Source organism: Micromonospora sp. NPDC127501 (genome assembly GCF_040302185.1).
GTDB lineage: Bacteria > Actinomycetota > Actinomycetes > Mycobacteriales > Micromonosporaceae > Micromonospora.
In genome coordinates, this window is sequence record NZ_JBEORJ010000011.1 from 1 (window position 1) to 56,573 (window position 56,573).

Consider the following 56,573-nt stretch of genomic DNA (forward strand, 5'->3'; position numbering starts at 1 on the left):
GGGCGTCCACCCCCCCGGGGGATCTCTTGTGCTTTTTCCCCCGGGACCCCCGGGGGGGGGGGGGGGGGCCCGCCCCCCGCCCCCCCCCCCCACCCCGTGTCACGCCCGGCTGATCGCGTTGGCGTGGATCGCCTCGTGCAGATAGGCGGCCAGCCCCGGGGCGATGTTCTCGTAGTGCGCGGTGAACCGCTCGTCGGCCAGGTACATGTCGGCCAACCCGGTCTGCACCTCGTACGAGCACTCGTAGAACCAGCGGCTGATGAGCTGCCGGTGCTCCTCGGCCAGGTCCATCGCCTCCGGGCTGTCCGCCGGTGCGCCCGAGGCCATCAGCGCGACGATCCGCCGGCCCCAGTCCTCGTTCTCGGCCTTGATCCGCAACCAGTCGTCCTTGGTGTAGCGGGAGGCCCGCCGGTTCGACTCCCGGTACGCGTCGGTGTCGCCCCACCGCCGCTCCGCCTCGGCCTCGTGCTCCTCCGGGCTGAAGTCGCCGAAGACCTCGAACCGCTCCTCCGGCGTGAGTTGGATGTTCAATTTGCTCGCCTCCATCGCGAACTCGATCGCCGCGACCATCTCCTGCAACCGCTTGAGCCGTACCGTCAGCAGTTCGTGCTGTCGGCGCAGGTGCGCGGCCGGATCGGCCGCCGGGTCGTCGATGATCGCGGTGATCTCCTCAAGCGGGAAACCAAGCTCCCGGTAGTACAGGACGAGTTGCAGCCGTTGCAGGTCCGCGTCGTCGTAGCGGCGGTAACCGGCCGAGGTGCGCCCGCTGGGCGAGAGCAACCCGATCTCGTCGTAGTGGTGCAGCGTCCGCACCGTCACGCCGGCGACCTTCGCCACCTGACCCACCGTGTACGCCATGGTCCCCCTCCCTTCCGGGAACCAGGCTCCTGCCTGCCGTTACGTGAGAGTCAACTCCGATTCTGACCCACCATGGCGGGGGCGTCCGGCCGCCCGTACAGATAGCCCTGGCCTCGTGGGCAGCCGATCGCGGTGACCGCCTCGTGCTGACGCTCGGTCTCCACCCCCTCGGCGACCACCGCCAGGTCGAACGCGCCGGCCAGGCGGGTGACCATCTCCACCGTGGCGTACGCCCGGTCGTCGGTGCCCAGCCGGGCCACGAACGACCTGTCGATCTTCAGCTCGGTCGCCGGGATGCGGTGCAGGTAGCTCAGCGACGAGTAGCCGGTGCCGAAGTCGTCGATGGCGATCCGGATGCCCAGCTCCCGGAGTTGGTGCAGTCGCTCCAGCACCGCCTCGGTGCCCTCGATCAACGCCGACTCGGTCAACTCCAGTGTCAACGCCCGAGGTGCCAGCCCGGCGGCGCTGGTCGCCGCGGTGACAGTGGCGATCAGGTCCGGCCGACGCAGGTGCGCGGCGGCGATGTTCACAGCGACGGTCGCCTCCGGCGCCCGGCCCCGCCAGGTCGCGGCGGCCCGGCACGCCTCGTGGATCACCCAGCGGTCGATCGGCAGGATCAGCCCGGTCTCCTCGGCCAGCGGCAGGAACCTCGCCGGTGGCAACATGCCCAGCCGGGGGTGCCGCCAGCGCACCAGCGCCTCGGCGCTGCGTACCGCCCCGGTGGTCAGGTCGACGATGGGTTGGAACTCCAGGCGCAGCTGGTCCTCGTCGACCGCCCTGCGCAGGTCGGCGATCAACTCGGCGCGGGAGACGGCCGACTCGCGCAACGCCGCCGTGCACGTGCGGTACGCGGACTTACCGGCCGCCTTGGCCGCGTACATGGCGATGTCGGCGTCGCGCAGCAGGTCGGTGTGGGAGGCGTGCTGCGGGCCGTACTCGGCGATACCGATGCTCGCCGACGGGTGCACCCCGACGTCCTCCTCGTCGTCGGAGGGCCGCAACGCGTCCAGCAGCCGCTCGGCGAGCCGTTCGGGTGACACCGGCCGGCCGCCGTCGACCAGCACGGCGAACTCGTCACCGCCGAGCCGGGCGATGGTGCCGTCGCCGTCCACGGCGGTGTGCATCCGGGCCGCGAGCCCGGTCAGCAGGGTGTCACCGGTGGCGTGCCCGAACCGGTCGTTGACCTGCTTGAACCCGTCCAGGTCGAGCAGCAGCACGGCCACCGGTCGGCCGTCGCGCAGGGCCAGGCGCAGCCGCCGGTTGAACAACAGCCGGTTGGGCAGCCCGGTGAGCTGGTCGCCGTACGCGAGCAGGCGCAGCCGGGCCACCAGCCGAAGGTTCTCGTTGGCGGCCAGCCCCTGTCGGACCGCGAGGGCGGCCAGCAACACCATCATGGTCACGAACACCAGCTGCGGGGTCTGCCCGGTGGGCCGACGGGCCAGCACCACCGCGATGATCGCCCCACCCACCGGCAGGTACGGCAGCGCCACCCGCCACCAGGGCGGCAGCGGCGACTCGGCGGTGTCGTCGGTGCCGTCGCAGTCCGGTGGCGGCGGGTTACGGGTGGCCAGGCCGATCAGCAGGTAGCTCAACGGCCAGCACAGGTCGATCGGGTGACCGGCGGTGTAGTCGGCGCGGGCGACCAGCGACACGTAGACGACGTCGGCGACGACCCGCAGGGTGAGGCTCGCCGCCAGGACGGTCATCGGCCGCCACATCGGCCGGGCCGGCCCGGAGACCGCGACCAGGATGGTGAGCTGCATCAGGTCGAACATCGGGAAGAGCAGCCCCAACGTGCGCGCCGGGTCGGCCAGCTCGGCGGCGGCGACCCCGCGGAAGACCAGCACCCAACCGATCGGCACCAGGGCCAGGGCGACGATCACCCCGTCCAGCAACGTACGGGCCCGCCCTACCGCGGTCCTCGGTGCGGACGGCGAGCTGAGCAGCGCGGCCGTGCCGGTGAGGATGCCGGCGGTGAAGACCACCCCGACCACCGGCGTGTGCGGCAGGTCACCGCCGACGAGCCGCTGCACCGTCCAGATCGCCCGGCCGATCGCGGCGAGCGCCATGGTGAGGGCGAGCAGCGTCCAGAACCGGCGCAGCGGCGCCGGATGTCGACGGGCCACCCCGACGCACGCGAGCGTCGCCCAGGCGGCGACCAGCATCGCGCCGATGTCGCTGACCAGCGCGGCGCCGGGCAACCCGGCGACCAGCCAGCCCGCCTCCAGCAGGATGACCGCAGCCGCGACGAACGCGCCGGCGGGGTTGAGCGTCCCCGCAGCCTGCTTTCCGTCCTGTCGGGACACGGTCGCTCCGGCTCTTTCGTCGTGCGTGCACCCTCGGCGGCGCCGGTCCACGGCAAACCCCGAAAGCCTAACCAGCGCTCAGAAACGCCGCCAGAGCCGAACGTGCACCCCGCTGCGGCGCCTTCCTCGGTGCGGCCTCTGTCGCTCGCGCCTCTGCTCAGCGGCCCGCGGATCGGTTCCAGGGTGAACGGGGCAGCGCGGTGCCGGCCAACGGACGGCGTGCGCGGCGGCGTCTGCGCCGGCCAGGGGTGCAGGGCGGGCGGGCAACGGTGTGCACGGCCACGTCGACCGAGGGCGTCGGTCGGCCGATCAGCCAGCAGAGGAAGCGTTCCATCGTCGGATCAGCCGACCGGGAGGCGCTCGGCGTCGGACCTGGAGATCTCGTACTCCGCACCGCAGAACGTGCACTGCTGCGCGTACCGGGTGCGGATCGGAATGAGGGGGATGAAGAAGAGTGTGAATTTCGTCGAGCGGCGGGTGATCACCTGCGCGGCCTGGTTGCCGCAGTGGCGGCAGACCTGCTGCGCGACACCGGACCGGTCGACCTTGGTACGCAGACCAAAGATGAAGAACATCGCCCGCCAGTACCCACTCAACCGCGAAAAGTCACCAGATCCCGCCATCGGATCAGGACAACCATCGGCCAGCGCGCAGGTATAGCGATTGGTATACTCCACTCGTGAGCCAGGAAGAGTGGGATGTCTTCGTCGTCAACGAGGTTCGCGCCTGGATCGACAGCCTGGACGAGCCGACGTTCGCCCGCGTGGTCCAGGCCATCGACGCGCTCTCCGAAGCTGCCCCGGGCTGGGACGACCCCTGGTCGACACGATCAGCGGGTCGTCGATAGCCAACCTGAAGGAGTTGCGTCCCGGCACGGTCCGCATCCTCTTCGTCTTCGACCCTTGGCGCGCGAGCATTCTGCTGGTTGCCGGCGACAAGTCAGGCCAATGGACGAGCTGATATCGACAGGCCATCCCGCTCGCCGAGCAGCGGTACGAGATTTACTTGAAGGAACGTGCACAGCAGGAGGGGGGACAGCGGTGAGTGGTCACGTGCGGTGGTCGGACATCCGGGCGGAGTACGTGCAGCGTGCCGGCGGCGAGGCGGCTGTCGAGGCGGGCAAGGAAGAGCTGCTCGCGCAGGTCGTCGGGCACCGCCTTGCCGAGGTGCGACGCTCTCGCGGCTTCACCCAGCAGCAGATCGCTGAGCGGATGGGCGTGACCAAGGGCCGGGTTTCCCAGATCGAGCAGGGCAGGATCTCCGGTCAGGATGTGGTGGCACGGTACGCGGCCGCCCTGGGTGGCCGGCTCCACCAGGCGATCTATTTCGACGACGGCGACATCGCCGCCATCGCGTGAGGCCGCCAGCACAAGATCGTGCTCGACCCAGGATGTAGTGGCCTCCTGGGTGAGCGAGGGCACTACATCCCTGATCGAGCACGATCAAGGCGAGACGATCAAGGCGGAACACTCAGCTGGACGGCGCGGGCTCCAGGCCGGGGATCTCCTCGGAGATCCAGATCGGCTGCCAGTTCGGTACCTCGTGGAAGCGGCGCAGCTCGAACAGCCCGGCAACCGACCCGCTCCAGGCCCCGTACGGGGGGTTGGCCTCGTCGAAGCCGCTCTGCACGAAGGTCAGCGTGGTGCGACCACCGGACTCGGCCAGCTCCCAGCTCGTCACGCCGGTCGGACCCCAGTCGACCGACATCCGGCGGCCGGGCTCCAGGTCGACGACCTTGGCCGCGTAACCGGTCTCGAAGCCGCCCATGGCGTACCGGCCGCCGACCCACGGCTCGATGCCGATCGGGTAGCCGAACCAGGCGCTGGCCTGCTCGGAGTCGGTCAGCGACTCCCACACCTTGTCGGCGGGGGCGGCGATGACCAACTCACCGCGCATGTCGGCGGAGGTGAAGTCGGTGCGCGGCAGCAGTGGCTTGCCCTCCAGGTGGGCGGCCAGGTTGGCGATGGCCAGCGCCCAGAACGTCTGGAGCACGCCCCGGATGGTGGAGCCGCTCATCGCCTCGGCGAAGTCGAAGTGGCTCTGGATCAGCGTCAGCACGGTGCTGTCGGTGCCCTCGGCGGTCAACTGGAACTCGGTGGTGGTCTCCACGCCGTCGAGCAGCCAGCCGAAGCGCAGCGTGTCGTCGTCGGCGTGCAGCAGCCGCTGGTGCGGGGCGTCGCCCTCGGGCGTGTAGCGACCCCAGAACTCGTACCGCTGGGGCAGCTCGACCTCGGCGTGCTCGGCCAGCCAGAGACGCAGCTCGGCCGGGTCGGTCAGGGCCTGGCGGACGCGCCCGACGGGCGCGGAGAGACGGGCCTGGACCTTCATCGGCTCACTCATTGTCGTTCCCTTTCGGATAGCAGGCGACGGCCAGCTTGAAGGCATCTCCTTCGCTGCCGCCGTAGCGGGTGAACAGGTCCTGAAGTGCGGTTTGCAGGTCGTGCAGGAACTGCTGGCGCTGCTCGGCCGGCACCCGGATCTCGCCGGAGACCCCGATCGAGGGCAGCTCGGGTGCCGCCCGGTCCAGGCCGGCGATGTCGGCCTGGACCTCCTCCATCAGGTCGAGCAGGTAGCCCAGGCTCAGCTCGTCGCGGGCCCGGCGCAGGCCGATCCGGCCGACGAGCCGCGGGGAGAGCCAGTAGGAGCGGGCGGCGGCCTGGTAGATGCCTTCGGTGATGCCGCGCACCTTGCGTTCGTTGACCAGCTCGACGAGGCCAGCCGCGACGAGCTGCTTGACGTGGTAGTAGACGCGCTGCGGCGTCTGGTCGAGCCGGGCCGCGACCTCGGTGCAGGTGCGCGGCTCGGCCAGTTGCCGCAGCACCTCGACGCGCTGCGGCTTGAGCAGGACTTCGGCCTGCTCGATCTGCTCCAGGTACAGGACATCTCTCATGGCAAAATCAGTTTGTACGTACAAAACTTCTTTGTCAATCACTTCGCGAGAAGCCGCGCCGACTTTTTTCGGCGCGGCTTCAGGCGGCGGTCAGCAGGTGATCAGGGCAACCAGCCCGGTCGCAGCGGGTAGCCGCTCACACCGTTCGAGCCGTTGTGGGTGGCCAACACCTGGTGCAACTGGATGCCGTTGCGTTCGAACGCCATCCGCGACCCGGCCATGTAGAGCCCCCACACCCGGGCGGTGCCCGCACCCACCTCCGAGACGCAGTAGTCCCAGTGCTCGACCAGGTTGCGACACCAGGCGGCCAGCGTCAGCGCGTAGTGCTGGCGCAGGTTCTCCTCGTGGTGCACCTCGAACCCGGCATCGTGCACCTCACTGATCAACCGGCCCGGACCGGCCAGCTCACCGTCCGGGAAGACGTACCGGTCGATGAACGCGCCCGAGCGGTGCGGCGCCCGGTTGTCCGCGCGGGTGATGCAGTGGTTGAGCAGTCGCCCGCCCTGCCGCAGCCGGCTGCGCAGCGACCCGAAGTAGGCCGGGTAGTTGCGCACTCCGATGTGCTCGGTCAACCCGATCGAGGAGATGGCGTCGAACTGCTCGGCCGGCGCGTCCCGGTAGTCCAGGTGCCGCACCTCCGCCAGCTCGGTCAACCCCTCCCGCTCGATCGCGGCCTGCGCCCACTGCGCCTGCGCCTTCGACAGGGTCACCCCGAGCGCCTTGACGCCGTACTCGCGGGCGGCGTGGCGCACCATGCCACCCCAGCCGCACCCGACATCCAGCAGCCGCATCCCCTTCTTCAACGCCAGCTTGCCGGCGACCAGGTCGTACTTCGCCGCCTGGGCCTGCTCCAACGTGTCGTCCGGAGACCGGAAGACCGCGCAGGTGTACGTCATCGACGGGCCGAGCACCTTCTCGTAGAAGGCGTTGGAGACGTCGTAGTGGTGCGAGATGGCCGCGCCGTCACGCACCCTCGAGTGCCGCAGCCCGTTCATCACCCGCTTCCAGCGGGGCTGCGCCTCCTGCGGCGGTGCCGGCGGTGGCATCAGCCGCTCCCAGCCCAGCCCACGGACCAGCGCCAGCCCCTCGGCCAACGACGGTGGGCGTAACCGCAGCTCGTCCTTGAGCACCCGCAACGCCTCGTACGGGTCACCCGGGTGCACGCCCTGCAACGCCAGGTCACCACTGACGTACGCCCGGGCCATGCCCAGGTCGCCGGGTGCGGTGAGCAGGTACGACAACCCACGCTCGGATTGGATCGCCAGGGTGATGCCGGCGTCGGACGGGCCGACGGCGCTGCCGTCGTACCCGGTGATCCGCACCGGCAACGGCCCCGTGGTGACCGCGCGGACAACATCCGCGACGGTCGGACCCGTGTGCCGGCCCCCCGCCGGCGGGGTGGCGGGGACGCTCGCCGCCCCCTGATCTCTGTCGGTCAGGCTCATGCTCGTGCTACCGCCTTTTCGTACAGTCCCGTCAGCCGGTGGTCCGGGTCGTAGCGGTCTTTCACCGCGCGCCACGTGTCGCCGCCGTAGAGGCGATCGAAGGCGTCCCGGTCGTAGTACGCGTCGGAGTAGAGCGACTTGTGCCCGCCCGACTCCGACACCCTGCGTTCGATCGTGCGGTTGACGTCGCCGTCGGCGGCGCCCGGCGCGATCGGCACGCTCCCCCAGAACCCGATGTTGACGTAGTCCTGCCCGGGCCGCAGCGGATACAGCGGCCAGGACCGCGCCGAACCGGGCCCCGCCGGCTCACGCAGTCGCAACGGACACAGCCACACCGGGTTCATTCCCACTCTGCCTGCGAACCAGCGCAGGAAGTCGGCCGTACGGTCCAGCGGGATCTCCACGTCCTGCACGACCCGCTCCCGGGCCGGTTGCCCGCGCAGCCGGTCGATCCGGGCCGCCACCTGGTGGCGGTGCTCCAGCCGGACCAGTCGGTGGTAGAAGTCGCTGCGCCGGTAACGCGCCGGCCAGAGCCTGCGCACGACCGGGTGCTGGGCGCCGAACGCCGACGAACACCAGAACCAGTCGGTGTCCCAACGCCACAGATAGTCGTACGCGGTGAGCACGTCGCGGGTGCGTTGGCGCAGCGACCGGTAGTAGATCGCCTGACCGGTGTAGTCGCTGGGCGGGTCGGCCCCGTCGGTGAACGTGGCGAAGACCAGGTACGCCTCGCCGGGGCTGAACATCACCCCGTCCATCGCGTCCACCGGCTCGCCCGCCCAGGACCGGGTGGCGGTCACCTCCGCGATCGCGTCGGTCAGCGCCTCCAGCTGGGTGAACCGGACGTTGCGCAACGACACGTACCGGCCGACCGGTTGCAGCTCGATGCGCAGCCGGGTGGCGTACCCGAGGCTGCCCAGCGAGTTGGGGAACGCGGTGAACAGGTCGGCGTGCTCACCGTCGGGTCGGGCGGTGATGATCTCGCCGGACCCGGTGAGCACGTCCAGCTCCTGGACGGACTCGTGCGGCAGGCCGTTGCGGAACGAGGTCGACTCGATCCCGAGGCCGGTCACCGCGCCGCCCAGCGTGATGGTGCGCAACTGCGGCACCACGAGCGGCATCAGGCCGTGCGGGAGCGTCGCGTCGACCAGGTCCTCGTAGGTGCACATGCCCTGCACATCGGCGGTACGGCCGGCCGGGTCGACCGACAGCACGCCGTTCAGGCCACTCACGTCGAGCCCCGGAGTCCGGGGAGCGGACCGGGGGCGGAACAGGTTGGAGGTGCGTTTGGCCAGCCGGACAGGCTCGCCCGTGGGCACCGCGGCGTACGACCGCCGCAGCGTGTCCACCGCTTGATCATGGTCAATCGGTTGATTCACACGCTCAGCGCGCATGTGATCACCTTACGCTCGCCGTTTATAAACCGTGGGATGTCGGCGGTGGCAGTTTCCCGTCCGGTGCCAGGCCCGGCGGTTACCGTGGCGGGCATGCCATCGCCAGCGATCACCGCCCTGGACGCCGCCCAACTGCCGTATCGGCTGGTCAGGCACGGTGCGGTCGGCAGTCTCGCGGAGGCGGCCGCCGTCCGCGGTGTGGCCGTCCCCGACGTGGTCAAGACGATCGTGGTTCGCCGTGGTGAAGACGATCACCTGTTCGTGCTCACCCCCGGCGACCGGGTCATCTCCTGGCCCAAGCTGCGCGCCCTGCTCGGGGTGCACCGGCTCTCCATGCCGGACGCGGCGGGCGCCCTGGCTGCCACCGGCTACGAACGCGGCACCATCACCCCGTTCGGCGCGAGCACCGCCTGGCCGGTGGTCGCCGACGAGCGACTGCGCGGCCGGGAGATCACCCTGGGCGCCGGCGAGCGCGGTCTCGCCATCGCGATCGCCGCCGACGCCGCGATCGCCGCCCTCGACGCCACGGTGGCCGACGTCACCGACCCGCAGCCCACCCGCTGAGCGCTGCTGCGAGCGGCGGCGCGGCCTACTGTTGGGACATGCCGAAAGCCGTGTGGAACGACCTGATCGTCGCCGAGAGCGACGACACCGTGCTGGTGGAGGGCAACCACTACTTTCCCCGCTCCGCCCTGCGCGACGACCTGATCCGGGAGTCCGCGACGCACACCGTCTGCCCGTGGAAGGGCACCGCCTCCTACTACTCCCTCGAACACGAGGGCAGCACCAGCGAGGACGCGGTCTGGTACTACCCGGAGCCCAAACCGGACGCCGAGATGGTGCGCGACCGGGTGGCGTTCTGGAAGGACGTCCGGGTCGTCGACTGACGGCCGGGCTCGCTGGCTCCGGCGCGACCTCGTGGGTGAGGATGGCGCGTATGTCCGCGCCCGAGGAACGCCCCGACCCCGCCGGCACCGTCTACGGCGGTCACCGGGCACCGCGCTCCGGGCCGCTGGCCGATCCGTTGCTGCGGGTCGCGGCGGCGGTCGGGGCCGTCGGCGTACTCCTGGGGGTGGTCTTCGCCACCGGGCTGCTCGACGGTGACGACGAGCCGTCGGTGCCGGCGTCGGTCGGTACGCCGTCCAGCGCGGCGCAGCCCAGCGAGCCCACCGGCGAGCCGAGCCCGACCGCACCGGCCGATCTGTCACCGACCCCGTCGGCCAGCACGCCGGCCGCCCCGCCCACCGGGCCCCGGGCGCTGCGCGCCGCCTCGGGCCTCTGCCTGGGGCTCGACGGTGACGGTAAGGAGGCCGAGGCCGAGTTGGCGGTGTGCACCGGCGCCCCGGAGCAGCAGTGGGTGGTCAGCCCGGCCGGCGCGGGCGTGCTGACGTTGACCAACGCCGCGTACGGGCAGTGCCTCGACGTCGAGGGTGGCAGTCGGGACGACGGCGCGCGGTTGCTCCAGTTCCCCTGCCACGGTGGGGCCAACCAGCAGTGGCGGTTCGGCGGGACCAGCACCAGCGCGGTGCTGCTCATCGCCGCGCACAGCAACAAGTGCGCCCAGGCAGACGACGACGCCGTCGAGGCCGGCGACGACATCCGGCAGCGACAGTGCGACGGCCGGCCGGCCCAGCAGTGGACAGTGAGCTGACCGGCGGACGCGTCGCGGTTCAGCCCCGGAAGCTCCACGCCCTGGGCGCGGTCGCGGCGATCAGCACGGCCTCCGGCACTCCCCGGCCCGGTCGCCGACGCAGCAGCAACGACAGCCCGGCGGCGCCGATCGACAGCGCGCCCGCCACGTACCAGGCCATCGCGTAGTCGCCCAGCCGGTCCCGGACCAGCCCCGCGCCGGTCGCGGCGACCGCAGCTCCGAGCTGGTGCGCGGCGAACACCCAGCCGAACACCACCGCTCCGGCGCCACCGAAGTACTCCCGGCACAGCGCCACGGTCGGCGGCACGGTGGCCACCCAGTCCAGGCCGTAGAAGACGATGAACACCAGCATGCTCGGCTCGGCGGTGCCGGAGAAGAGGCTCGGCAGCACCAGCAGGGACAACCCGCGCAGCGCGTAGTACATGCCGAGCAGCAACCGGCTGTCCACCCGGTCGGTGAGCCAGCCGGAGGCGATCGTGCCGACGATGTCGAAGAGCCCCACCAGGGCGAGCAACCCGGCTGCGGTGGTCTGGGCCATCCCGTGGTCGTGCGCGGCCGGCACGAAGTGCGTACCGACCAGGCCGTTGGTGGTGGCCCCACAGATCGCGAAACCTCCGGCCAGCAGCCAGAACGGTCGGGTCCGGGCCGCGGTGGCCAGCGCGCCCAGCGCCCGGGTCGCCGCGCCGCCGGTCGCCGGCGGCGCCGCGACGACCTCGGTCGCCCCGTAGGCGGGCAGGCCGAGATCCGCCGGGTGCTCGCGCAGCAGCCACACCACCAGGGGTACGACCGCCAGCGCCGCCACGGCCACCACGAGTGCGGCGCTACGCCAGCCGTGGTCGCGTACCAGGATGGCGACCAGTGGCAGGAACACCAGTTGCCCGGCCGCCCCGCCGGCGGTCAGCACTCCGGTGACCAGGCCCCGCCGGTGGACGAACCAACGGCCGGTGACGGTGGCCACGAACGCCAGCGCCATCGAGCCGGTGCCCAGCCCCACCAGCACACCCCAGCAGAGCAGGAGCTGCCAGCTGGCGGTCATGAAGACCGTCAACCCGCTGCCAGCGGCGACCAGCAGCAACGCCACCGAGACCACCCGGCGGATGCCGAACCGGTCCATCAGGGCGGCCGCGAACGGCGCGGTGAGCCCGTAGAGCAGAAGGTTGACCGAGACGGCCGCGGAGATCGTGGCCAGGGGCCAGTCGAACTCCTCGTGCAGCGGGTGCAGCAGCACCGACGGGGTGGCGCGGAAGCCGGCCGCGCCGACCAGCGCCACGAAGGCGACGGCGGCGACCAGCCAGGCGGGATGCAGACGGCGGTTCTTGGTCACGGGACAAGTCTGAGCCGGGCCGCACACCTCGACGAGTGGCCGGAAAGCCATCATGCGCAATAATCGGGCCATGAGCGCTGGCCCGCACCGGATCGCCGTACTCGCCCTGCACCAGGTGGTTGGCCTGGACCTCGGCACCCCGTCCCAGGTCTTCAGCACGGCCCGGGCCACCGACGGGACACCCTTCTACGACGTCCGGGTGTGCACCCCGGGCGGGCGGCCGGTGCGCAGCACCGCCGGCTTTCAGGTGGTCCCCGACCACGGTCTGGAGCTGCTCGACACAGCGGAAACGGTGATCGTCCCGGGAATCCACGACGGCACCGCGTTGACCTCGGGCACGGCCGAGCCGGAGGTGACCGAGGCGCTGCGCGCGGCGTACGAGCGGGGCGCCCGGATCATGTCGATCTGCACCGGAGCGTTCGTGCTCGCCGCCGCCGGGCTCCTCGACGGGCGGCGGGCGACCACCCACTGGGCGTACGCCGAGCGGTTCCGTCGCCTGCACGACCGGGTCGACCTCGATCCGGACGTGCTCTTCATCGCCGGCGACCGGGTGCTCACCTCGGCCGGAGTCGCCGCCGGCATCGACCTCTGCCTGCACGTCATCCGCCTCGACCACGGCAGCGAGGTGGCCAACCGGGCGGCCCGCCGCTGCGTGATGCCACCGTGGCGCGACGGCGGTCAGGCGCAGTACATCGAGCAGCCGGTGCCGAAGGCGACCGATACCAGCACGGCGGGTACCCGGGAGTGGGCGCGGCAGCGGCTGCACGAACCGATCGCGCTGCGCGACCTGGCCGAGCAGGCGCGAATGAGCGTGCGCACCTTCACCCGACGCTTCCGGTCGGAGACCGGCCTGAGCCCGGCCCAGTGGCTGCTGCAACAGCGCACCGACCACGCGAGACTGCTGCTGGAGACGACCGACCTCACCGTCGACCAGATCGCCCACCGGTGCGGCTTCGGCACCACCGCCGCCCTACGCCAGCAACTCCACCAACGCATCGGCGTGGCCCCGTCCACCTACCGCCGCACCTTCCACCCCCGCCCCGAGCTGGTCGAAAGCTGATCCGCCGCCCGGCACTCTCAGGAGCGGAGCAGGTGCAGTTGGGCCTGGTGTTTGGGCAGGTGGACCCGGGTGTGCAGGTCGAGAGTGCGGGACCAGGGCAGCGGCTCGTCGACGATGAGGTCGAAACCCTCGCGCAGGTGCGTCTCGACGGGCGTCTCCGCGGCCAGGCCGAGCTGGTCGACCAGCCCGCAGAGCCGGTCGCTGGTGCCGTGCAGCAACGCGGTCAGGCCCCGCAGACCACCCTGCTCGGCGGCGAGGGCGTCGAGCTGCGGGCGGTGGATGTCCTCTTCCACTTCGTAGTAGGCGAGCGGCGACCCGGCCAGCAACGCCTCGGTGGCCTGGATCATCAGCTCGTCGTTGGCGACCAGATGCGCGACGATCTGCTCGGCACTGAGCTGCCCCTCCGGTGCCGGACCGAACCCGCCAGCGTCGACCTCCGCGAACAGGGCACCGTAAGCCCGCCGCAATCCCCCGCTCTCCATCCCCCCAGTCAACCTGCCCCGGCGGGAGTTAGCGGCGGGATTGGCGGGAGCGGAGGTAGTCGCTGACCACGTACTCGCCCAGGTCGTCGGTGTCCGGGGTGAACATGCGGCCCCGGCTGCGGCGGGCCACCGCGTCGACGAAGCGCCGCAGGCCCGGGTCGTCGCCGAGCATGAACAGGTTGAGCGTGGCACCGTAACGGCTCAGCCGGTCCACCTCGCGGACCGTCGCCTCGATCGTCTCCGGCAGCGGCGGCCAGTGGAACAGCGCCTCCCCGTCGTCCGGGTCCAGGTGCGCGGTCGGCTCGCCGTCGGTGACCACCAGCACGATCGGCTCGGCGTCCGGGTGCCGCCGCAGGTGCCGGCCCGCCAACCGCAGCGCGTGCTGGAGGTTGGTGCCCTGCTCCATGTCCGGCTCCACGGCCGCCAACTCCTGCTGGGTGAGCGTCATCGCCTCCCGGCCGAAGCCCACTATCTGCAGGGCGTCCTGTGGGAAACGCGTCTCCATCAGGTGTGCCAGCGCCAGCGCCGTCTGCTTCATCGGCCCCCAACGATCCTGAGAGATCATCGAGTACGACAGGTCGACGCAGAGCACCACAGCGGCCGAGGCACGCCTCTCGGTTTCCACCACCTCGAAGTCGTCCACCGCGAGCTGCACCGGCACCGTCGGCCCGGCCCGACTGACCGCCCGGGTCAACGTCCGGACCACGTCCAACGGTTGCTCATCGCCGTACTGCCAGGGCCTGGACGCGCCGCTGACCTCGCCCGCCGCACCGGCCGAGCGCAGGTCGTGCTGGCCGCGTGGCCCGGCGGTCAGCTCCGCGAAGACCTGCCGCAGCGCGGTCCCGCCGAGCCGGCGCAGCGCCTTCGGGCTCAGTGTGAGCCCCTCCGCGTCCCGGCTGACCCAACCCTGGCGGCGCAGCTCCCGCTCCAGATCGCGCAGCCGGCGAACGTCGTCGGCCGCGTCCCGGCCCAGCGTGCGCGCCACCGCGTCGACGTCCACGTCGTCGAGGGTCGCCCCCGGGTGTTCCTGGTCGAGCTGGTCCAGCAGGTCGTCCAGGTCGCCGATCTCACCCAGCGCGCCGGCCGCGTCGGCGTAGTCCAACGGCTGGTCGCCACGGACCCGCTCACCCCGCCCCCAGCGCAGATCAGGTCGCAGGGCCCGCAGGTTCGCGTCGAGGGCGGACAACTCCCCCGCGAGGCGGTCGCCGAGCGACTGCTGCATGAGGCCGGCCAGCTCGGCGCGCTGCCGCTCGGAGAGCGAGTTCATCAGCCGCTCACCGGCCGCCGCCCGGCGGGCCAGCACGTCGATCAACTCGTCGACGTTCTCTGGCTTCTCCGGGAAGAAGTCGCCATGTCGGCGCATGAACTCGGCGAACGCGTCGGTGGTGTCCTCCGCGCGACCGTGCCGGGCCAGCAGGTCGTTCAGGTCGCCCATCATCTCGGCGAGCCGCTGCTGGGCGGCCGGGTCGGCGGAGGCGCGCACCGCGTCGCGCAGCCCGGCGAAGCGCTGGCCGAGCACGTCGTCGCGGAGTTGGTCGAGGATCTGCTGGTACGAGCGGCGGGCGTCGTCGCTGGCCCACTGGTAGCCGGACAGCTCCTCCACCGCCCGCGCCGTCGAGCGCGGCAGATTGTCCAGCACCGCCTCGGCGAACCGCGCGGCGTCATCGTCGCGGCCCCGAAGCTCGTCCCGCTCGGCGGCGAGGGCCTGGTCGAGCAGGGCCTGGGCCCGGGTCACCGCCCCGTCCAGGTCGCCCCTGCGCAGCGCCTCCCGGCGCAGCCGCCGAGCCCGGGCGGCCAGGTCGTCCAGGCCACCCCGTCCCTGCGGGCCACGGCGCAGCAGGTCACGCAGCGCCTCCCGCAGGCTGCCGCCGGCCAGCACCTCGGCACCGACCGCGTCCACCGCCTCGCGCACGTCGTACGGGGGCGCGAGCGGGTCGGGCCCGCCGTTCCACTGCCCGTAACGGAACCGGTTGCCGGCCATGGTCAGCCCCGGCCGCCGTAGACGGTGCGCCCCGAGTCGGTGACGTCCTTGCCGAGCCGGCGGGTCAGGTGCAGCCCTTCCAACACGAACTCGACGGCGGCGGCAGCCTCCTCGGAGGTGGGCGCGTCGCCCAGGTCGAGTCGGTCCAGGACCTTCGCCAACCCGGGTACGGTGCCGACCTGGCGCAGCAGCTCGGCGGCGCTGACCAGCTCGCCGGTCTCGATGGCGGCGCCGTCCTCGACCAGGGCGGTGAAGCCGGACAGGTCCAGCCCGGCCAGGTGGGCCCGGAACGTCTCGGCGGTCGCGGTACGCAGCAGGTGCGCGAGGATCTCGATCTCCCGGCCCTCCTCGCCGCTCTCGAACTCGACCTTGCCGCGCAGCGTGCTGGTCACCGACACCGCGTCGCCGACGCGGGCGACGGCGGCCTCGGAGCGCCCGTCCGGCGTGCCGGAGGCGGCGAGCAGCCCGGCGCGACGCAATGCGGCACCGGCGACCGTCTCGGCGGCGGCGATGGCGAATCGGGCGGAGACACCGGAGCGCGGGTCCACCGACGGCGACTCCCGCACGGCGCGGGCGAAGCGGGCCAGCACCTCCAGGACGTGCCCCGGCACCTCGGCGACCAGGTCGGCCTCCTGGCGGATCAGCGCCAGCTCCAACTCCAGGTCGACCGGGTAGTGGGTGCGGATCTCCGCGCCGAACCGGTCCTTGAGCGGGGTGATGATCCGGCCCCGGTTGGTGTAGTCCTCCGGGTTGGCGCTGGCCACCAGGAGCAGGTCCAGTGGCAGGCGCAGCTGGTAGCCGCGAACCTGGATGTCCCGCTCCTCCAGCACGTTGAGCAGCGCCACCTGGATGCGCTCGGCCAGGTCGGGCAACTCGTTCACGGCGAAGATGCCCCGGTTGGTGCGCGGCACCAACCCGAAGTGGATGGTTTCCGGGTCGCCGAGGGTACGACCCTGGGCGATGCGGATCGGGTCGACGTCACCGATCAGGTCCCCGACGCTGGTGTCCGGGGTGGCCAACTTCTCGCCGTACCGCATCGAGCGGTGCAGCCAGCCGATGGGCAGCTCGTCGCCGGCCTCGGCGACCTCGGCGCGGGACGCCGGGGTGAGCGGGTGCATCGGGTGCTCGTTGAGCACCGAGCCGGGGAGTACGGGGGTCCACTCGTCGAGCAACGCGCCCAGTGAGCGGATCAGCCGGGTCTTGCCCTGGCCGCGCTCGCCGAGCAGCACCATGTCGTGCCCGGCGAGCAGGGCCCGCTCGACCTCGGGCAGCACGGTGTCGTCGTAGCCGACGATGCCGGGGAATCGGGTCTCGCCGGAACGCATCCGGGCGAGGAGGTTGTCGCGGAGTTCCTGCTTGACGGTGCGGTACTGGTGACCGGCCGCCCGTAGCGCGCCGAGCGTGCCGGGCAGGTCGGCCGGTGGAACCGGGATTACCGGGGTAGGCGCAGTCACCCGACCCACGCTAGCTCACCTTCGCAGGGGTGCCCCGGGCATCAGGGAGCACCCCCACTCCCCGCTCAACCCCGACCGCAGCGCCGGCAGGCTCCACGGCGGCGCAGGTGGTACGCGTACGTGGCGACGCCGAGCGCCACGCCCCACACCGGCCAGAGCAGCATCGGCGCCCCGGTAGTGCTGAGCCCGCCGGTGAGTTCCCAGAACTTCGGGTTGCTGAGCAGCCCCAGCGAGGCCGCGGTAACGGAGGAGGCGACCAGGGTGGCCGGCACCACGGCCAGCTTCACCGGCACCCGCCGACCGGCGAGGCCGACCATCCAGCGCGGGAACCGCTCGCCCCAACGCTGCACCAGGCCGAGGGTGAGGATCGCGCCGACGGTGGCGAACGCGGCCAGCCCGAACCCGGCCCAGACCAGCCCGCTGTCCTGCATCTCGGTGAGGAACTCACGGGAGATGCCGAGCGGGATGCCGGCCGCCCAGGCGAACCGGGTCAGCGCGTACGTGAAGGGGATGACGGCGGCGATGCCGGCGGCCCACCGGCCCCAGCGGGTGGCGGCGGCCGGGGTGGTCCACCCTCGGTCGGTGTGGTTGCGGCCGCAGCCCACACAGGCCGCAGCGGTGCGGCGCTGCCAGGCGAGCACCGCACCGGCCAGCAGCAGCCCGCCGGCCAGCGCGGCGAACCGGGCGAACAGCGCCCAGTTGAAGATGTCGGCGTAGTCGACCGGCGGCCACCCGAACGGCGCACCGACGATCAGTATCGGCAGGTAGCCGAGGACGACCAGCACCCGGACGTCCGGTACGACCAGGACGAGCACGAACGCGGCCGCCCAGCCGTAGCCGGCGAGCAGCGCCCGCAGGGGGCCGGGCGGGCGCGCTGCGGGGCGGCTCATCGCCAGGGCAGCCACCGCGGCGGTGAGCAGCACTCCGGCGAAGAGCGGAGTGGCCACCTCCACCGGCACCAGGCGCAGCAGGCTGACGTCGCCACCGCGCGGTTCGTTCGGGCCGAACGGGTAGCCGGCGCCGGTGAGGGTGCCGATCAGGGCGAGCACGCCCCACAGGCCGAGCCAACCGGCGGCCAGTGGGGCGAGCCGGTCCGGCCAGCGGGAGTCGGTACGGGGCGGGGAGGCAGTGATCGTTGTCATGCTCTCAGCCTCGGCCGCCGGCGGACCCGACACCTCCCTGCCGGAGGTGAACCTGCTCCCCCGAGGGAGGTGGTCGTCCCGCGAACGGCGGCACCGTGCCCCTCGCTCGATGACGAGCGAGGGGCACGTCCGTGCAGGTCTAGATGTAGAACAGGAAGTACAAGCCGGTGAGCGCTTCCCGACCGCAGCCGTACCACGACCACCAGCCGAGCGTGATGCCGAGGATGCCGCGGGCATGACACCGCCCGTACGACATCGGACCCTCGATGCCGCCATCCGCGGCCGCCCGCGCTTGGTTCGTCGACAATTCCCCGGCCTGCTGCTGGAACGGGGCACTCACCGCAGCCCTGTCGAGCGAGCGCTCTACCGGTTGAGCACTCGCGGGCGATGCCTGGAATGCCAGGACGACCGCGATCGCCATGCATCCGAGCGCCGCCATGATTCTCGTTTTCCACGTCATTACGCTGACCTCCTCATTGGGTGCCGTTTGCCGTTTCGACTGCCGTCCCGCAATTACGTCACGTACACCACGAACCAGAACGGGCTCGGTGGGATGGTCGTGCAGGAGCCGGCGATCCACCGACCCTGGGCGATGCCACGCGCCAGCGCGTTCACGCACGACTGGATTGAGAAGTAGGGCCCTGAGACGCCGACCGCCGAGGTCCCCATCTCCGCCGACGAAGACCTTCCGTCATCTGCGGATCGGTGGTTCGCTGCCGCGCTCGCCTGCGCGACCTCTGCGGGCTGGGCGCTCGCGGGCGACGCCTGGAGCACCAGGGCTCCCGCTAACGCGACACCGCCGAGCGTTGCCGCGATCCGTCTTCCCCGTACCATTCTCGGTCCTCCTCGCCTGAATGAATCCCGCCCATCGACTGGGGGTTCATCCATTCTTGAAGGGGATCGACAATGCTGGATACCGTTCCGAACAACCTCGAACAACTCCGAATGATGGCCGCGCATCGACCAGCGGCGACCAATCAGCCCGACGGGGTGACGAAGCCGGACTCGTAGGCGGCGATGACCGCCTGGGTACGGTCGCGGACGCCCAGCTTGGCCAGCACGTTGCCGACGTGCGTCTTCACCGTCTCCACCCCGACCACCAGGTGCGCGGCGATCTCCGGGTTGGACCGGCCGGTGGTCATCAACCGCAGCACCTCGGCCTCCCGTTCGGTGAGCCGGGCGGCGGTCAACCGGTCGCCGCCCGCCGGCCCGTACGCCCCGACCAGCTGTCGGATCGCGGCCGGGAAGAGCAGCGACTCACCGGCCGCGACCACCCGGACCGCCTCCACCACCTCGGCGGGCCGGGCACGTTTGAGCAGGAACCCCGAGGCGCCGGCGCGCAGCGCCTCGTAGACGTACTCGTCGTTGGCGAACGTGGTGACCACCAGCACCCGGGGCGGGTCGGCGGAGGTGGCCAGCAGGTGCCGGGTGGCCTGGATGCCGTCGATGCCGGGCATCCGCACGTCCATCAGCACCACGTCGGGCCGATGCCGGGCGACCAGCGGCGGCACCTCGGCACCGTCGGCGGCCTCGGCGAGCACGTGCAGGTCGGGTTGGGCGTCGATGATCGCTCGCAGCCCGATGCGGATCAGCTCGTCGTCGTCGACGATGAGTACCCCAGTGGTCATCGGGTCTCCTCGTAGGGCAGGCGGGCCCGGATCAGCCACCGGTCGCCGTCCGGGCCCACTGTGATCCGGCCGCCGAGCAGCAGCACCCTCTCCCGCATGCCGTCCAGGCCTCGACCGCCCCGCCCCGGCCGGGCCCGTCCGGGGCGGCTCACCGCGTTCACCAGTTCCAGCTCCAGCGCGTCGCTGTGCAGGTCCAGGCGTACCGTCACCGGCCCGTGTCCGTGCCGGGCCGCGTTGGTCAGTCCTTCCTGGACGATCCGGTAGCCCTCCCGGGAGACCACCGCGGGCACCCGGGTCGGGTCGCCGGCGCGGTGCGCGTCCACGGCCAGGCCGGCCGCGCGGGCGTCGGTGACCAACCGGTCCAGGTCGGCGAGGGTACGCTGCGGCGCCACCACGGGCCGGTCGCGTCCGTTCTCCCGGAGCAGCCCGAGCACGTGGTCGAGGTCGTCCATCGCGGTCCGCCCGACGTCCTCGATGGCGGTGAGCGCCCGCCGGACGAACTCCGGGTCGGTGTCGAGGACCTCGCGGGCGGCCCCGGCCTGGAGGGTGGCCACTGTCAGCGCGTGTCCGACCGAGTCGTGCAGCTCCCGGGCCAGCCGGTTGCGTTCGGCGAGCCGAGTGGCCTGTGCTTCGAGGGCGGCGATCCGCTCCGCCTGGGCCGGACCGAGCAGCACCGGCGCCATGGACCCGGCGAGCGCGCCGAGCCCGGCGACGACGTAGCCGAGGCCGACCAGCAGGAGCACCCCGGTCACTGTCAGCCATCCGCTGTCCTGCCCGTCCAGCGGCCCGAACTGTTCCCGGCTGGTCAGCTCGGTGCCGACGCCGAACTGTTGGGCGATGAACGCCAGCGCCATCGGTAGGGCGCTGAACAGCGCGATCATCACCACGGCGCCGACGATGAGGTGGGTGGCGATCCAGAGCGCGCTACGCAGCCGGGTCTCCCGGTCGCCGTGGTGTCCGGGCGCGGGTTCGGGCAGGTCGACACCGAGCAGGGCCCGGACGGCGGCGATCTCCAAGGCCCGGCTGCCGTCCAGCAGCAACGGGACCACGGCGATCAGCACCGCGATGAGCAGCAGGGTGTAGACCAGTGGGCGCGGGATCGCCGAGTCGGCGAGCAGTTGGCCGAAGGTCACCGCGAGCAGCCCGTACGGCAGCGCCAGCACTCCGCCGAGCAGCAGGAACACGCCGCGTCGCCAGGTGGTGCCGGCGACCAGCGGGGCCAGCGCCGCTCGGAGGTTCACCTCGCCATTCTGCTGTCCGGACCGGTCCCGGCAACTCCCCCGCGTCGGGGAGATGTCAGCGGTGGTCGGCGACGTACTGCTGCGGGTCCTTGTCGCGGAACGGGAGGTTGCGCCCGTTCTTGTGCTCGCCGTAGAAGGTCAGCCAGCGTTGGCCCAGTTCGGCACGGAGTTCGGTGCTGGCGTGCCGGCGGAAGTCGGGCAGCGCCTCGTCCTCCTCCTCGGCCAGGTGTTCGCTGTTCTCCCGGCGGGCTGTACCGACCGCCTCCCACCACTGGTCCGAGCCGACCGGATGCAGTTTCGCCTCGGCGATGGCGTCGCGGATCTTGTTGTGGTCGCCGATCGCGTCGGCGGTCTCGTCCTCGCCGTCGTCGCCGTGCTTGACCAGGTGCGGGTAGAGGATCGCCTCTTCCGCCTCGGCGTGGATGTCCAGGTGCAGGGCGAGGGCGTCCCAGATGGCGAGCATCTCCTGCTCGTCGCGGGCGTCGTCGAGGCGGGCGAAGCCACGCCGGAAGGCGGCGTGGTCGTCCAGGATCAGCGCGGTGATGTCGTCCACTGTGCTCACTTTCCGGTTGGTCTGCCGAACCGGGCACGCAGCATCGCCGGCATGGCGGCGAGTCCGGTGATCGGTCGGAAGCGTTTCGCGGTCTCGGCCAGCGCCGTGTACTCGTCGTCGGCGAGGTCTATGTCGGCGGCGGCGGCGTTGCGTTCCATCTGCTCGACCCCGGACGCCCCGGGGATGGCGAGCACGTTCGGGTGGCGCAGCAGGTAGGCCAGCGCGATCTGGCTGGGGGTGGCGTCGTGGGCGTCGGCGACCTGGCGCAGGGTGTCGATCAGGGCCGCGCCGCGCTCCAGGTTCTCCGGCAGGAAGTACGGGTTGGCGCGCCGGACCGCGCCGGTCGGCGGGTTCCTGGCGTCGTAGCGGCCGGAGAGGAAGCCCTGCGCCAGTGGGCTGTACGCGATGACCACCCGACCGGCCTGCCGCGCGTACGGCAGCAGGTCCTGCTCGGGTGCGCGGTCCAGCATGCTGTAGCGGACCTGGTTGCTGAGCACCCGCCGGCCGAGCGCCGCTTCGGCGACCTGCCAGCGGCGCAGCCCGTAGTTGCTCACGCCGACCTCGCCGACCAGCCCGACGTCCTGCAGGGTCCGCATGCCGCGCATCGTGGCGTGGTCGCCGACCAGCGGGTTGGGCTGGTGCACCTGGTAGAGGTCGATGCTGGTGACGCCGAGCCGGGCCGCCGAGGCGACAGCCCGTTGCTGCACCACAGCGGCCACCGGCAGCACCGGCAGGATCTTGCTGGCGATCACTACCTTCGGCCGGTCGTCGCCGAGGGCCGCGCCGAGGATGCGTTCGCTGCGCCCGAAGCCGTAGATCTCCGCGCTGTCGAAGACCGTCACGCCCAGCTCGACGGCCCGCCGGACGATCTGCGCCGCCTGCCGCTCGAAGTCCGGGCCGTACCCCCATTCCCGGGAGCCGAACTGCCAGGTGCCCAACCCGATCTTGGAGAGCGGTTTGGGGGTGTCGAGCGCAATGAAACGCATGGCGTCGAAACTACCCCGATGTCCCGGTTTCCACGCCCGATCCGCACCACGCTGGGCCGGAGCTAGGCTCATGATCGTGACCTACCTCGCCGCGGATGACCGCTACGACACCATGACCTACCGGCGCAGCGGACGCAGTGGCCTGCGGCTGCCGGCCGTCTCGCTTGGGCTGTGGCACAACTTCGGGCCGGACCGCCCGTTCGAACGGCAGCGCGACATCGTGCGCCGCGCCTTCGACCTGGGTGTCACCCACTTCGACCTGGCCAACAACTACGGCCCACCGCCCGGTTCGGCGGAGGAGAACTTCGGCCGGATGCTCGCCACCGACCTGAAGCCGTACCGGGACGAGCTGATCATCTCCAGCAAGGCCGGGTACCTGATGTGGCCCGGCCCGTACGGCGAGTGGGGCTCGCGCAAGAACCTGATCTCGTCGCTGGACCAGTCGCTGGGCCGGATGGGGCTGGACTACGTCGACATCTTCTACTCGCACCGGTTCGACCCGGACACCCCTCTCGAGGAGACGATGGGGGCGCTCGACGCCATCGTCCGCTCCGGTAAGGCGCTCTACGTCGGCATCTCGAACTACAACTCGGAGCAGACCACGCGGGCCGCCGCGATCCTGCGCGAGCTGGGTACGCCGCTGCTGATCAACCAGCCGTCGTACTCGATGCTCAACCGCTGGACCGAGTCCGACGGCCTGCTCGACACGCTGGAGCAGGTGGGTGCGGGCTGCATCGCGTACAGCCCGCTGGCCCAGGGTCTGCTGACCGACCGTTACCTGGGCGGCATCCCGGCCGACTCACGGGTTCGCACCAGCGTCTTCCTCAACGAGAGCGACCTCAGCGAGGAGAAGATGGCCACCATCCGTGGCCTCGGCGCGGTCGCCGAGCGGCGCGGCCAGTCCCTCGCTCAGCTCGCGTTGGCCTGGGCGCTGCGTGACCCGCGGATGACGAGCCTGATCATCGGGGCGAGCAGCGTCGAGCAGTTGGAGACGAACATCGCGGCGCTGGACAACCTCGACTTCACCGCCGACGAGTTGGCCGAGATCGAGCGCCACCTGGGCTGAACGCCGTCGGGTCCCGGGCGGGTCGGATCACCAGATCCGGCGCCGCCCGGCCCGGTGGTTGCGCACCTCGCACTGCCGGCCCACCGGTGCGGCGGCGCTGCGACGCCGCCGTCCGGCACCGATCAGCAGCAGCGCCAGGACCAGGACGGCGGCGGCACCGGCCAGCACCGGCCACCGGCCGCCGAGGTTGGTCACCGACGCCACCGGCACGCCCGGGTCGGCCGCCGCCGCCACTGCCGGCTCGGTGGCAGGCGGCGTGGCAGGCGGCCCACTCGCGGGGGTACGCGGAGCAGCCGCCGCGCTCTTCGTCGCGCCGGCTTTCGTCGGGGTGGCGGTGGCCGTGGCCCTGGCGCCACGGAACACCACGTCGGAGCAGGAGTAGTAGGTGTCCGGGGTGTTGGAGTTCTGCCAGATCGTGTAGATCAGGTGCCGTCCGCTGCGGCCCGCCGGCAGCCGGCCCGCCAACTGGTACGCCCCGGCCCGCACCGGCGGGTCGGTCAGCGTCAGAAACGGGCGCGACTCCAGATCCGCCCAGGTCAGCTTCTTGCGGGGGTCGTAGTCGGCCGTGGTGACGTAGAGCCGGAAGGTGCCCCGGTGCTCGATGGTGGTCCGGTACCGGAAGGTGAACGTCGCGCCGGTGGTCAGCGTGGTGCTGGGCCAGTCGGTGCGGGGCAGATCCAGTCCCCGGTACGCGGACAGCCCGCCGCTGCACAGCTCACCGTCCGGGATCCGTTCCCGGTCCCGCCCGTTGATCGTGGAAACGCGCACGTTGTCCCATTCGCGGACCGCCGCGCCGGCCTCGATCGCCGCCCGGCAGGCGCTGGTGGTCGCGTACCGGCCCTCGGGGCCGCAGGCCGCCGCGCGACTGATCGGGTCGGTCGGGGCGCCGTGGGCGGCGGCGGGCGTGGCGGCCAGGGGCACGGTCGCGGTAGCGACCAGCACCGTGGCGAGGAGCCGGCGTACGGGCATGAGGATGACCTCCGCCCACTGGTACGGCCGGGAGACGGCAAAGGTTCGACGCTGACCGGCCGGGAATCCTGCGGGTGGGCGTGGCGTTTCGATACTCGGAACCGCTTGCACCGAGGAGGCAGACATGAAGGTACGTAGCTCGTTGCGTGCACTGAAGCAGAAGCCGGGTTCGGTGGTGGTCCGCCGTCGCGGCCGGGTGGTCGTGGTGAACCGCGCCAACCCGCAGTGGAAGAGCCGTCAGGGCTGACCCCAGCCCTTACCGGACATTTAGTCGCCAACGCCCTGACCGGGTCTCCGGTCGGGGCGTTTTGCGTGTCCGGGTATGACCGATCAACCCGGAAGACAAGAAGCAATCTTTTTTCGGGAGCGCTTTTCCTGACCCGGTCCCGCGGGGTTGCGGGTGCTTGGTGATGGTTGCTCAATCACGCGTTTTCATTGTCGCCGCAACAGCCCTGTGGACCGCTTGGGCAATTGTCGGGTCGGAGAATCTGGCTCTCGCGACGCGCTCGGCGCGACGCAGTTCCGAGCCGAGTCGGAGTGGATGCGTCGATTGCAGGATCTCGCGTATCCATCGCTCAAGATCCGCTTCGTCCACCGGAGGACCCCCGGACCGCGCGGCACCCCCGGTCGAAGATAGACGCCAACTGGCCTCATTGCCACTCATTAATCCCCCATGCACGTCACAGCCATGCTGAGCTGCTGATATGCCACCCAGGACGCCACAGCTGGCGATCGGACCTGACGCCAACCCTGTCAGCCGACAGCGCTGAGTTACCAACTCGTAACACGCGAATTTCAGATGGCGGAAAATCCATAACCCATTACGCCGATAGGCATTGCGGTATCTCGGGAAGGGCTCTCGACGCCGCTTCCTGGCCCGACGCGGACGACGAACCACATCGAGTAACGCCACTCCCCTATCCACGACCGGAAGGCGTCCTGATCGGTGTCGGCAATGACCGAGGGGTTGACTTGCCGGCGGAACATCGATAGGACTTTCAAGTCGCCGAAAACGGGAGAGGCAGCTATGCGTATTACGTGCGGAGTAAAGCTCACACAGAGCGGGGGCGTTGCTCTGTTCCAGGACGACGTGTTGGAGTTCAACGTCGAGGCGCAGAAGCTGGAGAACAACCGTCGATACAGCGACGTGGACGACCTCACACTGATCACCCGGATCCTGGGCGACTTCGGGTACAAGGTCTCCGACGTCGACCAGTGGGCACTGGACGGCTGGGACGGCGCCGTTCACGGGCAGGCCCACCGGCTCAACAACGGCAGCCCGGTCGACGTCCGCCTGGCGCCCTACCGGGAGACGGAGCGGGTACCGAATCCGGCACAGCCGGGCCACCGTGGCGAGTTGCCCATCGGCGACGCCACAGTGCCGTACGTCAGCCACGTGCACGTGGCGAGCCACCTCGCCGCCGCGTACAGCACCAGCCCCTTCGCCCGACGGGGCGAGCCGAGCCTCGTCCTGGTCTGGGACGGCGGATGCTTCCCCCGGCTCTACGCGGTGGACAAGGACGGCCGCATCGAGCCCGGCGGCGAGGTCTTTCCACTGATCGGGCACTTCTACTCGATGGCCTCGCAGCACTTCGGGCCGTACCGCCGCGACAAGCTGTCCCGCAACGTCGACGACCTCTCGGTGGCCGGGAAACTGATGGCCTACATCGCCCTCGGCACCGCCCGGGAGCCGATCAAGCAGGTCCTCGGAGAGCTGTTCCACGAGCACTTCGAGGCCAACAGCCCGGCCGTCCGCAAGTACCGCGAGGAGATCATCGGCTGCGGCAGCACGGGCGAGCCCTCACACGCCTATGTCCACGCCTATCTGGAGGACGTCCGTCGGCGCACCGACCAACTGGGCGTCTCCGACGACGACGTGCTCGCCAGCGTGCACGAGTTCATCGAGGAGCTGCTCGTCGAGCGACTCGTGGCCAAGGCCGAGTCCTGGAAGGGCGCCGGCCCCTGGAACCTCTGCTTCGCCGGGGGCTGCGCCCTGAACATCAAGTGGAACAGCGCCATGCGGGCGCACAAGGCCATCCGCGAGATGTGGGTGCCGCCCTTCCCGGACGACTCGGGGTCGGCCGTCGGCACCGGCGCCATTCTGGTCAGCGGAGAGCAACGGCTGGCGCCGATCTCGTGGAACGTCTTCGCCGGCCCTGACCTCGTGCACAACTCGCACGTTCCGGCGGGCTGGACGGTGGCGCCATGTCGACCGGAGGAGCTGGCCCGGCTGCTGCACCGCACCGGCAAGCCGGTGGTGGTCCTGCACGGCCGCGCCGAGCTGGGCCCTCGCGCACTGGGCGCACGCAGCATCCTCGCCCCGGCTGTGGACCCGGCGATGAAGGACGAGCTCAACCGGATGAAGCGTCGGGAGAGCTTCCGGCCGGTCGCACCGATCTGCCTGACCGATCAGGCTCCGACGGTCTTCGACCCGGGCACCCCGGACCCGTACATGCTCTTCGACCACCGGGTGCGCCCCGACTGGGTGGACCGGATCCCGGCGGCGATCCACCTCGACGGAACCGCCCGCTTGCAGACGGTCAGCGCCGAGGACAACCCGATGCTCGCGGCCGTCCTGCGCGAGTACCACAAGTGGAGCGGAATTCCGGTGCTCTGCAACACCAGCGCGAACTACAACGGCCGCAGCTTCTTCCCCGACGTGGTGTCGGCGATGGAGTGGGGCCAGGTCGACCTGATCTGGAGCGGGAACGCGCTGTACCGCAGAGTCACCTCATCGGACGCGTCAGCGAGCGTCACCGGTACCGGTGTCAGCTGACATCCGGCGCCTGCCGGAGGGTGGGGGCGTCGGCGCGCCACCGCGCCCCCCGCTGCGGGAGCCGGCCTTCCGTACCCTCTGGCTGGGCGACCTGGCCGCCCGGTCGGCACACCAGATCACCGCCTTCGGGTTGCCGCTGCTGGTCGTGACGGTGCTGGCCGGCAGCGGGACCCAGGTGGGGTTGGTCGGCGCGGCCCAGTTCGTGCCGGTGCTGGCGTTCTCCCTGCTGGTGGGCACCTGGACCGCCCGTACCTCGCTGCGCTGGATCCTGGTCACCGGCAACGCGGCGCGCGGCGTCGTGCTGTTCGGCATCGGGGCCCTGGCCGCCACCGACCGCCTGGTCTTCACGGCGCTGTTGGTGGGCGCGTTCCTCATCGGCTCGGCGGCCGTGCTGCACGACATCGGGTCCCAGGTCACCGCGCCCCGATTGCTCGACGGCGACCGGCTGGTCGCCGGTAACGGTCTGTTGCAGGCCACCACGTCGGTGACCCAGATGGCCGGGCCGGCGGCGGCGGGTTTCATCGTGCAGTCCGCCGGCGCCTCCTGGGCCGCGGTGGTCACCGGGGCACTGTTCTGCGCGGCGGCGATGGCGATGGCGGCCCTCCCCGCTCGGGCGCTGCGGCCGGCGACCGACCGGGGCGACGCGCCGACGATCCGGGCCGGGCTGGCCTACGTCTGGCGGAGCCGACCGATCCGGGACCTGTGCGTGCAGTCGGCACTCTTCAACCTGCACGAGCAGGCCTTCGCGACGGTCTTCCTGGTGTACGGCGTGCGCACCCTCGGGCTCTCCGGTGGCCTGATCGGCCTGGTCATCGGGCTCGGCAGCGTAGGGGCGCTGGTGGGCTCCCTCGTCGCCGGGCGGGTCGGGGCCCGACTGCACCTCGGTCGGGCGCTGACCGTCTCGATCACGGTCGCCGCGCTCGGGTTGCTGCTGGTGCCCGGGCTCGCCGCGGCCGGCACGGCGACCGTGCTGCTCGGGGCGGGCTTCGTGATCAACGGGGCGGCTCTGGCGGTCTACAACGTCCTGGCCGTCACCGTGCGGCAGCAGGTCCCCCCACCCGTCCTGCTCGGTGCGGTGACCGCGAGCTACCGCATCGCGGCCTTCGGTTCGCTGCCGGTCGGGGCACTGCTCGGCGGGGTGTTGACCGACCTGGCCGGGGCGACCACGGCGGTGTGGGTGGTGGCCGTCTCGCTCACCGTCTCCTCGCTGCTGCTGTACGCCTCTCCGCTGCGCGGGGCGGCCCAGATGTCCGAGGTGCGGGCCCTCACGGACACGACGATTCGGAAGGAACGGTCCATCCGGCATGGCGACTGACGTGACCGACGGCATCGGCGCCGTCGACGAGGCGACCTGGGCCCGGCTGGCCGCCGACGCCGAACCCGACGCGGCCCACGGCTACCTGCTGTTCCGCGAACGGCTGGAGCCGGGCACCGCGCTGCTGGTCACCGCCGACGACGACCGGGGGCCGGTTGCCGCGATCCACGCGGTCACCGCCGTGGCCGGGACGGGCCTGTTCAGCCACCCGTGGAAACTCCTCACCGAGGAACAATTCCTCCGGCTCACCCCGGACGACGACGCGGCCCGGATCCGCGCCGAGCACCGGGCCCTGCTCGGCGCGCTCGGCCCGGACGCACCCGAGTCGGGCGATCTCGCGGACTGGCTCACCTCCACCGTCGGAGAGCCGCTCGTCGTCCGCACGTACGACCGCAGTCCGCTGTTCACCGCCCCCGACGTCGACATCACCCGGCGGCAGCAGGCCGGCCGAGAGGTCGTGGCGACCCTCCAGGACCTGGTCCGGCAGGGCCGCGCGGGAGCGGTGGTTCTGCCGTACGTGGCCACCGACGACGAGCTGCTGCGTGGCCTGCTGGAGGCCGCCGGCTTCGTCCGGGGCTCGGTCACCGCCGCGTCCGCGCTGCACCTGGGTGGCTACCCCACCTACCAGGCGTTCCTCGACGGGCAGAACGCCGAGACGCGCCGCAACTACCGACTGGCCGAGCGCGAGGTGACCCGGGCCGGCCTCCAGGTCCGCGAGGTGCCGCTGGCCGAGCACGTCGACCGGATCGTGGACCTTGAGGCGCGCACCGGCGAGCGCAACGGCGCGGCACCGAACCGGTCCCAGTTGCGGGCGGCCCGCGCGTACCTGGCGGCGGTGCTCCCCGGGGCGATCCGGGTGGCCGTGGCGGGCCGGTCCGACGCCGAGGTCCTCGCCTGCACGGTGCAGATGTACGGACGGCACGGCTGCTGCACCCTCGGCTACGGCAGCGACTACGACGTCACCGGTACCAGCGTCGCCTACCACCACCTGGTGTTCGGGCAGCCGGTCGAGTCGTGCATCCGGGCCGGCGTGCCCCGGTACCGCCTCGGGTTCGAGGCGTTCGCTCCGAAGTTCCGCCGAGGCGCCCGGGTCGCCAAACGTGAGCTGTGGCTGTGGACGCCCGATGAGCAGCGGCGGGAGTCGTTCGCCCGGCTCCTCCGGTTCCTCGACGAGCGCACCACCGGCCACCTGGCTGCCTACGTCCGCTGATTCCCTTCATCACGCGTCGCATTTGACGCACGACCACCGGGAGACCGACATGCCGCTCGCCCCTCGTGCCATGGTGATCTCGCTGCAGAAGACCGGCACCCACCTCATGCAGGGTCTGATGACCAACCTGGGGTACAAGATGGCCGGGGTGCCCCGGCCGACCCCCCGCAACACCCCGGAGTTCACCGACGCGCAGCGACGTCAGATCGCCGCGCTCACCCTGTCGAAGTCCGACTACGACGAACTGCTGGAGCTGGAGGGCACGGAGGAGTACCTGCTCCGCACCCAGGAGGCCTGGTCCGCCCTGGGCTGGCACTGGCAACGCCGACTGGGCCAGCACGTCGTCAACCGGTACGGGCAGACCCGCTTCGACTTCGCCGACTCGGTGATCACCAACCCGCACCTGCCGTACTCCCGGTTCGCGGACACCCCGGCCGGGCTCTGCTGGATCTTCCATGAGCTGGACATCAGCAAGGTGGACGGGTCCTTCTTCGCCGAGTGGGTGGAGACCGGCACCCCGCCGCTGGTCTACAACTACCGCGACCCCCGCGACGCCCTGGTGTCCATGGTCAACTTTCTGGAGGGGCGGACCCGCGAGGGGTACGGCAACTTCTACGAGTTCGACATCTTCCACCGCATCCTGACCTCCCTGCCGACCTGGGAGGAGAAGCTCGACTACGCGATGCGGGACACGTCCTTCCTCGGCCGCGACCAGTTCGAGAGGGGGTTGTGGCTGCTGCGCCACCCCGACGTGTGCAAGGTCAGCTACGAGGATCTGGTCGGGGAGCGCGGCGGCGGGTCCCGGCAACGCCAACTCGAGGCCGTGGACCGGTTGCTGAAGCACGTCGGGTCCACCGCGGACGCCGAGGAGGTCGCCGGCAAGGTCTACGACCAGAACTCCTGGAGTTTCTTCCGGGGCACCACCGGCACCTGGCGGGAGCGGTTCACCAAGCGCAACGAGGCCCGTTTCACCGAACTGTTCGGCGACATCCTGGAGCAGTACGGCTATGAGTGAGACCCGCGCCTTCCTGCTGCTCGGCGGTTACCGGGTCATCGCCCGCAACTGGGGCTTCCTCGCCGACCTCGCCGGTCGAGGGCTGCGGATCCTGCTGATCACCTCGGAACAGTGGCGCGCCGACACGACGGCCGCCATGGCCCGGGGCGAGGGTCCCGGGACGTACCTCACGGACGCGGCCTTCGTCACCGGCGAGGTCGGCATCGAGGGGAGTTTCACCTCCGGTGTGGTCGCCCACGTCCAGCGCTGGCAGCAGGAGTACGACATCGTCGGGGTCTACGCAGCGGGCGAGATGCTCGTCGAGCAGACCGGGATCGTGGCGGACGCGCTCGGCCTGCCCGGGCCGGGGGTACGCGCGGCGCGGGTGTGTCGCAACAAGTACCTGCAACGGTTCTACCTGCCGCAGTGGAGCCCCCGGCTGGTCGTCGTCCCACCGCAGGGGCGCGCCGGGCTCGACGTGGGCCCGGTGCGGTTCCCGGCGGTGCTGAAGCCCTCCGGCCGGCGGTCGAGTTCCGGGGTCCGGGCGGTGCGCGACCCCGCGGCCCTGCCCGCGCTGCTCACCGAGTACCCGGCGGCGGAGACCCTGCTGGTCGAGGAGTACGTCACCGGCGCCGAGTACTCGGTGGAGGCGGTCGTCCAACACGGTCGGATCGTCTTCGAGTCGGCGACCCAGAAACGAACCACCGAGGACGGCTCGGACTGGTTCGTCGAGATGGCCCACACCGTGCCCGCACCTCCCGGCGCGGAGCACGACAGGCTGCTCGCCGCCAACCGCGACATCGTGGGCCGGCTCGGTCTCGTCGCCGGCATCGTGCACACCGAACTCCGTCTCGACCGGGACGAACGGCCGGTCCTGATGGAGGTGGCCGCCCGTACTCCCGGCGATGGCATCATGCCGCTCTACCACCTGGCGACCGGTCGGGCGCTGGAGGAGACGATCATGGAGGTGGCGCTCGACGAGCCGGCGGCACACCCCCCACCCCGGCGGTACGCCCGCCAGGTCTACCTGCCCCAGCCGACGGGAACGTTGCAGGACGTGAAGCTGCGCTGGCCGGGCGTGGAGCCGCAGTGGGTGCCGGAGGGGCAACCGTGGCCGGTCATCGCACCGGGCGAAGCCGACGACCCGCCCGCCCTGCGACACGTCATCGTGCTCAAGGAACGCGGAGCGCGCCTCGGTGAGCTGCGCGAATCCGGTGACCGTGGGGTGACGTTCCTGATCGACGCCCCGACCCTCGACGACCTCGACGACCTCGAGCGTCAGGTGAGCGCGGCGATCGACATCATCGTCGATCCCTGACCAGCACCGACGGGGTCCACGACAAGACGTCGGTGGCGCGCCGGATCGACTAGGGTGCTTCGAAAGATCGCCCCGATGAGGAGGAACCGGTGTTCATCTTGGAGCTGTCCTTCGGCGCCGAACCCGACCGGCTCGCCGCCCGACCGGCGCACCGGGAGCGTCTCCAGGCCCTGCACCAGGAGGGTCGGCTGGTCATGGCCGGGCCGTTCGCCGACGACTCCGGGGCACTACTGATCTTCGACGTCCCGGACGCCGAGGCGTTCGCCGCGATCGTCGCCGAGGACCCCTACTACCGCACCCCCGGGGTGACGATCGCCAGCCAGCGGGAGTGGTCACCGATCGTTCGGTAGCCGGGGCGAGGGTGCCCTGGCTACGCAGTTGGGGCACCACCGGCGACCCGCGAAGGGGTGCACGACCCTGCGGCGGCACCGCCAGCAACAGCAAAACGCCCTGGTCGGTATATACCGACCAGGGCGTTTCTCAAGGGTGGAGCCGAGGGGACTCGAACCCCTGACCCCCACACTGCCAGTGTGGTGCGCTACCAGCTGCGCCACGGCCCCTTGCTGTCGTCCCGGTCGCCCGGGCACTGGGAAACTATACACAGACCGGCCCGCATGGTCATCTCGCGGGGTCCCCCGCCGGGCCGGGTCAGTTGAGCGCCACGTCCGGCGGGAAGTGCGCGACGGCGGCCATCATCCCGCCCTGCCGGCGCAGCACCATCGGCCACAGGTCGTCGGGCCGGTCGACGAACGCGTCCCCGGGCAGCCCGTCCAGCACGAACCAGGACCCGTCGGCGATCTCCTGCTCCAACTGGCCGCTGCCCCAGCCGGAGTAGCCGGCGAAGACCCGGATGCCGCCGATGCTCTCCCGCAGCCGCTCCGGGTCGATCGAGAGGTCGATCGTGCCGACCGCCCCGGAAACCTGGTGGAAGCCCTTCACCCGGCGCATCGGGTGCCGCATCCGGGCGAGGCAGATGGCCGAGTCGGGCTGCACCGGGCCACCCTCGAAGAGCACCGCCGGGTGGCGGGCCAGGTCGCTCCAGTCACCGAGCACCTCGGCCACCGGCACCTCGGTGGCCCGGTTCAGCACCACACCGAGCGCGCCGCCCGGCTCGTGGGCCACCAGCAGCACCACCGTACGGTCGAAGTTCGGGTCCTTGAGCGCCGGAGTCGCGACCAGCAGCCGCCCGGTCATCGACTCCATCGCTCGTCCGCCGATCGCCTGGCCCTCTCCCTGCATGCCACACACCCGTCAACCGTGAGCCCGCGCCGGGGGCCGGTCATCGACCGGATCCGCCCGCCGCATCGGGTTCAGCCGCGCTGTCAACGCCATGCCTGGCACCATAGCCTGCGTGCTGGGCGCTGGCTAAGGTCTGACCGGCGGGTGATCGGACAGTTAAGACGAAGGGCTGACGCACCCGACGGCCGAGCTCCCGGTGATCGACCGATCGGGGCCACCGACGGCCGAGAAACGCCCGAAAGGTCCGTCACATCCCGATAGATTCGGCTGATCGGGAGGGCGACCGCGGTCGCCCCTGCCCGCGACACGGAGGCGGGTGGCGATGGCAACTGTCCGGGACGCGACGTACGACGTGCTCCGCACCCTCGGGATGACCACTGTCTTCGGCAACCCCGGCTCCACCGAGGAGCCGTTCCTCCAGGACTTCCCCGCCGACTTCCACTACGTCCACGCGCTGCACGAGGCGACGGCCGTCGCGATGGCCGACGGCTACGCCCAGGCCAGCGGAGTGCCCGCCCACGTCAACCTGCACACCGCACCGGGCACCGGCAACGGCATGGGCAACCTGGTCACCGCCTGGCACAACAAGACCCCGCTGATCGTCACCGCCGGCCAGCAGACCCGGGAGATGCTGCTCCTGGAACCCCGGCTGGCCAGCCGTCGACCGACCGAGCTTCCGCAGCCCTACGTGAAGTGGGCCTACGAGCCGGCCCGGGCGCAGGACATCCCCGCGGCGATGCTGCGGGCGTACGCGACGGCGGTGCAGCCACCGGCCGGGCCGGTCTTCCTCTCCCTGCCCATGGACGACTGGGACCAGCCCGCCGACCCGCCGCCCGCGCCGCGAACGGTGGCCACCCGGTTCGCGCCGGACCCCCAGCGGTTGGAGGAGTTCGTCCGGGTGCTGGCCGGCAGCCGCAACCCGGTGCTCGTGTACGGGCCGGGGGTGGACCGCTCCGGAGGCTGGCCGGCCGCGATCGCGCTGGCGGAGCGGCTCGCCGCGCCGGTCTGGTCGGCTCCCGCCACCGAACGGGCCGTGTTCCCCGAGGACCACCCGCACTTTCGCGGCGTGCTGCCGTACGCGATCGGTCCGCTCGCCGAGGCGCTGCGCGGGCACGACACGGTGCTGGTCGTCGGCGCCCCGGTGTTCCGCTACTACCCGTACGTGCCGGGCGGGCACCTGCCCGACGGCGCGCGCCTGCTGCACATCACGGACGACCCCGACGAGGCCGCGCGAGCCCCGGTCGGTGACAGCCTGCTCAGCGACCCGGGCCTGGCACTGGCCGCGCTCGTCGAGGGGGTGCCGCCGAGCGACCGGCCGGCGCCCACGCGACCGGACGCACCGCCACCGCCGGAGGTCGGCACCCCACTGAGCGCCGACGCCATGTTCGCCGCGCTGGCCGCACACTGGCCGACCGACGGCGTGCTGGTCCAGGAGTCACCATCCAATCTGTCCGCGCTGCGTCGTCAGCTGCGGATCGCCCGCCCGGCGTCGTACTTCACGATGGCCAGCGGCGGCCTCGGCTACGGCCTGCCGGCGGCGATCGGCGTCGCACTGGCCGAGCGGGACACCGGGCGCGGTCGCCCGGTGGTGGCGGTGATCGGCGACGGCTCCTTCCACTACTCGGTGCAGTCGCTCTGGACGGCCGCACGCCTGGCCCTGCCGGTGGTGGTCGTCGTCCCGGTCAACCAGCAGTACGCGATCCTCAAGGCGTTCGCCGAGCTGAAGCACACCCCGGGGGTGCCCGGCCTGGACCTGCCGGGGTTGGACGTCATGGCGATCGCGAGCGGCTACGGCTGCGCCACGCAGGTGGTGGAGACCCCCGATCAGCTCGGCGCGGCGCTCTCCGCCGGGCTGCGTGCCGACGGGCCCACGGTGCTGCCGGTGCCGATCAGCACCGACGTGCCCAGCATTCTCTGAACCGGGTCAGCGCGGTCCGATCGACAGCGGGGCACCGGTGAAGACGTCCAGCACCGGCCGGCTGCCCAGCGGCGCGGCGAGGGTGACGGTGACCGGCTCCAGTTTCAGCACAGCGATGCATTCGCCGGTGGCCCGGGTGACGCCGCCACCGACCACCACGACGTCCGGCCGTTCCCACACCAGCGGCGCGATTCCGGTGTCGCACGCGCCGACGCCGAGCCGCACGGTCAGCCGGGCGCCGTCGACGGCGGCCAGGTCCTGGGCCGCCACCAACCCGTCCGGCAGCGGCCGGGCCGTCGTGGTCGGCTCGGGGACGGGGGTGACCGCCGACGGCGCGACGGCGAGCCGGGCCACCGGGGTGGCCAGCTCCTTGACGGTGAACAGCCAGGCCGGAACCTGCGCCACCCCCCGGCTCGTGCGAACCGGCACGGCGTCGAACGTGACAGCGGTGACGGTGAGCGGGAGACAGGCCGTCTGCGTGCTGCTCGTGGCCCACCCGTCGGGCCCCGGTTCGACGGTGGGGCCACCGGGGGTGGGCCGACCGAGCTGCTTCGGCCGCCCCGGGCAGGGCAGTGGGTCACCCTGGTCGAGCTGCCGGTACGCCTCGGCGGCGCTGACCAACGGCAGTCTCAACCGTCCGTCCGGGAACTGGATCTCGCCGCCGACCCGGGTGGGCGGTATCCCGACCTGCGCGCGGTACCACCCGGCCCGGAAGGCCGCCTCGGTCTCGGGGGTGAAGCCCGGGTCACCGGTGAGCACTGTCGGCCCCTCCAGCGGCACGTAGCCCGTGCGCCAGTCGGGGCCGGGCCGCCACGCCTCGGCGACCTGAGCGGCTCGCTGGTCGAACGCCTCCACGCCGCGCGTCGGGCTGCGCGGACCGGCGGCCGGACCGGCGTCGGTCGCGGCACAGCCCGCCGTGAGCAGCAACGGGAGTACGAGCAGCAGTGCAGGCCGATTCATGTACGGTTCGACGCCTCCGCCGACCGGCCGGTTCCCGGCCTGGGCTCAGGTCTCGCCACCCAGATCCGTCTGGTACGCCTCCCAGAGCAGGTCGGCGCCGCGCCGCCGATGCCGGGCCAACCCTCGCAGCAGGTGCCCGGCCCGGTGTCGCAGCTCATCGGGGTGCGCCTCGGGCCGCTCAGCGATCTGCTGGACCGCCAGGATCGCGGCGACGATCGCCACGTGCTCCCGGGTCAGCAGCCGCACGCCGTGGTCCAGTCGCGGCGACTGGGTGAGCAACTCCCGGTAGAGACCGGTGGGACCTTCGGTGACCCGGACGTGCTCGGTGAAGCCCCGGTGCACCGGACGCAGCCGAAGGAGCACCTCTTCACGCCAGCGTGGCTCGGTGCTCGCGGCGGCGACGGCCCGGCCGAGAGCGTGCACGTCTCCGGTGAGGCCGGCCGGGCGCGGCGCGCCGGGTAGACCGATGGAATGTGGATCGGCGGGGAGCCCCGCCGGATGCGCGAGGCGCGGTCGGGCGACGACTGACGGCTGCTGGACCGGACCGGTGACCATGGCACCTCCCGCGCGGCGGCGCTGCTACCCCATACCGCGATGGTGCGGCTGCCCCGCCCGCCCTGTCCAGGGCCCTGAGCCGTCTCATCTGCCCCGTTGAACCCAGTGACCCCACCAGCCACGCTGATGCCGCCCTGGGGCACCGCACGGGCCTCCTGGGACGTACGACCGCCTCAGTCGGTCGACGGGCGCTCTGCCAGCCGGCGCAGGTGGTCGGCCACGGCGTGCGCGTCGCCGGCCCGCTCGTCGCGCGGTCGACCCGTCGTGATCGCCTCGGCCAGCGCCCGCAGCTCGGACGGCGGCAGGACGGGCAGCCCCATGCCGCGCAGTGGGATGGTGACCCCCCGGGCGCGCCCCGGGTCGGTCGCGAGGATGGCCCGTACCTGCGGTTCGCCGGCCGGACCGTCGTCGTCCGCCTCGCGGTACGACACCGCGCCGGACTCGATCCGGGCGGTGGCGAGGTCGACGGTACGGGTGCGCAGGGCACCGCGTACCCGCGCCCGGCTGCCGTCCAGCCAGGCGGCCGTGCGGAGCACCCGCAGCACCAGGTAGAGGCCGAGCAGGACGAAGGGCAGGCCACACAGGCCGACGAACGGGCTGGGACCGGACTGGTTCGGGTCGGCGGAGTCGCGTAGGCCGGGCGGCAGCAGCCCCGGTGGCAGGTCGCGTGCCTCCTCATAGGAGGCGAACGCGTCACCCGGGCCGGTCAGCCGGCGCAACAACCCGTCGGCGACGAGGGGCAGTGCCACGAAGGCCGCGCCCACGGCCGCGAGCAGGACGCCGAACACCACCGCCACGACGCGCTGGCCGGGCGACGCGCCGACCGACAGGCGCAGCTCCTGGTTGGTCACAGGGGGCAGCGTAAGACCCCGCGAACAACGAAGCGCCCCGGCCGGTGGGCCGGGGCGCTTCGTTCGAGGTGGTGGAGGTGCCGGGAATCGAACCCGGGTCCTTCGCCGGTTTGTCAGGGCTTCTCCGAGCGCAGCTCGCTGTGCCTCTACTCGGCCCCACCGCTCACGCGAGCAAGTTGGTGTGACGGGCCCAGTCGCTGATTAATCTCGCCGCACGGACCCCGCGACCGGGTCCGATTGGCCAGCCTCCTAGCTGATGCCGGCTACTGGGACGAAGGCGTTCCCAGGCCGACAGACTCAGCTACTCGCCTCAGGCGGCGAGAGCGAAGTCAGCGCGATTTTGCTTGGCGCTTATAAGTTTCCGACGACCGATTCTCGAGACGACGTCGGCTTCCTCGGCTCGCTTCCCCTGTCGCTGCGTACGAAGTCGAAACCAGTCACCCCCTCGACAGGCCGCCGATGTGGCGGCACTGACAAGACTAACGCCTGCCGCAACCGCTTTCATCCCGAGCCCCGGGCCGGCACGCCGACCCGGACAAACAGGATGAACTAGTCGTCCATTCCCTTGCCACGTCGACCGGACACCCGGGCGATCTCCCGGTCCGCTTCCCGCTTGGCGAGGTCCTGACGCTTGTCGTACGACTTCTTGCCCTTGGCCAGGGCGATCTCGACCTTGGCCCAGCCGTCCGAGAAGTAGACCTGCAACGGGACGATGGTGTAACCGCCCTCGCGGGTCTTGCCGAGGAGCTTGTCGATCTCGGCCCGGTTGAGCAGCAGCTTGCGGGTACGCCGGGGCTCATGGTTGGTCCAGGTGCCCTGGGTGTACTCCGGGATGTGCATCGAGTGCAGATAGAGCTCGCCGTCACGTTCCTGCGCGAACGCGTCGACGAGCGACGCTCGCCCGGCCCGCAGCGACTTGACCTCGGTGCCGGTCAACGCCATGCCGGCCTCGTACGTGTCGAGGACGGCGTAGTCGTGGCGTGCCTTCTTGTTGGAGGCGACCACCTTGCGCCCCTTTTCCCGTGGCATCGGCGCCACCCCCTCTCCTGGAGTCCGCGGCCGGGCCCACCCCGGCCGGACAACCGATCATGCTACCGGAATCACAAGGACCCTCCCGCGCCGTTTATTTCCGGCTGCGGGAGGGTCCTCGGGAAACGACGGGACGACCCGTTCGGTGCCTAGACCCGCAGGTAGAAGCGCAGGGTGATCCAGGCGGTGCCCGCGCTGACCAGACCACCGACGCCAGCCATCAGCGGGAAGATGAACAGGATGTCGCCCCAGGTGATCGGCGAGAGCAGACCCTGCAACGCGCTCAACGACCCGTCGAAGAGCAGATACTTCGCCGCGACCAGGGCCACCAGACCGAGCAGTGAACCGATCAGGCCGGCCACCACGGCCTCCAGCACGAACGGCGCCTGGATGAACCAGTTGGACGCGCCGACCAGCTTCATGACCGCCACCTCACGCCGCTTGCTGTACGCGGCCACCTGAATGGTGTTCGCGACCAGCAGCAGGGCGGCGATCGCCATCACGATGGCGGCAGCCAGGGCGATGTTCTGGATCGAGGTGAGGATGTTGAAGATCTTGTCGAGCAGTCGACTCTGGTCGATGATCTCCTCGACGCCCGCGGTGTCCTTGTACTGGTCGTAGACGTTCTTGTACTGCTCCGGGTTGTTCAGCTTGAGCCGGAACGCCTCGGGCAGCTGGTCCGGCTTGACCGCGTTCACCAGGTCCGGCGCGTCCTGGTACATCTCCTTGAAGCGCTTGTACGCCTCGTCCTTGTTGACGTAGAGGACGTCCTTGACCAGGGGGTCGCTGTCGAGCTTGGTCTGCAGGTCGGTGCGCTCCTGCTCGGTCACCTCCTGAGTCAAGAAGATCGAGACTTCGATGTTCTTGTAGTAGAGGTCCTTCATGTCGTCGACCTGGCGGTACATGAGACCGCTGGCGCCGAGCATGGTCAGCGAGACCGCCATCGTGATGATCATCGCGATGGACATGGTCACGTTGCGCCACAGTCCGACCAGTACCTCGGACAGGACGTATTTCACGCGCATCGGGATTTCCTCCGGGTCTCCGGCATGAGGTGTTCGTCGTCAGGCTGCGCAGGGGTGGAGCGCCGGCTCACCCGTAGACGCCGCGGGCCTGGTCACGCACGATGCGACCGCTCTCAATCTCAACGACGCGGCGGCGCATCTGGTTCACGATGTTGGAGTCGTGGGTGACCATCACGACGGTCGTGCCGGTGCGATTGATCCGGTCCAGCAGGCGCATGATCTCAATCGAGGTGTCCGGGTCCAGGTTTCCGGTGGGCTCGTCCGCCAGCAGGATCAGCGGACGGTTCACGAACGCCCGGGCGACGGCGACCCGCTGCTGCTCACCACCGGAGAGCTCGTGCGGGTAGCGGTGCTCCTTGCCACCGAGCCCCACCAGCTCCAGCACCTCCGGCACGACCCGGCGGGCAACCGCCTTCGTCTTGCCGATCACCTCGAGGGCGAACGCCACGTTCTCGTAGGCGGTGCGGTTGGGCAGCAGCCGGAAGTCCTGGAAGACGCAGCCGATCGAGCGCCGGAAGTGGGGTCGCTTCCAGGAGCGCATCGACGTGACGTCCTTGCCGTTGACGACGACGCGCCCCTTGTTGGGGGCAACCTCGTGCAGCAGCATTTTGATGATCGTGGACTTGCCGGAGCCGGATGGACCGATGAAGAAGACGAACTCGCCCTTCTCGATCGAGACGGACACGTTGTCGAGCGAAGGCCGGGACGCCTTCGGGTACGTCTTCGTCACTTGCTCAAGCTGAATCACGGGTGGTGAGTCTACGCGGTGTAACAACTGAGCCAAGCCCCACGCCCCGCCGATCCGGCACGAGTCGTCGAATCAGGCCTCTACCTGGAGATCGACGACGCGCTCCGCCCGCGCGCCGTCACGCACCGTCGTTGGCGAGTTGACGCTGCTTGCGCCAACGGATGCCGGCCTCGATGAAATCGTCGAGGTCGCCGTCGAAGACCCCGCTCGGATTGCCGGTCTCCTGCTCGGTTCGGAGATCCTTCACCATCTGATACGGGTGCAGGACGTACGAGCGCATCTGGTCGCCCCACGAGCTCGTGCCACCGCTCTTGAGGCCGGCCATCTTCTCTTCCTCCTCCTGGCGCTTGCGCTCCAGCAGTCGAGCCTGGAGCACCCGCAGCGCGGAGGCCTTGTTCTGCAGCTGGGACTTCTCGTTCTGGCAGGTCACCACGATGCCGGTCGGAATGTGCGTCAGGCGCACCGCCGAGTCGGTGGTGTTGACGCTCTGCCCACCCGGCCCGGAGGAGCGGTAGACGTCGACCCGAACCTCGTTCTCCGGGATGTCGATGTGGTCGGTCTGCTCGGTGACCGGCAGAACCTCGACGCCCGCGAAGCTGGTCTGCCGACGACCCTGGTTGTCGAACGGGCTGATCCGGACCAGCCGGTGCGTGCCCGACTCGACGCTGAGCGTTCCGTACGCGTACGGCACCTTGACCGCGAAGGTGGCCGACTTCAGGCCCGCCTCCTCGGCGTATGAGGTCTCGTAGACCTCGGTGGGGTAGCCGTGCCGCTCCGCCCAGCGCAGGTACATCCGCAGCAGCATCTCGGCGAAGTCCGCCGCGTCCACGCCACCCGCGCCGGCCCGGATGGCCACCAGCGCCTCCCGGGAGTCGTACTCGCCGGAGAGCAGGGTGCGGACCTCCATCTCCTGGATGGCCTTGGTCAGCCCGGTGATCTCCGACTCGACCTCGGTCAGCACACCCGGGTCGGCCTCGGCCTCGGCCAGCTCCAGCAGCACCTGGGCGTCGTCGAGGCCGGAACGCAGGCTGCCCAGCTTGCTGATCTCGCCGTTGACGTACGACAGCTGCGAGGTCACCTGCTGGGCCTTGGCCTGGTCGTCCCACAGATCGGGGGCGGAGGCCTCCTGCTCCAGGCGGGCCTTGTCCTCGTGGAGGCGGTCGAGGTTGAGGACGGCCTCGATGTTTCGCAGGGTCGCGTCGAGTTCCTTGAGCTGTTCGGCGTAATCGGCAGCGGTCACGACAGACAAGCGTACTGTGCCGGGAGCGGAGCAGCTCGTTCCCTATGCGCGAACCCGCTGACCGTCACCCGACGGGGGCGGACTTCAACCACGACAGGGCCGCCCGGTGGTAGGCGACGGCGAACTCCAGCGCGCTGGCGTCGTACGTCTCGCCGTCCCGTTTGGCGTTCTTCACCTGCTCCCGGACCTGGGCCAGGGCCTCGGTGTGGTATTCGTTGGCCGAGGCGTACAGGCCCTTCAGCTGGCTGGCGGAGTGCAGGTTGCCGAAGGCCATCCGCAGCGCTATCGGGTTGCGGATGGTGTCCCGCCCCGGGTTCTCCGCGAGCCAGCGGGAAAACGTCCGTTTTCCGCTGGCGGTGAGTGCGTAGGGCTGGCTCATCCGCGGGCCCGGCTTGCCGAGCCGCACGAAACCCCGCTCAGCCAGCACCGGCAACTCGCGGTACACCTGACTGCGGGTCATCGACCAGTACGGCGCCAGACGGCGCTCAGCGGCGGCCATCAACTGACCGCCTGTCATCGGGCCCTCGTGGAGGAGGCCGAGCAGGGCCGCCGCCGTAGGGTTGACTCCGGAATCCGCCATGCCCACTACGCTGCCACTTTGCGCACGCGGCGTCCAGGATTTGCCGGTTTGCCACCCGACAGGACTTCCTAAGTGCACTGTCGGCGACAGACTGTCCGTTGAGGACTATCGATGGATTGCACATTCCGGGCGTCCGCCGGCGGCGCCCACGCGCGCCGCCGGCGGGTCGTCGCCGGTCAGCCCATGTGGGGGTACGTGTGGTCGGTCGGCGGCACGAAGGTCTCCTTGATCGTCCGCGGGGAGATCCAACGGACCAGGTTCAGCCAGGAGCCGGCCTTGTCGTTGGTGCCGCTGGCGCGGGCGCCACCGAAGGGCTGCTGCCCGACCACCGCGCCGGTCGGCTTGTCGTTGATGTAGAAGTTGCCGGCCGCGTACCGCATGCGCTCGCCGACCGACTCGACGACCCGGCGGTCGGTGGCGAACACCGAGCCGGTCAGGGCGTACGGGGCGATCGACTCCGCCTGCGCGACCACCTCGTCGAACCGGGCGTCGTCGAACACGTGCACGCCCAGGATCGGCCCGAAGTACTCGGTGGTGAAGGTCTCGTGGGCGGCGTCGCCGCACTCGAAGAGCGTCGGTCGCACGAAGTAGCCGACCGAGTCGTCGGCGGTGCCACCGGCCAGCACCCGGCAGCTGTCGTCACCGGCGATCAGCTCCAGCGCGGCGGTGTGCCGGGCGAACGCCTTGTCGTCGATCACCGCACCGCCGAAGTTGCCGAAGTCGGCCACGTCACCGTAGGTCAGCGAGTCGGTGGTAGCGGCCAGCCGGTCCCGCAGCCCACCCTCCCAGATCGAGCGCGGCACGTACGCCCGGGAGGCCGCCGAGCACTTCTGGCCCTGGTACTCGTACGCGCCACGGATCAGCGCGGTGTGCAGCGCGTCCACGTCGGCGCTGGTGTGCGCGACGACGAAGTCCTTGCCACCGGTCTCGCCGACCAGGCGCGGGTAGCCCCGGTAACGGGAGATGTTGTCGCCAACGGTCCGCCACAACTGCTGGAAGACCTTTGTCGAACCGGTGAAGTGGATGCCGGCCAGATCCGGGTCGGCGAGCACGACGTCGGAGACCTCCTCGCCCCGACCGGTGACCATGTTGATCACGCCGGGCGGCAGGCCGGCGGCCTCGAACAGCCGCATGGTGAAGTGCGCGGCGAACTGCTGGGTCGGGCCCGGCTTCCAGACCACCGTGTTGCCCAGCAGGGCCGGCGCCGACGGCAGGTTGCCGGCGATGGCGGTGAAGTTGAACGGGGTGACCGCGTAGACGAAGCCCTCCAGCGGGCGGTGGTCGAAGCGGTTCCAGACGCCGGGCGAGGACGCCGGCTGCTCCTCGAGCAGGCGACGCGCGAAGTGCACGTTGAACCGCAGGAAGTCGATGAACTCGCACGCCGCGTCGATCTCCGCCTGGATCGCGGTCTTCGACTGGCCGAGCATGGTGGCGGCGTTGAGCGTGTCCCGCCAGGGACCGGCGAGCAGCTCGGCGGCGCGCAGGAAGATCGCGGCGCGCTCCTCGAAGGGCAGCGCCCGCCACATCGGCGCGGCGTCCTTGGCCGCCTTGGTCGCGGCGCGCGCGTCGTCGTGGGTGGCGTGCGCGGTCACCCCCAGCACGTGGGCGTGCTTGTGCGGCTGCACCACGTTGATCGGGTCACCGCCGGCCATCCGCTGCTCACCGCCGATGGTCATCGGCAGGTCGATGCGCTCGGCGGCGAGCTCGGTCAGCCGCCGCTGGAGCCGGTCCCGGTCGGGGCTGCCCGGCTCGTAGTTGCGAACCGGCTCGTTGCGCGGCTCGGGAACGGAGAACACGGCATCCATCAAGGCTCCTGGCGATCTCGACAGCAGTGGCGAAACCGGACCCGCGGGCACCGACCGGATGGCCGGACACCGGACGCCACACGGGAGGCCGAGCAGCGGCGGGACCTCCCGTGATTCTCCCACGACGGGCCACGCGACCCATCTCCGCCACTGCCCTGCACCAAGGACCGCCCCACCCCTCCTCCCCTTACCGACCGGTCTCGATCCGTCCCGCTGTCCCGGGGCGACAGGCAGCCCAGCGGGCCCGCGTACCCTGAATGGTCGGTGACCTGCCGCCTCGAAGGGGAGACGATGACCAAGCAGCCCGGCCGCGTCCCGGCCGCTGAGTCGGACGAGCCGGCGGTCGACGCGGCCAGCGCCGGCAGTCGGCCGCTGCCCGCGCCCGGCGCCGCAGTGCTCGCGCTGCTGGCGCTCGGGTGGCTGGCCGCCATGCTCTGGTCCACCCGGGAGGCCATCACGTCGGCGGCGGCCGGGGTCACCGCGATCAGCCTCTCCGCGTTCGCCCTGCCCGGCGTGATCTCGGCCGCGCTGGTGGCCGGGGCGGCCGTCGCGCTGGCCGGTGGCAACCTGCTGGCCCGCCGGTACGGCGACTGGGCCACCCTGCGCTTCGCCGGGGCGATCGGCGGCGGAATGCTGGTCGGGCTCGCTGCCGCGGTGGCCATCAACCTCACCTACTTCGACACGTCCACCACCAACGTGATCGCCGGCACCACGGCGGCCGCGGCGATCATCGGAGGCGCGCTGGCCGGCGCGCGGACCGCCCCGGCGATCGGTGCTGTGGTCACCGCCGCGCTGGGCACGCTGATCTTCGTGGTCGCGTTCAGCCGCGCCCGGGACCCGCTGTTCAACCTCTTCGGCTCCGGCGACAGCCAGGAATCATTGATCAACGCGGCCAAGTGGGTGTCCCGTACCGAATCGCTCGTCGCCGGGCTGCTCGCCGGGCTTCTGGCCTTCGGCTACCTGACCTGGGCACGGCGTCGCGCCGTCCGCCGTGATCCCGAGGCCCCGGCGCTGCGCTGGCCGGCGTACCTGCTCGCCGGTGCCGGGCCAGGGCTCCTCCTGCTGCTCGCCGAAGTGATCATCAGGGTTGGCGGCCGGTCGCTGCTCGACCTTGCCAGCGCGCTCAGTGAGGCGGACGCGGTGGCCCAGACCTCGCTGGGCACCTCGCGGGTGGACAACGGAATCTGGGTGCTCTTCGTGGGGGCGCTGACCGCGCTCATCGCGTTCGGTCGCACGCTCAGTCCGGCCCACAGCGACGACGACGAACCGGCCCACGGCCCGAACCCCGTCGCGGACCAGGTCGACCCGGCGGACGACAAGCCGGGCTACGCCAAGGCGTTCGACACGGACCCGGCCGAGACGTTCGACGGCGACCCAGCCGGGACGCCCGACGCGGACCCGGCGAAGGCGGACCCGGCTCGCTGACGCCCGACCTGAGCCGGGGTTCGGCGCAGGCAGCCGGGCCTGGCGTTCGGCGCAGGCAGCCGGGTCTGGCGTTCGGCGCAGGCAGCCGGGTCTGGCGTTCGGCGCAGGCAGCCGGGTCTGGCGTTCGGAGCAGGGCGGGCCGTGCGGGGATCGAGCAGGGCCGCCCCGCCTCGCTCCCCGCCCCAGTCGTCCCCTTCCCGGTCGATCATGGAGTTCTGGTGACCGGTTCACCCGCTTGTGCGGCCTGTGTTCACCACCACAACTCCGTGATCGGGGTCGGGGGCCGACTCGGGCGGCCCCGGGCCTACTTCCCCGGTCAGTCGGTAGCGCTCAGCAGCTGGTCCAGCTCCGTCACGTCGTACCACTCCAGCTCGTGGTCCTCGGCGCCGTCGACGGTGAACTGGGCGTCCGGGTCACCAGCCGCCGCCTCGGCCACGACGTCGGCCGCCGCGCCGACCTCCTCGGCCGCGTCCGCGCTGTCCACGTGGATGGCCGCGACGGCGCCCACCGGCACGGCGTCGGTCAACGTCACCGCGCTGGAGCCCAGCTCGCCGTCGCCACGCCCGATCGCTGCCGACGGCAGGTCGACCGAGATGACGACGCGACGGCGGGGAGCGGTCGGGTCGGCGCGGAGCAGGTGCAGGGCGTCCTGGGCAGCCCGGGTGAAGGCGACATACTCCAACTCCTCCTCGTCGCCCTCGGCGTACCACTCGCGCAGCGCCGGGGTCACGGCGTGCGCCTCGTCGGCGGCCAGGCCCTCCGCACGCAGCCGGGCCAGCATCGGTACGGTCGCCGGCACGTACACCCGGACAAGCTCGTCGGTCACCGGTCGTCTCCCCGCGTCGTCCTCCACCGGCGGCCGCCGGCACGGGCGCAGATCATGCCGCACGCCGTGACCGTCATACACCCCGCCTCCGGCGGGAGGAAGTTCCGAGCCGGTGTGTCCCGCCTGATTGGTCCGCCACCGACCCGGTCCCGTGCTGGGCGGCGAGGGCTGTCGGTGGCAAACTGAGCCAAACGACATCAACCCCGGGAGTTCCTGTGGAGCCGAGGTTCCTGCTGCTCTCCGACGTGGCCTCCGAGCTCAACGTGTCGGACTCGCAGGTCTACCACATGGTGCGCAGCGGCGAACTGCCGGCGATCAAGATCGGCGGGCGCGGCCAGTGGCGCGTCGAGCGCGCTCGACTGGAGGAGTACATAGCGCGCAAGTACGACGAGACGGCAGACTGGGTACAGAGCAACCCGCTGGTCGACCGCGACCCTGAGTAGTAGAAGCCCGGCTCGCTCTCCAGCCTGTTTCGCCCGCACCGCTCGGCCTGCGCCGTGCAGCACGGCCTGTCCAGGTCCGCCCCGCCCGGGCGCCCGCCCCGCCCGGCCCGGTCGCCCCGCCCGGACGCCCGCCCGCCCGCCCGGCCGCCCGCCCGCCCGGCCGCCCCGCCCGCGCGCGCCCCGCCCGGCCCGGCCCGGCCCGGATCGGCTCGGGTCGGCTCGGCTCGGCTCGGCTCGGGGCATGATCCACTCGGTTTTACGGAAGCCGGGGTGTCTCGGCCGCTGAGACCACGCGACATCAAGGAACCCGAGTGGATCATGCGCCCTGTCGGGCCAAGGACGCCACGAAGCCATTGACCGAGGCTGTTTTGTCGCTCAGAATCGAGCTTGTCGGAGGCAAACGCAAGCAAACGCAAGATCAAAGGGGGCCATGATGAGCGGAGCGCGACCCGGTCCTTCCCGACCACCCGTGCGGCTGCGCCCCGTCCCGCCCTTCGACCCGCCGTACGTCGACGAGGCCGACGGGTCGTGCTGGCCGTCGATGACCGACGGTCAACTAGCCCTCGACCTGTTCGCCTCCACCCGGCCCAGCCCGGTCCGGCCGCCGGAGCGGCGAGCAGCCCTGCGACCGGTGCCCAGCAGGTCCACCACCACCCACCCGGTCGCGTCGTTGCCGACGTCGACCGCACCGGAAACCACCCGAGCCGCGCATCGCTTCGTCGGCACCTGCCTGGAGGTGGTCAATGGCTACCGTTCGCCGGCCCAGGTGCGAGCGCTGCTCGACCCGGCCCGCGCGGGCGACCTGCTGGCCGAACTCGCCCGCGCATCCGGCCGGGCCGGGGCATCCCGTCGCCGTAGCGGCCGACCACCGGCTCGGCTGCTGCGCCTGCGAGTCTGCGAGCCCCGGGGGGCCGCGGTGGAGGCGGCAGCCGTCCTCACCGGCGCGGGCGGCCGAAGTTGGGCGATGGCGCTGCGCCTCGAACATCGTCGGGGCCGCTGGCTCTGCGTTGCCCTACACGTGCTCTGACCGCACCGGCCCCGGCGTCGACGAGGCTCACAGACACCGACGGGCCCCGGCCTGTTCGGCCGGGACCCGTCGGTCAGACGCTGTCGGTGCAGCTGCTGTTGGTCAGTTGCCCCCGTTGGGAGCGCCGTGGCAGCGCTTGTACTTGCGGCCCGAGCCACACGGGCACGGCGCGTTGCGGGACGGGCCGTTGCTCGCCTCCGCCTGGTTCGGTGCCGGCCGACGGGCGGCAGCCGACGGAACTGCCGGGCCACGCAGCCCGGATGCCGGCCGCTGCGGCGCGGACGGCGCGCTCTGCCCCGGTGCCGCCGGAGCACCCGGAGCCGGCCGGCCCACACCGAGCGCCGGAGCCTGCTGCTCGGCCTGCTCCACGGCTACCGCGCCCGGGCTGGCCTCACCGTCGATGGTCGGCGCGGAGTATTGCAGGCCCTGCCGCCGCGGTGCCTGGTTGAGGCCCTTGGCCCGGATCTCCACCGGCTTGTCGAGCAGGGTGACCTCGTCGGTCCCCTCCTCCGGCTCCGGCTCGGTCACCTGGACGTCGACGTTGTAGAGGAAACCGACGGTCTCCTCCTTGATGCCGTCCATCATGGTGGCGAACATGTCGAAGCCCTCGCGCTGGTATTCCACCACCGGGTCGCGCTGGGCGTACGCCCGGAGGTTGATGCCCTCCTGGAGGTAGTCCATCTCGTAGAGGTGCTCGCGCCACTTGCGGTCGATGACCTGGAGCAGCACCATCCGCTCGAGCTGGCGCACCCCCTCGGTGCCGAGTTGCTCCTCACGCCGGTCGTACGCGGCGTTGGCGTCCTCCTTGAGGCGGGCGACCAGGAAGTCGGCGTCCATGCCGGCCCGGGAGCCGCCGGCCTCCTCTTCCAGCTCCTCGATCGTCACGCCGACCGGGTAGAGCTGCTTGAGGCTGGACCAGAGCTGCTCAAGGTCCCAGTCTTCGCCGTAGCCGTCGGAGGTGGCACCCCGCACGTACGCCTCGACGGTGTCGTCGATCATGTTACGGACCTGGTCGGAGAGGTCTTCGCCGTTGAGCACCCGGAGCCGCTCGGCGTAGACGACCTGGCGCTGCTTGTTGAGCACCTCGTCGTACTTGAGCACGTTCTTGCGGATCTCGGCGTTCTGGCCCTCGATCTGGGCCTGCGCGCTCTTGATCTGCCGGGTGACCATCTTCGACTCGATGGGCACGTCCTCCGGGATGTTGAAGCGCTCCATCACCGCCTCGACCGCTCCGGCCCGGAAGCGCCGCATCAGCTCGTCCTGAAGGGACAGGTAGAAACGGGACTCGCCCGGGTCGCCCTGCCGGCCGGCGCGACCACGCAGCTGGTTGTCGATCCGCCGGGACTCGTGCCGCTCGGTGCCCAGCACGTAGAGCCCGCCGGCGGCCGAGACCTCTTCCGCCTCGGCGTCGCAGGCCTGCTTCCAGGTGGGAAGGACCTCCTCCATCGCCTTGGCGTACTCCTCCTCGTTCTCCAGCGGGTCGAGGCCGCGCTGGCGCAGCTCGTTCGCGGCGAGGAACTCCGGGTTGCCACCGAGCAGGATGTCGGTGCCGCGGCCGGCCATGTTGGTGGCCACGGTGACCGCGCCCTTACGCCCGGCCTGGGCGACGATCTCGGCCTCCCGGGCGTGGAACTTGGCGTTCAGCACGTTGTGCGGGATGCCACGGCGGCGCAGCAACTGGGAGAGGATCTCGGAGTTTTCCACCGAGACGGTGCCCACCAGCACCGGCTGACCCATCTGGTGCCGCTCGGCGATGTCCTCGATGACGGCGTTGAACTTGGCCTTTTCCGTCTTGTAGATGACGTCCGGCCGGTCCTCGCGAACCATCGGGCGGTGGGTCGGGATGGTCACGACGCCGACCTTGTAGACCTTGTTGAACTCGCTCGCCTCGGTCTGCGCCGTACCGGTCATCCCGGACAGCTTCTCGTAGAGGCGGAAGTAGTTCTGGAGGGTGATGGTGGCCAGGGTCTGGTTCTCCTGCTTGATCTCCACCCCCTCCTTGGCCTCGATCGCCTGGTGCATGCCCTCGTTGTAGCGACGGCCGTGCAGGATGCGACCGGTGAACTCGTCGACGATCAGGACCTCACCGTCGCTGACGATGTAGTCCTTGTCGCGCTTGTAGAGCTCCTTGGCCTTGATGGCGTTGTTGAGGTAGCCGACCAGCGGGGTGTTCACCGACTCGTACAGGTTGTCGATGCCGAGCCGGTCCTCGACCTTGGCGACGCCCCGCTCGGTCACCGCGATGGTGCGCTTGGAGTGGTCGACCTCGTAGTCGCCCTCGCCGTCGGTGCCGGGCTGGAGACGGGCCACCACGCCGGCGAACTCGCCGTACCAGCGGGCGGAGTGCTCGGCCGGGCCGGAGATGATCAGCGGGGTGCGGGCCTCGTCGATCAGGATGGAGTCGACCTCGTCGACCACCGCGAAGTTGTGCCCGCGCTGCACCAGCTCTTCCTTCGACCAGGCCATGTTGTCGCGCAGGTAGTCGAAGCCGAACTCGTTGTTGGTGCCGTAGGTGATGTCGCACTCGTAGGCGGCCTTGTGCTCACTGGCCGGCCGGTTGGGCAGCACCACGCCGACGGTCAGCCCGAGGAACTCGTGCACCCGACCCATCCACGCCGCGTCACGCTGGGCGAGGTAGTCGTTGACCGTGATCACGTGGACGCCCTTGCCGGAGAGCGCGTTGAGGTAGACGGCCATGACCGAGGTCAGCGTCTTGCCCTCACCGGTCTTCATCTCGGCGATGTTGCCGAAGTGCAGCGCCGCGCCGCCCATCACCTGGACGTCGTACGGGCGCTGGCCGAGCACCCTGGCCGCCGCCTCGCGGGCCACCGCGAACGCCTCCGGCAGCAGGTCGTCGAGGGTCTCGCCCTCGTCGAGCCGCTCCCGGAACTGTTCGGTCATGCCGGCCAGTTCCTCGTCGGTGAGGTTGACGTAGTCGTCCTCGATCGAGCTGACGGCGGCAGCGATGGCCTTGAGCCGGCGCACCATGCGGCCCTCGCCCGCGTTAAGGACCTTTTCCAGAATCGACACGGATCAACGCTCCCCTAGACAGTCTCGAACCATCGTAGGCGCTCCATCGGCGCGATGGTCACTGGTGGCGGTGCTCGACCCCGCCGAACCCGACATAACTCGCGTCCTGCACACGCCCCAAACGTTATCCGGTTACGCCGTCGGCGAACGCTACGGCAGGATGCACGAGTGGAGCTCGTGGAGATCATCGAGGACGGCGTGCTGCTGCGGCCCTGGCGAGAGACGGATGCCGAGGCCGTGCACCGAGCCTGCCAGGACCCGGACATTCAGCGTTGGACCACCGTACCGCGCCCGTACCGGCCGGAACATGCCCACGGATTTGTCACCGAGATGAGCCGGAAGGCCTGGGCCGAGGGCACCGGGGCCCCGTTCGCGGTCTGCGACCCGAACACCGGGGAGGTGCTGGGTTCCAGCGGGCTGATCTCGATCGACCAGGACGGCACCGGTGAGATCGGCTACTGGACGGCACCCTGGGCGCGTGGCCGGGGCGTGATGGTCCGGGCCACCCGGGCGGTGGCCCGCTGGTCCTTCGACACCCTCGGGCTCCGCCGGCTCATCTGGCAGGCCGAGGTGGGCAACCACGCCTCCCGGCTGGTGGCACTCCGGGCCGGTTTCCGGATCGACGGCAGGTTGCGGATGGCAAACCCGGCGCTGCTCGGCAGCGCGGACGGCTGGATCGGCTCGCTGCTACCCGGCGAGGTACCGGCCGCCGGGTCGACCGGTCCGGCCGGGCCGGGCACCCTCGCCGCCCGGCGGGCCGCCGTCTTCGGCCGTCCGCAGCCCGTTCTGTTCGCCGAGAACGGAGCCGGCGAGCTGCTTCTGCGGCCCATGGAGGAGAAGGACCTGGACGCCGTGGTGCAGACCTGCCGGGACCCGGAGAGCATCCGCTGGACGACGGTGCCGGACCCGTACGAGCGCGCCGACGCGCAGGGCTACCAGGCTTACGGCCGGGACGCCTGGGCTCGGGGGGACGCCGCCTGCTTCGTGATCGCCGACTCCGACGACAGGTACGCGGGCACGCTCGACCTGCGGCTCTCCCCCGCTGACCCGCTGGTGGCCGACACCGGCTTCATGACCGCCCCGGCGGCCCGGGGTCGGGGCTACCTGCCCGCCGCGCTGGTCGCGCTCAGCGCGTGGGGCTTCAGCACGTTGGGCCTGGCGCGGATCGAGTGGAAGGCGAATGTGGGCAACACCGCCTCCCGTCGGGCGGCGGAGAAGGCGGGATTCCTGGTCGAGGGGGTCGCCCGGGGCGGCGTGCAGCACCGGGGCGAGCGGGTGGACGTGTGGGTCGGGGCGCTTCTCGCGAAGGATCTGGGATGAATCTGCGGCCGGTCGTCGAGGCGCACGGGGTGCGGCTGCGCCCGTTTCGCGCGGAGGACAGCGCAGACGTGGTGGACGGCTGCGCGGACCCGCTGACTCAACGGTTCCTGTCGAACCTGCCGACGCCGTACACCGAGACCGACGCCCGCTGGTGGATCGACGTCGGCGCCCCGGCGGCCTGGACCGGCGGCGGCACGGCGTACGCCGTCGCGGACCCCGCGACCGATCGCCTGCTCGGCGCGGTGGGGTTGAACAACCCGGTGCCCGCCCGGGGTCAGCTGGAGATCGGCTACTGGATGCGACCGGCGGCGCGTGGTCGCGGGCTGGCCACCGCGGCGACCCGCGCGCTGAGCGAGCACGCGTTCGCCGCCGGGGCGGCCCGACTGGAGCTGCTCACCGAACCGGAGAACGGTCCGAGCCAACGGGTCGCGCTGGCCGCCGGCTTCCGCTACGAGGGTCTGCGCCGTTCGGCAGGTGCGTCCCGGGACGAGGGCCGGCACGACCTGCTGGCCTGGGTACGCGTCGCAGATGATCCGCCCGGCCCGGCCGCCCGGCTGCTGCCCGACCTGCCCGGCGGGGTGCTCACCGACGAGGTGGTGGCGCTGCGCCCACTCGCGCCGGACGACGCGGCGCTGATGTACCGGCTGCACAGCCGGCCCGAGGTGGTGGCGAACCAGGCTCCGCCGGTGCCGCCGACGCGCGAGGCGATGGAGCGGCGTTGTCGTCTCGCGCAGAGCGGCTGGCTGACCGGCGAGATCGCCCGGCTGATGATCACGGACGTGGCCAGCGGCGAGCCGGTGGGCAGTTGCGGCTTGTCGTACACCGACGTGGCCGCCGGCGAGGCGTCGGTCGGCTACGCGTTGCTGCCGAAGTGGCGCGGCCGGGGGTACGCGACGCGGGCGGTCCGGTTGCTCGCGGGATGGGCGTTCGGCTCGGCCGGTATCGCCCGGTTGTCGGCCGGCACGGTGCCGGACAACACCGCGTCGCACCGGGTGCTGGAGCGGGTCGGTTTTCGGCGCGAGTCCGTTCAGCGCGGCCGGCTGCCCGGGTTGGCCGGCGCGCGCCTGGACGACCTGACCTTCGCGCTGCTCCCCGCCGACCTCCGTTGACCGGTGCCGCGGGGTTGTGGTGGGAGCGCCCCACCACAACCCCACGAGCTGACGGTCAGGTGGCGAGGGAGATGATGCCGTAGTCGTACGCGTGGCGCCGGTAGACGACGCTGGGGCGGCCGGACTCCTTGTCCTGGAAAAGGTAGAAGTCGTGGCCGACCAGTTCCATCTCGAACAGCGCGTCGTCGATGGTCATCGGCTCGGCCGGGTGGACCTTCTCCCGGGCGATGTGCCACGGCTGGTCGTCGTACTCCTCTTCGACCCGCTCCGCGACGGCGGTGCCGGCGCGGGCGCCCTCGCTGGGCGCGCTCAGCGCGTTGGGCACCAGGTCCGCGACCGGAAGGCCCGCTGTGGCTTCGGCGACGGAGATCGGCGCGTGCCGGCCCCGGTGTACGCGGCGGCGGTCGGCCGCGCGGCGCAGCCGGGTGTCGAGCTTCGCGATGGCCGCGTCGAGCGCGCTGTAGAAGTCGTTCGTGCAGGCTTCGGCCCGAATCACCGGGCCCCGGGAAACGCAGGTGATCTCCACCCGCTGGCAGTGGTCGGCCTGGCGCGGATTGCGCTCGTGAAACAGCTCGACATCGACGCGAATAAGTTTGTGGTCGTAGCGTTCGATCTTCGCGAGTTTCTCGGCTACGTGTACCCGGTAATGGTCCGGCACTTCGACGTTTCGGCCCTTGACCACGATGTCCACGTGACCTCCCTTGTTCGGACGGTCTTCGATCCGGTTACCCGGCCGCGCGCCGTGGGGAGACCCGCTGGCGTCGACCGGTTGGTACGGCTACGCCTCCTCTCACCGCCAGGGGCGGTTGGAACGACCTCCTACCCCTGACAGCGAAACGCTAACTCCTGTTTGCCCGGCAGTCACCCCATGTTGCCGAGACGGCCCAGGATTTTTCGCAGCTCATACACCAACGGGTGAAACGGAAACACGATCGGTTACGACTGGTGTCTTTTCTCGGTCGCCGCGAGCACCGCCGCGACACTCGGTGCCCACCCGGTCGCGGTCAGCACCCGGCCTGCGGCGGCGAGGGTCACGCCGGTGGTGACGATGTCGTCGAGCAGCACCACGACCGGCGCCGCGCCCCCGGCACGACCCCGAACCGGCCCGGTCGCGCGGGGCTGGAAGGCCGCCTCGGCCGCAGCCGCGCGGCCGGCGCTGTCCAGGGTGACCGAGTCGGGCCGGGGCGACGCCCGCAGCGGACGATGCACCCGAACCGCCCAACCGCTCCGGTTGAGCCGGGCCGCGCAGTGCCGGGCAAGCCGGTCGAGGTGGTCCCCGTAACGGGACCGGGCCGCCGCCGCGGTGTCGGGGACCGGAACCAACGCCACCGGGCGGGCCCCACCGACGGCCGCCGCGACGACCTCGGCGAGCAGCGCGCCGAGCGGGCGAGCGAGCCCGTGTCGGCCGTGTTCCTTGTACGCCAGGAGGGCCTCGCGCAGCGGACCCGCGTACGCGCCGAGGGCGACGCAGGACGGCAGGCCCGGCGGTGCGGGGGTGGGGCGGACCGCCCGTGGGCGCAACGCACCCAGCGCCACGACACAGGCCGGGCAGACCCCGTGCCGCAGGCCGGGCCGGCGCTCCCGACAACCGGCGCAGTCGGCGGGCAGCACCAGGTCGGCGAGGTCCGCCCAGAGCCCGCTCACCGTGTCAGTAGAGGAAGAACGGCGCCGACGGGTTGCTCGGCCGGACGCCGGTCGGCACCGGGGCGATGTCGCGTACCCGGCCGGGCTCGATCCGTTCGAAGGGGCTGCTGCGGTAGGCCACCCCGTTCGCCTCGTACATGTAGGCCCCGCTGGGCGCCCGCACGCCGCGGTTGGTCGGGTACGCGGTCAGGTGGGTGACCTTGGCGCCGAGGTCGGTCCGCAGCGGCGTCTCCAGGGCGCCGTCGACACTGATCTCGTAGATCGCCGGCTGGCCGACCGACCCCGCCACCACCAGTTGGTCCTCCCCGCCCCAGTCGACCGCCGTGGGATTGGTCAGCGAGGTGACCAGCTCCCGGGGCGGGCCGATGGAGACGCCGCCGCCGTCGAGGTTGACCGCGGCGACGTAGAGACGGCCGCCGGCGATCAGCGCCACCCGCTGGCCGTCCAACGCGGCGGCCACCGCGGTGACCGCGGCGGAGGGCAGGTTGAGCGGCACCGGATACATCCGGGCCGCCTCGTCGAACCGGTAGAGCTGCCCGTCGGCCACCACCAGGCCGCGGCTGGGGCGGTTGTCGACAGTACGCAGCCAGACCGGTCGGCCGATCGCGGAGTAGTCGGTGCCGCTGCGGCTGAGCACGGAGACCGGGTCGGCGCCCGTACCCACGGCGAGTCGGTAGCGGTTCTTGCTGCCGCCGGCGACCACCATCGCGGCGAGGATCCGGCGGTCCTTGGCCAGTCCGAGACTGGCGGAGACGACGTTGCGGTTGGCCTCGGGTGTCAACGGCACCGTGCCGCTGGGCTCGCCGTCGAAGTCGAGTGGGTGGATCGCGCCGTCGTACACGCCGAAGCGCTGCGGGCCGGCGGCATGCGGATAGAGCGCCCGGGAGTCTCGTTGCTCGCCCAGGTCCACCACGGGCTGCGCGTTGTTGCGGATCTTCAACTCCAGCTGGCCGGTAAGGTCGCCCAACGACCAGGCGATCTGCGTGATCAACTGATCGATCCCGTTCTGGTCGTCACCGGACATGTCCAGGTTGACCTCCCACCGACCGTTCCCGCCGGTGGCGTTGTTGATCAGCTCGGTGCGGTCCGGCAGCCCGACGACCCCCGGGCGCAACCAGTCGGAGGGGCCGCCGACCAGCCACTTCACCACCTCGTTGACCTGCCGCTCGACCGGCACCGCTTGCGGCCGGTAGCGCTGGTCGGGCACCAGGCGGCTGCGATCCGAACTCCAGAAGTAGATCGTCTCGTCCTGGTAGTACTGACGAAGGGCGGTGTCGCTGAGCAGCAGCACGTTGGGCGGGTTGATGATGTAGAGGCCGGCCCGGTCATCGTTGGCGCCGCCGTTGAAGGACGCGCTGCGCAGGCCGAACTCGTACTCCGTCTCGGTCGCCACCGGTGGGGCCAGGGTGCCGTTGGTCCGCAGCACCCCGATCTGCTGCACGGTGATCGTCACGGTCGTGGTCAAGTCTCTGTTGAGGGTGTAGACCGCCTCGCGCAGCCGGACCACGTTCAGCGCGACCTCGCTGCCCTTCTTGTCCTGTAGCCGGGTCCTGTCCTCCGGGGCGATGAACGCCTTGACCCGCTCGTACGCCCGATCCGGCTCACCTGCGGCGGCGGACAGGAAGTTGCTGACGAACGTCTCGTTGACGCTGCCGCTGGCCGACCGCGTCGGTGGCTCACTGCCCCGACTGATCACACCGGCCTCGGTGGCGGCGCCGCCCTTACCGTCGACCCGCACGTCGGATGCCGCCGGGAT

At 71.2% G+C, this 56,573-nt stretch carries 52 protein-coding genes, 1 tRNA gene, 1 other RNA gene and 1 pseudogene (1 of these 55 running past the window's edge); 20 read left to right on the plus strand and 35 right to left on the minus strand.

All coding sequences use genetic code 11. The features are described 5' to 3' along the window. Window positions 1-99 precede the first annotated feature (99 nt). The 3 genes from ABTW72_RS23460 to ABTW72_RS23470 form a co-directional block, all read right to left on the minus strand. Window positions 100-858, minus strand: a complete 759-nt coding sequence (locus ABTW72_RS23460) for a MerR family transcriptional regulator (RefSeq protein WP_350861849.1) — start codon at window positions 856-858, stop codon at window positions 100-102. 50 nt (window positions 859-908) lie between these two features. Then, entirely contained in the window at window positions 909-3,164 is a 2,256-nt protein-coding gene (locus tag ABTW72_RS23465) for a putative bifunctional diguanylate cyclase/phosphodiesterase (RefSeq protein ID WP_350861851.1), read from the minus strand. A 341-nt stretch (window positions 3,165-3,505) separates the two neighbouring features. Beyond that, a complete protein-coding gene (locus tag ABTW72_RS23470; RefSeq protein WP_350861853.1) occupies window positions 3,506-3,739 on the minus strand; it encodes a zinc-ribbon domain-containing protein in 234 nt (77 codons plus the stop codon). A 104-nt stretch (window positions 3,740-3,843) separates the two neighbouring features. On the opposite strand from ABTW72_RS23470, the pseudogene ABTW72_RS23475 reads away from it, so the two are divergent. Together ABTW72_RS23475 and ABTW72_RS23480 are read left to right on the plus strand one after the other, a co-directional pair. Continuing rightward, window positions 3,844-4,208 (plus strand): annotated as a pseudogene (locus tag ABTW72_RS23475) (type II toxin-antitoxin system RelE/ParE family toxin). Then, the gene (locus ABTW72_RS23480; RefSeq protein ID WP_350861855.1) at window positions 4,205-4,522 is read left to right on the plus strand and encodes a helix-turn-helix domain-containing protein; all 318 of its coding nucleotides are present in this window, start codon (window positions 4,205-4,207) and stop codon (window positions 4,520-4,522) included. Before ABTW72_RS23475 ends, ABTW72_RS23480 begins: the two are co-directional and overlap by 4 nt. A gap of 112 nt (window positions 4,523-4,634) precedes the next feature. On the opposite strand, the gene ABTW72_RS23485 is transcribed toward ABTW72_RS23480, so the two are convergent. From ABTW72_RS23485 to ABTW72_RS23500, 4 genes are all read right to left on the minus strand, one after another. After that, window positions 4,635-5,504, minus strand: coding sequence for an SRPBCC family protein (locus ABTW72_RS23485; protein WP_350861857.1), 870 nt, complete (start codon window positions 5,502-5,504; stop codon window positions 4,635-4,637). After that, a complete protein-coding gene (locus ABTW72_RS23490; RefSeq protein ID WP_030490876.1) occupies window positions 5,497-6,054 on the minus strand; it encodes a winged helix-turn-helix domain-containing protein in 558 nt (185 codons plus the stop codon). Before ABTW72_RS23490 ends, ABTW72_RS23485 begins: the two co-directional genes overlap by 8 nt. A 101-nt stretch (window positions 6,055-6,155) precedes the next feature. Then, window positions 6,156-7,499 carry a class I SAM-dependent methyltransferase gene (locus tag ABTW72_RS23495; RefSeq protein ID WP_350861859.1) on the minus strand — a complete coding sequence of 448 codons (1,344 nt, stop codon included), beginning with the start codon at window positions 7,497-7,499 and terminating at the stop codon, window positions 6,156-6,158. Further along, on the minus strand, window positions 7,496-8,893 hold the full coding sequence (locus ABTW72_RS23500; RefSeq protein ID WP_350861861.1) for an FAD-binding oxidoreductase: 1,398 nt from the start codon (window positions 8,891-8,893) through the stop codon (window positions 7,496-7,498). Before ABTW72_RS23500 ends, ABTW72_RS23495 begins: the two co-directional genes overlap by 4 nt. A 93-nt stretch (window positions 8,894-8,986) precedes the next feature. On the opposite strand from ABTW72_RS23500, the gene ABTW72_RS23505 reads away from it, so the two are divergent. From ABTW72_RS23505 to ABTW72_RS23515, 3 genes are read left to right on the plus strand one after another with little or no spacing between them, the layout of a single operon-like run. Next, window positions 8,987-9,457 carry an aminoacyl-tRNA deacylase gene (locus tag ABTW72_RS23505; RefSeq protein ID WP_350861863.1) on the plus strand — a complete coding sequence of 157 codons (471 nt, stop codon included), beginning with the start codon at window positions 8,987-8,989 and terminating at the stop codon, window positions 9,455-9,457. Window positions 9,458-9,495: 38 nt separating this feature from the next. Beyond that, a complete protein-coding gene (locus tag ABTW72_RS23510; RefSeq protein WP_350861865.1) occupies window positions 9,496-9,780 on the plus strand; it encodes a DUF427 domain-containing protein in 285 nt (94 codons plus the stop codon). Between the two features lie 50 nt (window positions 9,781-9,830). After that, window positions 9,831-10,544, plus strand: a complete 714-nt coding sequence (locus ABTW72_RS23515; protein WP_350861867.1) for an RICIN domain-containing protein — start codon at window positions 9,831-9,833, stop codon at window positions 10,542-10,544. 19 nt (window positions 10,545-10,563) lie between these two features. Here the strand turns inward: ABTW72_RS23515 and ABTW72_RS23520 are convergent, their stop codons facing one another. Further along, on the minus strand, window positions 10,564-11,919 hold the full coding sequence (locus ABTW72_RS23520) for an MFS transporter (RefSeq protein ID WP_502892239.1): 1,356 nt from the start codon (window positions 11,917-11,919) through the stop codon (window positions 10,564-10,566). A 19-nt stretch (window positions 11,920-11,938) separates the two neighbouring features. Between ABTW72_RS23520 and ABTW72_RS23525 the strand changes: the two genes are divergently transcribed. Beyond that, window positions 11,939-12,928 (plus strand): GlxA family transcriptional regulator, encoded by a 990-nt coding sequence (locus ABTW72_RS23525; protein ID WP_350861871.1) that lies wholly within the window; start codon window positions 11,939-11,941, stop codon window positions 12,926-12,928. Window positions 12,929-12,945: 17 nt separating this feature from the next. Here ABTW72_RS23525 and ABTW72_RS23530 read toward each other — a convergent pair whose 3' ends face one another. The 9 genes from ABTW72_RS23530 to ABTW72_RS23570 form a co-directional block, all read right to left on the minus strand. Further along, window positions 12,946-13,410: a hypothetical protein gene (locus ABTW72_RS23530; protein WP_350861873.1), complete on the minus strand. Its 465-nt coding sequence runs from the start codon at window positions 13,408-13,410 to the stop codon at window positions 12,946-12,948. 28 nt (window positions 13,411-13,438) lie between these two features. Next, entirely contained in the window at window positions 13,439-15,391 is a 1,953-nt protein-coding gene (locus tag ABTW72_RS23535) for a VWA domain-containing protein (RefSeq protein ID WP_350861875.1), read from the minus strand. A gap of 2 nt (window positions 15,392-15,393) precedes the next feature. Beyond that, window positions 15,394-16,854, minus strand: coding sequence for a sigma 54-interacting transcriptional regulator (locus ABTW72_RS23540; RefSeq protein WP_350861877.1), 1,461 nt, complete (start codon window positions 16,852-16,854; stop codon window positions 15,394-15,396). A gap of 56 nt (window positions 16,855-16,910) precedes the next feature. Beyond that, a complete protein-coding gene (locus ABTW72_RS23545; RefSeq protein WP_350861879.1) occupies window positions 16,911-17,987 on the minus strand; it encodes a hypothetical protein in 1,077 nt (358 codons plus the stop codon). 139 nt (window positions 17,988-18,126) lie between these two features. Then, window positions 18,127-18,447 carry a hypothetical protein gene (locus ABTW72_RS23550; RefSeq protein WP_350861881.1) on the minus strand — a complete coding sequence of 107 codons (321 nt, stop codon included), beginning with the start codon at window positions 18,445-18,447 and terminating at the stop codon, window positions 18,127-18,129. Between the two features lie 517 nt (window positions 18,448-18,964). Next, on the minus strand, window positions 18,965-19,615 hold the full coding sequence (locus ABTW72_RS23555) for a response regulator transcription factor (RefSeq protein WP_350861883.1): 651 nt from the start codon (window positions 19,613-19,615) through the stop codon (window positions 18,965-18,967). Further along, window positions 19,612-20,856, minus strand: a complete 1,245-nt coding sequence (locus ABTW72_RS23560; RefSeq protein ID WP_350861885.1) for a sensor histidine kinase — start codon at window positions 20,854-20,856, stop codon at window positions 19,612-19,614. The genes ABTW72_RS23555 and ABTW72_RS23560 overlap by 4 nt, the downstream gene beginning before the upstream one ends. Before the next feature lie 55 nt (window positions 20,857-20,911). Next, window positions 20,912-21,418, minus strand: coding sequence for a hemerythrin domain-containing protein (locus tag ABTW72_RS23565; protein WP_112582361.1), 507 nt, complete (start codon window positions 21,416-21,418; stop codon window positions 20,912-20,914). Then, window positions 21,415-22,395 (minus strand): aldo/keto reductase, encoded by a 981-nt coding sequence (locus ABTW72_RS23570; protein ID WP_350861887.1) that lies wholly within the window; start codon window positions 22,393-22,395, stop codon window positions 21,415-21,417. The genes ABTW72_RS23565 and ABTW72_RS23570 overlap by 4 nt, the downstream gene beginning before the upstream one ends. A gap of 70 nt (window positions 22,396-22,465) precedes the next feature. On the opposite strand from ABTW72_RS23570, the gene mgrA reads away from it, so the two are divergent. Further along, complete coding sequence (mgrA, locus tag ABTW72_RS23575) at window positions 22,466-23,461, plus strand: L-glyceraldehyde 3-phosphate reductase (RefSeq protein ID WP_350861889.1); 996 nt, start codon at window positions 22,466-22,468, stop codon at window positions 23,459-23,461. 27 nt (window positions 23,462-23,488) lie between these two features. On the opposite strand, the gene ABTW72_RS23580 is transcribed toward mgrA, so the two are convergent. Beyond that, complete coding sequence (locus tag ABTW72_RS23580) at window positions 23,489-24,430, minus strand: lytic polysaccharide monooxygenase auxiliary activity family 9 protein (protein ID WP_350861891.1); 942 nt, start codon at window positions 24,428-24,430, stop codon at window positions 23,489-23,491. A gap of 124 nt (window positions 24,431-24,554) precedes the next feature. Here ABTW72_RS23580 and ABTW72_RS23585 point away from each other — a divergent pair, with 124 nt between their 5' ends. The 7 genes from ABTW72_RS23585 to ABTW72_RS23615 all read left to right on the plus strand — a co-directional run bounded on the left by ABTW72_RS23585 (window position 24,555) and on the right by ABTW72_RS23615 (window position 32,393). Then, window positions 24,555-24,677 carry a 50S ribosomal protein L36 gene (locus tag ABTW72_RS23585; RefSeq protein WP_030490864.1) on the plus strand — a complete coding sequence of 41 codons (123 nt, stop codon included), beginning with the start codon at window positions 24,555-24,557 and terminating at the stop codon, window positions 24,675-24,677. A 780-nt stretch (window positions 24,678-25,457) separates the two neighbouring features. Then, window positions 25,458-27,206: a carbamoyltransferase N-terminal domain-containing protein gene (locus tag ABTW72_RS23590; RefSeq protein WP_350862227.1), complete on the plus strand. Its 1,749-nt coding sequence runs from the start codon at window positions 25,458-25,460 to the stop codon at window positions 27,204-27,206. Then, window positions 27,196-28,521 carry an MFS transporter gene (locus ABTW72_RS23595; protein WP_350861893.1) on the plus strand — a complete coding sequence of 442 codons (1,326 nt, stop codon included), beginning with the start codon at window positions 27,196-27,198 and terminating at the stop codon, window positions 28,519-28,521. Before ABTW72_RS23590 ends, ABTW72_RS23595 begins: the two co-directional genes overlap by 11 nt. Beyond that, on the plus strand, window positions 28,511-29,731 hold the full coding sequence (locus ABTW72_RS23600; RefSeq protein ID WP_350861895.1) for a GNAT family N-acetyltransferase: 1,221 nt from the start codon (window positions 28,511-28,513) through the stop codon (window positions 29,729-29,731). The genes ABTW72_RS23595 and ABTW72_RS23600 overlap by 11 nt, the downstream gene beginning before the upstream one ends. 49 nt (window positions 29,732-29,780) lie before the next feature. Further along, a complete protein-coding gene (locus ABTW72_RS23605; protein ID WP_350861897.1) occupies window positions 29,781-30,746 on the plus strand; it encodes a sulfotransferase family protein in 966 nt (321 codons plus the stop codon). Then, the gene (locus tag ABTW72_RS23610) at window positions 30,739-32,043 is read left to right on the plus strand and encodes an ATP-grasp domain-containing protein (protein WP_350861899.1); all 1,305 of its coding nucleotides are present in this window, start codon (window positions 30,739-30,741) and stop codon (window positions 32,041-32,043) included. Before ABTW72_RS23605 ends, ABTW72_RS23610 begins: the two co-directional genes overlap by 8 nt. Before the next feature lie 89 nt (window positions 32,044-32,132). Next, window positions 32,133-32,393 carry a YciI family protein gene (locus ABTW72_RS23615; protein WP_350861901.1) on the plus strand — a complete coding sequence of 87 codons (261 nt, stop codon included), beginning with the start codon at window positions 32,133-32,135 and terminating at the stop codon, window positions 32,391-32,393. Window positions 32,394-32,530: 137 nt separating this feature from the next. Here ABTW72_RS23615 and ABTW72_RS23620 read toward each other — a convergent pair. Next, window positions 32,531-32,603, minus strand: a tRNA-Ala gene (locus ABTW72_RS23620). 88 nt (window positions 32,604-32,691) lie between these two features. Beyond that, on the minus strand, window positions 32,692-33,282 hold the full coding sequence (locus tag ABTW72_RS23625; protein ID WP_350861903.1) for a YqgE/AlgH family protein: 591 nt from the start codon (window positions 33,280-33,282) through the stop codon (window positions 32,692-32,694). Window positions 33,283-33,604: 322 nt separating this feature from the next. Here ABTW72_RS23625 and mdlC point away from each other — a divergent pair, with 322 nt between their 5' ends. Beyond that, window positions 33,605-35,200 carry a benzoylformate decarboxylase gene (gene mdlC, locus ABTW72_RS23630; RefSeq protein ID WP_350861905.1) on the plus strand — a complete coding sequence of 532 codons (1,596 nt, stop codon included), beginning with the start codon at window positions 33,605-33,607 and terminating at the stop codon, window positions 35,198-35,200. 6 nt (window positions 35,201-35,206) lie between these two features. Here mdlC and ABTW72_RS23635 read toward each other — a convergent pair whose 3' ends face one another. The 10 genes from ABTW72_RS23635 to pruA form a co-directional block, all read right to left on the minus strand. Then, window positions 35,207-36,160, minus strand: coding sequence for a hypothetical protein (locus tag ABTW72_RS23635; protein WP_350861907.1), 954 nt, complete (start codon window positions 36,158-36,160; stop codon window positions 35,207-35,209). Between the two features lie 45 nt (window positions 36,161-36,205). Continuing rightward, a complete protein-coding gene (locus ABTW72_RS23640; RefSeq protein WP_350861909.1) occupies window positions 36,206-36,715 on the minus strand; it encodes a hypothetical protein in 510 nt (169 codons plus the stop codon). 173 nt (window positions 36,716-36,888) lie between these two features. After that, entirely contained in the window at window positions 36,889-37,566 is a 678-nt protein-coding gene (locus ABTW72_RS23645) for a hypothetical protein (protein WP_350861911.1), read from the minus strand. A gap of 69 nt (window positions 37,567-37,635) precedes the next feature. Beyond that, window positions 37,636-38,011: a transfer-messenger RNA gene (ssrA, locus tag ABTW72_RS23650) on the minus strand. Window positions 38,012-38,115: 104 nt separating this feature from the next. Continuing rightward, complete coding sequence (gene smpB, locus ABTW72_RS23655) at window positions 38,116-38,595, minus strand: SsrA-binding protein SmpB (protein WP_350861913.1); 480 nt, start codon at window positions 38,593-38,595, stop codon at window positions 38,116-38,118. 149 nt (window positions 38,596-38,744) lie between these two features. Then, window positions 38,745-39,620 carry a permease-like cell division protein FtsX gene (gene ftsX, locus ABTW72_RS23660; RefSeq protein ID WP_091393961.1) on the minus strand — a complete coding sequence of 292 codons (876 nt, stop codon included), beginning with the start codon at window positions 39,618-39,620 and terminating at the stop codon, window positions 38,745-38,747. A gap of 67 nt (window positions 39,621-39,687) precedes the next feature. Continuing rightward, a complete protein-coding gene (gene ftsE, locus ABTW72_RS23665) occupies window positions 39,688-40,368 on the minus strand; it encodes a cell division ATP-binding protein FtsE (RefSeq protein ID WP_030331491.1) in 681 nt (226 codons plus the stop codon). A 118-nt stretch (window positions 40,369-40,486) separates the two neighbouring features. Further along, the gene (gene prfB / locus ABTW72_RS23670) at window positions 40,487-41,608 is read right to left on the minus strand and encodes a peptide chain release factor 2 (protein ID WP_350861915.1); all 1,122 of its coding nucleotides are present in this window, start codon (window positions 41,606-41,608) and stop codon (window positions 40,487-40,489) included. Between the two features lie 64 nt (window positions 41,609-41,672). Next, the gene (locus ABTW72_RS23675; RefSeq protein WP_091393967.1) at window positions 41,673-42,188 is read right to left on the minus strand and encodes a PadR family transcriptional regulator; all 516 of its coding nucleotides are present in this window, start codon (window positions 42,186-42,188) and stop codon (window positions 41,673-41,675) included. A gap of 176 nt (window positions 42,189-42,364) precedes the next feature. Next, window positions 42,365-43,993, minus strand: coding sequence for an L-glutamate gamma-semialdehyde dehydrogenase (gene pruA, locus ABTW72_RS23680; protein ID WP_091393970.1), 1,629 nt, complete (start codon window positions 43,991-43,993; stop codon window positions 42,365-42,367). Window positions 43,994-44,284: 291 nt separating this feature from the next. Here pruA and ABTW72_RS23685 point away from each other — a divergent pair, with 291 nt between their 5' ends. Then, on the plus strand, window positions 44,285-45,418 hold the full coding sequence (locus tag ABTW72_RS23685; RefSeq protein WP_350861917.1) for a hypothetical protein: 1,134 nt from the start codon (window positions 44,285-44,287) through the stop codon (window positions 45,416-45,418). A 316-nt stretch (window positions 45,419-45,734) separates the two neighbouring features. Here ABTW72_RS23685 and ABTW72_RS23690 read toward each other — a convergent pair whose 3' ends face one another. Beyond that, the gene (locus ABTW72_RS23690) at window positions 45,735-46,244 is read right to left on the minus strand and encodes a DUF6912 family protein (RefSeq protein ID WP_350861919.1); all 510 of its coding nucleotides are present in this window, start codon (window positions 46,242-46,244) and stop codon (window positions 45,735-45,737) included. 215 nt (window positions 46,245-46,459) lie between these two features. Here ABTW72_RS23690 and ABTW72_RS23695 point away from each other — a divergent pair, with 215 nt between their 5' ends. Continuing rightward, window positions 46,460-46,687, plus strand: a complete 228-nt coding sequence (locus ABTW72_RS23695; protein ID WP_350861921.1) for a helix-turn-helix domain-containing protein — start codon at window positions 46,460-46,462, stop codon at window positions 46,685-46,687. Window positions 46,688-47,117: 430 nt separating this feature from the next. Continuing rightward, the gene (locus tag ABTW72_RS23700; RefSeq protein WP_350861923.1) at window positions 47,118-47,714 is read left to right on the plus strand and encodes an Rv3235 family protein; all 597 of its coding nucleotides are present in this window, start codon (window positions 47,118-47,120) and stop codon (window positions 47,712-47,714) included. Between the two features lie 102 nt (window positions 47,715-47,816). On the opposite strand, the gene secA is transcribed toward ABTW72_RS23700, so the two are convergent. Then, window positions 47,817-50,744 (minus strand): preprotein translocase subunit SecA, encoded by a 2,928-nt coding sequence (gene secA, locus ABTW72_RS23705; RefSeq protein WP_350861925.1) that lies wholly within the window; start codon window positions 50,742-50,744, stop codon window positions 47,817-47,819. 168 nt (window positions 50,745-50,912) lie between these two features. On the opposite strand from secA, the gene ABTW72_RS23710 reads away from it, so the two are divergent. Further along, window positions 50,913-52,064 (plus strand): GNAT family N-acetyltransferase, encoded by a 1,152-nt coding sequence (locus ABTW72_RS23710; protein WP_350861927.1) that lies wholly within the window; start codon window positions 50,913-50,915, stop codon window positions 52,062-52,064. Next, window positions 52,061-53,173, plus strand: a complete 1,113-nt coding sequence (locus ABTW72_RS23715; protein ID WP_350861929.1) for a GNAT family N-acetyltransferase — start codon at window positions 52,061-52,063, stop codon at window positions 53,171-53,173. Before ABTW72_RS23710 ends, ABTW72_RS23715 begins: the two co-directional genes overlap by 4 nt. 55 nt (window positions 53,174-53,228) lie before the next feature. Here the strand turns inward: ABTW72_RS23715 and hpf are convergent, their stop codons facing one another. The 3 genes from hpf to ABTW72_RS23730 form a co-directional block, all read right to left on the minus strand. After that, window positions 53,229-53,864 carry a ribosome hibernation-promoting factor, HPF/YfiA family gene (gene hpf, locus ABTW72_RS23720; protein ID WP_350861931.1) on the minus strand — a complete coding sequence of 212 codons (636 nt, stop codon included), beginning with the start codon at window positions 53,862-53,864 and terminating at the stop codon, window positions 53,229-53,231. A 245-nt stretch (window positions 53,865-54,109) separates the two neighbouring features. Beyond that, window positions 54,110-54,817 carry a ComF family protein gene (locus ABTW72_RS23725; protein ID WP_350861933.1) on the minus strand — a complete coding sequence of 236 codons (708 nt, stop codon included), beginning with the start codon at window positions 54,815-54,817 and terminating at the stop codon, window positions 54,110-54,112. Window positions 54,818-54,821: 4 nt separating this feature from the next. After that, window positions 54,822-56,573 carry the 3' portion of an LpqB family beta-propeller domain-containing protein gene (locus tag ABTW72_RS23730; protein WP_350862229.1) on the minus strand. The gene runs 27 nt beyond the window's last position, so 1,752 of the gene's 1,779 nt are visible here — the last part of the coding sequence; the start codon falls outside the window, past its right edge; its stop codon occupies window positions 54,822-54,824.

Coding starts and splice junctions, on each gene's coding strand:
- ABTW72_RS23460 (WP_350861849.1), bottom strand. CDS start 858: ATGGCGTACACGGTGGGTCAGGTGGCGAAGGTCGCCGGCGTGACGGTG.
- ABTW72_RS23470 (WP_350861853.1), bottom strand. CDS start 3,739: ATGTTCTTCATCTTTGGTCTGCGTACCAAGGTCGACCGGTCCGGTGTC.
- ABTW72_RS23485 (WP_350861857.1), bottom strand. CDS start 5,504: ATGAGTGAGCCGATGAAGGTCCAGGCCCGTCTCTCCGCGCCCGTCGGG.
- ABTW72_RS23490 (WP_030490876.1), bottom strand. CDS start 6,054: ATGAGAGATGTCCTGTACCTGGAGCAGATCGAGCAGGCCGAAGTCCTG.
- ABTW72_RS23495 (WP_350861859.1), bottom strand. CDS start 7,499: ATGAGCCTGACCGACAGAGATCAGGGGGCGGCGAGCGTCCCCGCCACC.
- ABTW72_RS23500 (WP_350861861.1), bottom strand. CDS start 8,893: ATGCGCGCTGAGCGTGTGAATCAACCGATTGACCATGATCAAGCGGTG.
- ABTW72_RS23505 (WP_350861863.1), top strand. CDS start 8,987: ATGCCATCGCCAGCGATCACCGCCCTGGACGCCGCCCAACTGCCGTAT.
- ABTW72_RS23510 (WP_350861865.1), top strand. CDS start 9,496: ATGCCGAAAGCCGTGTGGAACGACCTGATCGTCGCCGAGAGCGACGAC.
- ABTW72_RS23515 (WP_350861867.1), top strand. CDS start 9,831: ATGTCCGCGCCCGAGGAACGCCCCGACCCCGCCGGCACCGTCTACGGC.
- ABTW72_RS23520 (WP_502892239.1), bottom strand. CDS start 11,919: ATGGCTTTCCGGCCACTCGTCGAGGTGTGCGGCCCGGCTCAGACTTGT.
- ABTW72_RS23525 (WP_350861871.1), top strand. CDS start 11,939: ATGAGCGCTGGCCCGCACCGGATCGCCGTACTCGCCCTGCACCAGGTG.
- ABTW72_RS23530 (WP_350861873.1), bottom strand. CDS start 13,410: ATGGAGAGCGGGGGATTGCGGCGGGCTTACGGTGCCCTGTTCGCGGAG.
- ABTW72_RS23535 (WP_350861875.1), bottom strand. CDS start 15,391: ATGGCCGGCAACCGGTTCCGTTACGGGCAGTGGAACGGCGGGCCCGAC.
- ABTW72_RS23545 (WP_350861879.1), bottom strand. CDS start 17,987: ATGACAACGATCACTGCCTCCCCGCCCCGTACCGACTCCCGCTGGCCG.
- ABTW72_RS23550 (WP_350861881.1), bottom strand. CDS start 18,447: ATGACGTGGAAAACGAGAATCATGGCGGCGCTCGGATGCATGGCGATC.
- ABTW72_RS23555 (WP_350861883.1), bottom strand. CDS start 19,615: ATGACCACTGGGGTACTCATCGTCGACGACGACGAGCTGATCCGCATC.
- ABTW72_RS23570 (WP_350861887.1), bottom strand. CDS start 22,395: ATGCGTTTCATTGCGCTCGACACCCCCAAACCGCTCTCCAAGATCGGG.
- mgrA (WP_350861889.1), top strand. CDS start 22,466: ATGATCGTGACCTACCTCGCCGCGGATGACCGCTACGACACCATGACC.
- ABTW72_RS23580 (WP_350861891.1), bottom strand. CDS start 24,430: ATGCCCGTACGCCGGCTCCTCGCCACGGTGCTGGTCGCTACCGCGACC.
- ABTW72_RS23585 (WP_030490864.1), top strand. CDS start 24,555: ATGAAGGTACGTAGCTCGTTGCGTGCACTGAAGCAGAAGCCGGGTTCG.
- ABTW72_RS23590 (WP_350862227.1), top strand. CDS start 25,458: ATGCGTATTACGTGCGGAGTAAAGCTCACACAGAGCGGGGGCGTTGCT.
- ABTW72_RS23600 (WP_350861895.1), top strand. CDS start 28,511: ATGGCGACTGACGTGACCGACGGCATCGGCGCCGTCGACGAGGCGACC.
- ABTW72_RS23605 (WP_350861897.1), top strand. CDS start 29,781: ATGCCGCTCGCCCCTCGTGCCATGGTGATCTCGCTGCAGAAGACCGGC.
- ABTW72_RS23610 (WP_350861899.1), top strand. CDS start 30,739: ATGAGTGAGACCCGCGCCTTCCTGCTGCTCGGCGGTTACCGGGTCATC.
- ABTW72_RS23625 (WP_350861903.1), bottom strand. CDS start 33,282: ATGCAGGGAGAGGGCCAGGCGATCGGCGGACGAGCGATGGAGTCGATG.
- mdlC (WP_350861905.1), top strand. CDS start 33,605: ATGGCAACTGTCCGGGACGCGACGTACGACGTGCTCCGCACCCTCGGG.
- ABTW72_RS23635 (WP_350861907.1), bottom strand. CDS start 36,160: ATGAATCGGCCTGCACTGCTGCTCGTACTCCCGTTGCTGCTCACGGCG.
- ABTW72_RS23640 (WP_350861909.1), bottom strand. CDS start 36,715: ATGGTCACCGGTCCGGTCCAGCAGCCGTCAGTCGTCGCCCGACCGCGC.
- smpB (WP_350861913.1), bottom strand. CDS start 38,595: ATGCCACGGGAAAAGGGGCGCAAGGTGGTCGCCTCCAACAAGAAGGCA.
- ftsX (WP_091393961.1), bottom strand. CDS start 39,620: ATGCGCGTGAAATACGTCCTGTCCGAGGTACTGGTCGGACTGTGGCGC.
- ABTW72_RS23675 (WP_091393967.1), bottom strand. CDS start 42,188: ATGGCGGATTCCGGAGTCAACCCTACGGCGGCGGCCCTGCTCGGCCTC.
- pruA (WP_091393970.1), bottom strand. CDS start 43,993: ATGGATGCCGTGTTCTCCGTTCCCGAGCCGCGCAACGAGCCGGTTCGC.
- ABTW72_RS23685 (WP_350861917.1), top strand. CDS start 44,285: ATGACCAAGCAGCCCGGCCGCGTCCCGGCCGCTGAGTCGGACGAGCCG.
- ABTW72_RS23700 (WP_350861923.1), top strand. CDS start 47,118: ATGATGAGCGGAGCGCGACCCGGTCCTTCCCGACCACCCGTGCGGCTG.
- ABTW72_RS23715 (WP_350861929.1), top strand. CDS start 52,061: ATGAATCTGCGGCCGGTCGTCGAGGCGCACGGGGTGCGGCTGCGCCCG.